Origin of the sequence: Microvirga makkahensis (genome assembly GCF_009830105.1) — a bacterium.
In the GTDB taxonomy this organism is placed as follows: Bacteria; Pseudomonadota; Alphaproteobacteria; order Rhizobiales; family Beijerinckiaceae; genus Microvirga; species Microvirga makkahensis.
Window position 1 is genome coordinate 1 of sequence record NZ_WURB01000006.1, and the last position, 54,648, is coordinate 54,648.

The following is a 54,648-nucleotide window of genomic DNA, read 5'->3' on the forward strand; positions in this document are numbered from 1 at the left end:
GCGTCGACCTCCTACATCCAACGGCGCCTGCAGATCGGCTACAACCGCGCCGCCTCCCTGATGGAGCGCATGGAGCAGGAGGGCATCGTCGGACCCGCCAACCATGCCGGCAAGCGCGAGATCCTGCTTGAAAGTCCGCATGGGGGAGAAGATTAACCTAGCACGGGAACCTTGGCCGCAGCCCTGCGTCATTCTAGAGCGCTGTGCAAAAGCCCAGCTGCGGTCATAGTGGTTCCTGGAAGGATGGTTCGGATGCGCCCTGTCAGCCCTGCCGGTCTGGTGTTTCTGGCGTCCGCTCTTGCGGGCCCGCTGCCGGTTGCCGCCCAGGTGCTGCCCATGGAGATGATCCTGCCACCCCGGTACCCGATCACACAGGGATTTGCGGCCTCCGTTACGTTCCTTTCGACCTCGTCCTTCCGTCAGGCCCCTGTGACCGCTCCGGCCGATGGAGCCGCACGGCCTGCTCGGCCCGTCGTCAGGCCCGTAAACGCCGAGCAGATGCTGGTGGCCACAGCGCCCCTGCCTCCGGCCCGTCCGGCCTCCGCCGCATTCCAGGCGCCGGAAGCGGAACCGATCGATATCGCGCCCCAGCCCATCGTAACCGCCTCGATGGGCCCGGTCGGCCAGGGCCAGCCCCTGCCGAACAGCGCGATCGTGGAGCGGGCCAACGCCTATTTCACCCGTCTCGACACGCTTGTCGCCGATTTCACGCAGGTCGGTGGCGACGGGCGGCGGACAGGCGGCACGCTCTATCTCCAGCGTCCGGGCAAGGTGCGTTTCGAATATGATCCTCCAGCCACTCTTGAAGTGATTGCCGACGGGCGCTCCGTGGCCGTGCGGGACCGCAAGCTCGCCACGCAGGACCTCTATTCGATCTCGCAGACGCCGTTGAAATTCCTGCTGCGCGAGCGGGTCAATCTCGGCCAAGACATCAAGATCACCGGCATCAGCAGCGAACCGAACGCGGTGCGGATCAACCTGGAGGACACGACCACCCTGGGCGGCACCTCCCGGATCACCCTGTTCTTCGATCCCGAAGTGCAGGATCTCAGCCAGTGGCGGATCGTGGATGCCCAAGGCTTCCAGACGATGGTGGTGTTGAACCAGGTCCAGAAGGGCCGCCGGATCGACCAGGACCTGTTCCGGATCCAGTACGAGGAAATCCGGGGCGACCACAGGTAGCCCTTTCCGGTCCCCGGTCCAATCACGGCCTCGTGCCGTGCGCCCGCGGCCCTTCCCTCCGGCGGGAATCTGTCGTAGCCCGGAACGGTCTTTTCGAGGGGGCTCATTTCCGTGAAACTCACCGTCTCCACCTGGAACATCAATTCCGTACGTCTGCGCATCGACCAGGTCGCCCGCTTCCTGAAGGAGCGGCGCCCCGATATCCTGTGCCTGCAGGAGACCAAGTGCCCGAACGACAAGCTGCCCCTGAAGGAGCTGCAATCCTTCGGCTATCCCTTCGTCGTCCATATGGGCCAGAAGGGCTATAACGGAGTGGCGATCCTTTCGCGCTACCCGTTTTCGGAAACGGGCGTAATGGAGATGTGCGACCGTCAGGACGCACGCCACATCACGGTAACCCTGAGCCCGCAGGCCAAGGCCGCCTCCGGCATCACGATCCATAATTTCTACGTGCCTGCGGGCGGCGACATTCCCGACCCGGAGGTGAACGAGAAATTCCGCCACAAGCTCGATTTTCTCAGCCAGATGCGTGCCTGGGGCGCGAAGGCGAAACCCACCTCCGGCCCCGCGATCCTCGTGGGCGACCTCAACGTCGCGCCGCTCGAGCACGACGTGTGGAGCCACAAGCAGCTCCTCGACGTGGTCAGTCATACGCCCGTCGAGACGGCGGCCCTGGAGGAGCTTCGCCAGGAGGCGGGCTGGATCGACGCCATGCGGCACCTGCGGCCCGAGCCCGAAAAGATCTATTCCTGGTGGAGCTACCGCTCTCCCGACTGGGCCGCCGCCGACAAGGGCCGCAGGCTCGACCACATCTGGATTTCGGACGCGCTGAAGGACTCGCTGCGGTCTGTCGACGTCACCCGCGACACCCGCGCCTGGGAGCGCCCCTCCGACCACGCGCCGGTGACGATGGAGCTGGAGCTTTAGGACCGCTCCCGATCTGCGGCCGATCTCCGTTCCCGGACGCGACCTCGTGAAACAGGAGACACACAGCTCCCCACAAGCCAGGCACAAGCCAGGAGGCGTAGAGGCGAGGAGACTCAACTCGCCATGCCTTGGGGGCACCGAATGGTATTCAAACTGCGTTCGATCAAGAGCCGGGTCCTGCTGCTTGCGGGGGCAGGCTTCATAAGCGCCTGCACGATCCTGACCTTTGCGGGCACCCAGATCATGATGAGCTCGGGGCGCAACGAAGCCATCGTGACGGCGAAGACGCTGCTCAACCAGTACAAGGGGCTCGTGCAGGCGGAGATCGGCCGGGCCATTTCGGCCGCGGCGCTCACGAGGTCGACCGCGGAAGCCATGGTATACGACTACAAGGTGGAGCGCGGCGAGCTCGCGGAGATCCTCGCGCGGGCCGTGGAGGGACAGCCAGAACTCATCGGCATGACCATGGCGTTCGAACCCGACGCTATGGACAGGCAGGACAAGAACTTCCTGGCGGATCCCTATTCGGACCCGAGCGGCCGATTCAGCCCCTATTTCTACTGGACGAAGGACAAGAAGGTCACGGTCGAGCCGATCAACCTGACCACCAAGCCGGAGGAGATCGCGAACTGGTACACGAAGCCTCTTCGGGACAACCGCGATCAGATCGTTCCGGCCTACAAATACCAGGTGAACGGCGAGGATGTTCTGCTGTCGACCGTGAGCGCCGTCATCCGTCGCGACAACGTGCCTGTCGGCATTGTCACCGCCGACACGGACCTTGAGACGATCTCGCGGGCGATCGGCGCGCTCAAGCCGTTCGACAAAGGCACCGTGAGCCTGATCGGTGCGGGAGGCCTGTGGATCGCCAACACGGATGCGCAGCTTCTCGGAAAGCCGTCCGACGACAAAGTCATCGCCGAGCTCGCGGCCAAGGCCAAGGATTCACCGTCCGGCTATGCCGACGCCATGATCGATGATGTCTCGGGCGACGAGATCTACCGCGCCGTTGTTACGGTCGCTTTCCCCGGGATCGAGGAACAGTGGCTCCTGGCCATCTCGGTTCCCGCCGACGCGATGATCGCCAATGTGATCGAAGCGCGCAATCTGATGCTGCTGATTGCCGTCGGCCTCCTCGCCCTGGCCCTGGCGGGCGCCTGGTGGGCGGCCCGCTCGCTCGCCACGCCGATCATGCGCATGACGGCCACGATGAAGACCCTGGCCCGGGGCGAGACGAATGTCGAGGTCACCGACACCGGCCGCATCGACGAGATCGGCGCGATGGCCAGCGCGGTGCAGGTCTTCAAGGAAGCCCTGATCGCGAAACGTCAGGCCGACGTGGACGCCGCCGCCGAGGCGGACGCGAAGATGCGCCGCGCGCAGATGCTCGATCAGCTCACCAAGCAGTTTGAGGCCAATGTGTCCGTGCTCACCGGCAGCCTCTCGGCTGCGGCCACCCAGATGGAATCCACGGCTCAGTCGATGACCTCCGTGGCCGACCAAACCACGAACCAATCGGTGAGCGTCGCCTCCGCCGCCGCGCAGACGTCCGCGAATGTGCAGACCGTGGCCGCTGCGACGGAGGAGCTGTCGATTTCCATCCGCGAGATCGCCGAACAGGTCGGCCAGTCCTCTCGCATCGCGGAGCAGGCGGTCACGGATGCGCAGCGCACCAACGAAACCGTGCAGACGCTCGCGGCTTCCGCCGAGCGCATCGGCGACGTGGTGCAGCTGATCAACAACATCGCCTCGCAGACGAATCTGCTGGCCCTTAACGCCACGATCGAAGCGGCCCGCGCGGGCGAGGCCGGCAAGGGCTTCGCCGTGGTGGCGTCCGAGGTGAAGCACCTCGCCACCCAGACCTCCAAAGCCACGGAGGAGATCTCGGCCCAGATCGCCTCCGTGCAGCAGGCGACCGCCGAGGCCGTGCAGGCGATCCACACCATCGCCCGCACGATCGGCGAGATGTCGCAGATCTCGGTCTCGATCGCCGCGGCCATGGAGGAACAGGGTGCGGCCACGGCCGAGATCTCCCGCAATGTGCAGGAGGCCGCGCGCGGCACGGAGGCCGTGACCGGCAACATCAACGAGGTGCGTCAGGGCGCAGGCGAAACCGGCTTGGCGGCATCGCAGGTTCTGGCCTCGGCGCAGGAACTGGCGCGCCACTCGGAAACGCTCAGCCGCGAGGTCGGCTCGTTCCTCTCGGGGGTGAAGGCGGCGTAAGGCCCGGAGCATCTGCCCCGAAGCGGGCACGTTCCCTTCGGGTTGATCCGGCGGGTGCCCATCGCGTGGCGCACCAGGCCGCGTGACAGGCCCGGAAGCCTCACTCCTCCGGAGGACGGGCCGGGCTCTCCTCGCCATCGATGGCGATGAGCTGCTGGCGCACCCGCTCCAGACCCTGCGTCAGGCGGGCGAGCTCCTCGGCCATGGCCTGCTGCATGGCGGCGGCGGCGGAGGGAAACTCCTCCAGCACCCGGCGCATGAGGCTCGGCGTCACCCGGATGATGGTGGAGGCTTCCCTCGCCGTCGCCGTGGCTGGCCGGGCGATGCGCGTGAAAAGGGCCGCCTGGCCGATCAGGGATCCCGGACCGGCCACGAAGGCTGCCGGTGAGCCGTCCTCGCTGGCATCGAGCGCGATGGCGCCGCGGCTCACCACATAGCCCCCGTCCGAGGGGGTGCCCTTGCGGAACAGCACGTCGCCCGCGCGGAGATTGCGGGTTTCCGAGGCGAAGGCGACGAGGCGCAGGGCGTCGCGCTCCAGCAGGTTGAACAGGGGAGCCTGAGCGAGGGCAGCAATGTCGTCGTCGAGGGCCATGGGTCCTTAAGGGATCAGCTTGTACCCGCCGGGCTCGGTGACGAGGATGCGGGCGTTGGAGGGATCGGCCTCGATCTTCTGGCGCAGCCGGTAGATATGCGTTTCCAGCGTGTGGGTGGTCACGTTGGAATTGTAGCCCCAGACCTCGGTGAGCAGAGTCTCGCGGCTCACCACCGCCCGGCCGGCGCGGTAGAGATAGCGCAGGATCGCGGTTTCCTTCTCCGTCAGCTTGAGCTTGGAACCCTTCTCGCTGGTGAGGAGCTTCGAGCCCGGGCGGAAGGTGTAGGGCCCGATCTGGAACACCGCGTCCTCGCTCGCCTCGTATTGGCGCAGCTGCGCCCGGATGCGGGCAAGCAGCACGGCCAATTTGAAAGGCTTTACCACATAATCGTTGGCGCCCGCCTCCAGGCCCATCACGGTGTCGTTGTCCGACCCCTGCCCCGTGAGCATGATGATCGGGCTGCGGAAGCCGTTCTGGCGCATGATCCGCACCGCCTCGCGTCCGTCCATGTCGGGCAGGCCCACATCCATGATGGCAAGATCGATGCGGTCGCCCTTGACCGCGTCGATCGCGGCGGCGGCCGTGTCCACGGTGGAGACCTGGAACTCCTCATGGAGGCCCAGCTGCTCGGCCAGGGTGTCGCGCAGGTCCTGATCGTCGTCCACGACGAGAAGGCGGCTGGCATTCGACATCTCAAACCCTTCACACGATGAACGGCAAAAAGCCCCGAGGCGGCTTCCAGGAGCAGGATCGAGGCCCGCTCCCGTTCTTCAGACATGATCGTCAAGTCGAAGGGCCGCCCTTTCGCGGCCCTGCCGAGGTCGGGTTTCCCGCTTTCGGATCACGCTCGTTGCTTTAGAGTAGTCATTCCCAGCTTGACAACAAGGGGCAGGGTCTGCCCTTCCACGGCTATGAAGCGAACCAGCGTTCATGTCATCCGCGTCCGCCGCTCCCCGCTCGACCGCCGCCGCGGATGGCTGACGGCCGGCAATCTCACCCTGCCCTGTGCCCTCGGACGCTCCGGCACGACCCGCGCCAAGCGGGAAGGCGACGGCGCCTCGCCGGTCGGACGCTTTCGCCTGCTGCAGGCCTTCTACCGGGCGGATCACGGGCCTCGTCCCCGCACGGGCCTGAAGCTGAACCCCATCCGCCCTCGCGACGGCTGGTCGGACGACGTCCGCGACCGCCGCTACAACCGGCCCGTGCCGCTTCCCTGCCCCACGAGCCACGAAAAGATGTGGCGGGACGACCATCTCTACGACGTGGTGATCGACATTGCCTGGAACCGGGGGCCGATCAGACGGGGCCGTGGCAGCGCCATCTTCCTCCACCTGGCCCGACCGGGTTTCCTGCCGACCGAGGGATGCGTGGCGGTGGAGCCCCGCATGATCCGGCGCCTCCTGGAGCGGATCGGGCCCCGGACGATGATCGAGATCGTGGGGTGAGCACAAGCGCCCCAGGGAATCGGGGGCGCCCGTACCGACCCTACCCTTCCCCGGAAGGAGGGGAGTGGCGTGTCTCCCTCAACCGCTTTCGGGCGATCGCCACATAGGCCGCCTGAGCCTCGAAGCCGATGAAGCGTCGGTTGAGATGTTTCGCTGCCACCAGGGTCGTGCCGCTGCCGCAGAAGGGATCGAGCACGATCTGGCCTTCCTGGGTGGTGAGTTCAATCAGCGCCTGCATCAGGCGGACGGGCTTCTGCGTCGGGTGTAGGCCGCCCTCCTTCGGCAGGAAGCCGAGATCGAGCACGTTCCCGGGTTCGGGCACGTATTTCAGCAGCGCATCCTGATTGTACGCGCCGATGCCGTGAACGAGCACGTTGTCGGCAAGCGTCGCGCCGATCCTATAGGGCTTGGTGAGCCAGAGGACCGGTTCGAAGGTCGGGCGCAGATTGCCGACGCGCCAGCCGTCCCAGGCCTTCGCGGCCGCCGCATCGCCGCGCCGCTCGTAGACCGCGCTCAGGCGCTGCGCCCGATGGGGCGCGCGCTCGCGCATCCAGGCGAGCATGTCCTTGTAGGAAAAGCCCGAATCCTCCATCGCCGCGATGCAGCGATGCGCGAGGCGGCGGCCCGCGAAGACGAGCGCTGAGCCCCCGGGTTTCAGCACCCGCAGCCATTCGGGCGACCAGGTGAGGCACCATTCGTAGTATTCGCGTGGAATGGCGCGGTCGGCTTCCGACCAGCCGTTGATGGGCTTGCCGCGTTTCTTGAACACGGCCCCTGCCCTCGCCTGCGCGGGGCTCGCGCCGAGATAGGCGGAATTGGTGTTCGTGTGCAGCACGTCCCAATCCTCGATTCCGATGCCGTAGGGGATGTCGCTCAGGATCAGGTGCACGCTCTCGGAGGGCAGAGACCTGACGAGCGCGACCGAGTCGCCAGCGAACACATCGTCGAGCGGCGAGAGACGTTCTTCCTCCGGAGGGAGGTGCTGGGCTGTTGTCTCCATCACGAAAAGCGGCTTCTCACGCGGTGGGCTTGGAGCGCGTCCCGAAGATGGCACTTCCCACGCGCACATGCGTCGCGCCGAGCTGGATCGCCGCGTCGAAATCCGCGCTCATACCCATGGAGAGAACCTTCAGGCCATGGCGCTTGGCGATGGTGTTGAGGAGCGCGAAATGGGGCGACGGCGGGTTCTCGGCCGGGGGAATGCACATCAGGCCGTCAATCCCGAGGCCGTATGTGGCGCGGCAGGCCTCCAGGAAGGCGTCCACCTCGCCGGGCGCGATGCCGCCCTTCTGCGGCTCCTCGCCCGTATTCACCTGAACGAGCAGGCGGGGCTTCTTGCTCTGGCGGGCGATTTCCTTGGCGAGCGCCTGGGCGAGCGAGGGCCTGTCGAGGGTATGGATCACGTCGAAGAGCTCCACCGCCTCCCTGGCCTTGTTGGACTGGAGCGGGCCGATCATGTGAAGCTCCACATCCGGGTAGCGGCTGCGCAGCTCGGGCCACTTGGCCTTGGCCTCCTGGACATAGTTTTCGCCGAAAACCCGCTGGCCGGCGGCCAGAACCGGTTCGATGGCCTCAGCCGGAAAAGTCTTGGAGACGGCGACCAGCGTGATGCCGGAAGGGTCGCGGTCGTAATCCGCCGCGGCGCGGCGGATGGCCTCCCGCACCTCTCTCAGGTTTTCGACCGCATCGTTCTCGCTCATGGACGTCCTCTAAGCTTTAGCTGGTTCCCTGCGCCGATTTCCCCTCCTCTTTGCGGGGAGGGAACCCGTGGCGGAGCAAAACTTGACCGACTCTTGCGTGCGAAACCGTTGACCGCGCGGGTGAGCTGTGTCCTAGTCCGCCCCACCATGGCGGCGCAAGCCGCTTGAATCTCGAACCGACGGATGACTTACGAAAAATGAGGCCCGAGCGCTACAACGCCAAGGAAGCCGAGCTGAAATGGCGGAAGGTCTGGAACGACCGCAACCTGTTCAAGACCAGCAACGACGACCCGCGTCCGAAATATTACGTGCTTGAGATGTTCCCCTATCCGTCCGGGCGCATCCATATGGGTCACGTGCGCAACTACACCATGGGCGACGTGGTAGCGCGCTACAAGCGGGCCAAGGGCTTCAACGTGCTCCACCCGATGGGCTGGGACGCCTTCGGCATGCCGGCGGAGAACGCCGCCATGCAGAACAAGGTCCATCCCAAGGAATGGACCTACGCCAACATCGCCACCATGCGCGCCCAGCTGCAGAGCATGGGCCTGTCCCTGGATTGGAGCCGCGAGATCGCCACCTGCGATCCGAGCTACTACAAGCACCAGCAGCGCATGTTCCTCGATTTTCTCGAGGCCGGCCTCGTCGACCGCAAGACCGCCAAGGTGAACTGGGACCCGGTGGATCGCACCGTTCTGGCCAACGAGCAGGTGATCGACGGCCGCGGCTGGCGCTCCGGCGCGCTCGTGGAGAGCCGCGAGCTGACCCAGTGGTTCCTCAAGATCACCGATTTCGCACAGGATCTCGACGACAGGCTCGATACCCTCGACCGCTGGCCGGAAAAGGTGCGCCTGATGCAGCGCAACTGGATCGGCCGCTCCGAAGGCCTGCTGGTCCGCTTCGCCCTGAAGCCGGAGACCGCCCCCAACGGCGAGAGCGAGCTCGAGATCTACACCACGCGGCCCGACACCCTCTTCGGCGCCAAGTTCATGGCGGTCGCCCCCGACCACCCGTTGGCGAAGGCCGCCGCCGCGAAGAACCCGGAGCTTGCCGCCTTCATCAAGGAAACCAAGCGCATCGGCACCGCGCAGGAAGCCATCGAGAAGGCGGAAAAGCTCGGCTTCGATACGGGCGTGCGCGCCGTGCATCCGTTCGACCCGGACTGGACGCTGCCCGTCTACGTAGCGAACTTCATCCTGATGGAATACGGCACGGGCGCGATCTTCGGCTGTCCGGCGCATGACCAGCGCGACCTGGATTTCGTCAACAAATACGGCCTGGGCAACACGCCGGTCGTCTGCCCGCCGGACCAGGACCCGGCCAGCTTCGTCATCACCGATACGGCTTATGACGGGGAGGGCCGGATGATCAATTCCCGCTTCCTCGACGGCATGACCATTGCCGAGGCGAAGGAAGAGGTCGCCAAGCGCCTCGAAAAGGAGACGCGCAACAACCGTCCGGTGGGCGAGCGCAAGGTGAATTTCCGCCTGCGCGACTGGGGCATCTCGCGCCAGCGCTACTGGGGCTGCCCTATCCCGATCATCCATTGCGATGAATGCGGCGTGGTGCCCGTGCCGAAGGACCAGTTGCCTGTCGTGCTGCCGGAGGACGTGTCCTTCGACGTGCCGGGCAACCCGCTCGACCGCCACCCGACATGGACGCATGTGGATTGCCCGAAATGCGGCAAGGCGGCTCGGCGCGAGACGGACACCATGGACACCTTCGTCGATTCGTCCTGGTACTTCGCCCGCTTCACGGATCCGACCCTCGAGGACAAGCCGACGGATCGCACTACGGTCGATTCCTGGCTCCCGGTGGACCAATATATCGGCGGCATCGAGCACGCGATCCTGCACCTGCTCTATTCGCGCTTCTTCACCCGCGCGATGAAGAAGACGGGACACGCGGGTCTCGACGAGCCCTTCGCCGGCCTGTTCACCCAGGGCATGGTGGTGCACGAGACCTACAAGGACGCGAGCGGCGCCTGGGTGCTGCCGGGCGATGTGCGTTTCGAGACGGAAGGCGGCGTGCGCAAGGCCTTCCATGTGGAGACCGGAGCGCCGGTCGAGATCGGCTCCATCGAAAAGATGTCGAAGTCGAAGAAGAACACGGTCGACCCGGACGAGATCATCGGTTCCTACGGCGCCGACACGGCCCGCTGGTTCATGCTCTCCGACTCGCCGCCCGAACGCGACGTGATCTGGACCGAGGAGGGCGTGCAGGGAGCAGGCCGTTTCGTGCAGCGCGTGTGGCGTCTCATCGGCGAGATCGCGGAGCGCATGAGCGACGGCGCTGACGGCGCTCAATCCGAGGGCCCTATCGGCCTTGCCGTCCGTAAGGCGGCGCACAAGGCGCTCGCCGCCGTGGAGGAGGACGTGGAGCGCCTGCGCTTCAACCGCTGCGTCGCACATCTCTACGAACTCGCCAACAGCCTTCAGGATCTGTCGAACCAGGCCAAGACCGCCGATGAGCCCGGCCTCTCCGCCGCTTTCGCGGAGGCGGGCCGCATCTTCGTGCAGCTGCTCGCCCCCATGATGCCGCACCTGGCGGAGGAATGCTGGGAGTCGCTCGGCCAGCCCGGTCTCGTGACCGATACGCCCTGGCCGATGCTCGACCGTTCGCTGCTGGTGGAGGACACGATCACCCTGCCCGTCCAGGTCAACGGCAAGAAGCGCGCCGACGTGACCGTGACGCGCGATGCGGATCAGGCGGCCATCGAGGCGGCCGTGCTCTCGCTCGAAGCCGTGCAAAAGGCTATGGAAGGAAAGCCTGCCCGCAAGATCATCGTCGTTCCGCAGAGGATCGTGAATGTCGTCGCTTAATCTGAAGAGCCTCCCCCGCATCGCTCGCGTGGCGGGCCTCACGGTTGGTCTGTCCCTTGGCCTGTCCGCCTGCTTCAAGCCGCTCTACGGCCCGACGGCCTCCGGCGAATCGCTCCAGACGGTCCTGGCATCCATCGACGTGCCCGAAGTCAAATGGCCCGACAGCCAGGCGGCGATGGGCCACTACCTGCGCAGCGAGCTGATCTACGCCCTGAATGGCTCCGGCTCGAGCACGCCCAAGCGCTATGTGCTGAAACTGGCGCTTGCCCGCTCGCTCACTACGCCGATCGTCGATACAGAGACGGGACGCGCGAGCTCGGCCATCGTGGGCGGGACGCTCAATTACACGCTGACGAGCCTCGACGGCACGAAGGTCTACACCCGGGGATCGGCCACATCCTCGACGTCCTATGATCGCTACCAGCAGCGTTTCGCCACCGTCCGCGCGGCTCGCGACGCGGAAATCAGGCTCGCTAAGGTTCTTGCGGAGCAGGTGAAGACCCGTTTAGCGGCGACGCTCTCCGCCGGGATCTGACGATGGTTGCCGTTAAGGCAGGTGACGTGGAAGGGGCGCTACGTCGGCCCGATCCGCGCATCGGCGTCTACCTGTTCTACGGTCCCGACATGGGGCTCATCAACGAACGCGCCCGCGCCGTCGCGGAACGCTCGGTGGACGACCCGTCGGATCCCTTCCAGCTCATCCGCATCGATGGCGACGATATTGCCTCCGACCCTGCCCGCCTCGCGGACGAGGCCGGCACCATGGGCCTGTTCGGCGGCAAGCGCGCCATCTGGGTGAAATCCACGTCGCGCAACATCGCCCCCGCCGTCGATGCCGTGCTCAAGGGCGCGTTGCAGGACACGGTGATCGTCATCGAGGGCGGTGATCTGCAGAAATCCTCCCCCTTGCGCACCCTGTGCGAGCGCTCGCAGAAGGCCCTCGCCCTGCCCTGCTATGCGGATACCGGCCGCGATCTCGGCGCCGTGGTGGACGAGACGCTGAAAAGCCATGGCTTCTCGATCGGCCGCGAGGCCCGCGCGGCCCTGATCGCGAGCCTCGGGGGCGATCGTCTGGCGACCCGGGGCGAACTGTCGAAACTCATGCTCTATGCGCATGGGAAGCGCGAGATCACGCTCGAGGACATCGATGCGATCATGAGCGACGTCTCGAGCCTTGCCATGGACGCCGTCGTCGACGCCGCTTTCGGCGGAGAGGGCACGAGCCTCGAGATCGGCTCACGCAGGCTTGCGGCGGAGGGTGTTCATGCCTCCGTGCTTCTGGGCGCGGCCCTTCGCCATGCGCTGATGCTGCTCACCGCCCGCCTCAATGTGGAGGAAGGACGGCCGATTTCGGCGGTGATGGAAACCTTGCGCAGCCTGCATTTCCGGCGCAAGCCGCTGGTCGAGCGCCACCTCCAGCGCTGGACGAGCGAGAGCCTGAAGGCCGTCATTGCGGTCCTCCAGACGAGCCTCCTCGACACCCGCCGCCTGTCCCTCCTCGACGATACGATCGCGGCCAGGACCCTGCTCGACATCGCACGTATGGCGCGACGGTAGCGCGGTGCACGGATATCCGTATGCCGCTCCCGGCTAGAGACCGGAATGGCGGGGGCATCCCGAACGTGTCCCTCCTCGGACTTTCCTCGAAGGCTGTCGGCGATCTCCCCGACCGAAAGACGCCGGAGTATCGGCCGTGAAAAGCGGACTTGCACTTTTTACGCGAATCCGATGCTCACCACAGGGAGAGCGCATCGTTCGGTGCGATCCGAAGAGCCACGTGTGTGAAAGACCGGATCCTGTTTTCCGCACGATGCGCTAGCTCGGCAGCGGCTCCCCGGCCCTCTCACGTCGGTTATCGGGCGCTCGAACCGGAAGCACCTCGCTCCGGCGCCCCGGGAAACTGCGCGCAGGCTCTTTCAACACCATGGCGCTGGGTGCGCTGCGAACGCATACGCCTGAGGATGTCGACATCTCGCTCTATGGGGTGTCTGAATGCTCCCGCATTTCAGTCTCGACATCGAGACGAGTGCACTGCCTGAGTCCTTCGCGGAGCTGCGGCAGCAGGTAGCGGCGGACGGGCTGGTGATTGCCTGTTCCGGATACGCGCACGGGATCCGGGACGTTTAGGAACGCTCTCGACTGGCCTGCCGGCGTGCCGGATTTTCCCGGCAAGCCGGTGATGCCCATCAACACCTCGCCCCGTCCGCGCATGCGCAGGCCGCTTTGCGCAAAGTACTTCCCACCATGTCCGCGCGACTCGTGCCGGAGGCGGAAGTGGCAGTGTCATCCCGGAACCGCAGCATCGACGAACCGGAGATCATCGCGGCGCCGCAGCTCCACGGTTCACGACCGCACCTGATGGTGCCTGAGCCATGGCGATCCGATGCCTGGCCCCCTCCCCGCATCATCCTTTGTCATTCCCGTTCCCGGAGTTGATCCGGGCATCAGTCCCTGGAGATCCGCGTGAGGATCCACTTCTTGATGGCGCTACGGTTCCCGAAGGCACGGAAGGCCGGATCAGGTCCGGCCATGACGCGCGATGATAACGGGAAAGTCGATCCGGGATCGGAGCGGAACAGAGCGCCGCGTTTCCTTTTTCTCTCTGCGGGGAGGAGCGCCCGTTTCACCGGAACGAGATCTCCGGCACAAGCCCGGTGATGACGAGGAACATCGGGATGCTGAAAATGAGGCGGCTCCCTACGGATTGAGTCTGCGGCAGAGCCCGTCGAGCTGCTCCAAGGTCTTGTAGCGGATACGCAATTCACCGCCATCGCCCTTGTGGTCGATGGTGACGGTGAGGCCCAGCACGTCCTGGAGGACGCGCTCCAGGGCGCGGGTGTCCGGGTCCTTCTCCACCTTGGACTTGGCGGACTTGGTTTCGAGCCTGGGCGGCTCGGCGCTTTCCGCTTGGGCAAGGGCCTCGACCTGACGCACGCTCATGCCCAGGTCGAGCACCTGCTTGGCAACGGTTACGGGATCCTTCACCGCCAGCAGCGCTCGGCCATGACCGGCGGAAAGCTTGCGCTCGACGAGAAGCTTCTTCACCGGATCGGGAAGATCGGTGAGACGCATCATATTGGCGATATGGCTGCGGCTCTTGCCGATGATCTTCGAGAGATTTTCCTGCGTGTAGGAGAACTCGGCCATCAGTCGGGCATAGCCTTCCGCCTCCTCGATCGGATTGAGGTCCGCACGCTGGACGTTCTCGAGAATGGCGTATTCGAGGGAGGTCTTGTCATCGATGTGGACGATGACCACCGGCACCTCGTGCAGGCCGGCCCTCTGCGAGGCGCGCCAGCGGCGCTCGCCGGCCACGATCTCATAGGCATCGCTCTTGTTCGGCACCGGCCGGACCACGATAGGCTGAATGATGCCGCGGTCCCTGATGGACTGAGTCAGCTCCTCGAGCTCCGAATCCTCGAACGCTTTCCGCGGATTACGAGGGTTGGGGCGCAGGAACTCGACAGGCACCTTCCTTGCGCCGCCCTTGCTGCTCTGGATGGTGCCGATTTCATCGCCAACCTCTCCGATCAGCGCAGCCAAGCCTCGGCCGAGCGACTTCATTTCTTTCGCCATAACTCTCTCAATTCTCGTTACGCGGCACGCAGGGCGCGCTCACGCTGAATGATTTCCGATGCTAAGCGGAGGTAAGCCTGAGATCCGGTGCACTTGATGTCGTAGAGCAGCACCGGCTTGCCGTGGGAGGGTGCTTCGGACACGCGCACGTTCCGGGGAATCATGGTTTCGTAGACCTTGTCGCCCATGAACTCCCGTACGTCGGCCACCACCTGCCCCGACAGATTATTGCGCGGGTCGAACATGGTGAGCACCACGCCGTGGATCGTCAGATCAGGGTTGAGCGCCGTACGAACCTGCTCCACCGTCTTGAGCAATTGGCTGAGACCCTCCAAAGCAAAGAATTCGCACTGAAGCGGGACCAGAACGGCGTCAGACGCCGTTAGAGCGTTGATGGTCAGGAGATTGAGCGAAGGCGGGCAATCGATCAGAATATAGGTAAAAGCTTCATTTACCTCATCCTCCGCCAAGCTGCGGATCGCCGCGCGCAGCCGGTGAGCGCGGTTCCGCTCGTTCGCGATCTCCAATTCGACTCCCAGCAGGTCGAGCGTCGAAGGTGCGAGCCAGAGTCCCGGCACCACCGTCTCCGTGATGCTTTCAGACAGCGAGGCTTCGCCGGCCAGAACGTGATAAGTCGAGACTGGACGGCTCTTGCGGTCAATGCCCAGGCCTGTCGAGGCATTGCCCTGGGGATCGAGGTCGATGATGAGCACCTTCTCCCCGATGGCGGCCAGGGCCGTGCCGAGATTGATGGCTGTCGTCGTCTTGCCGACGCCGCCCTTCTGGTTGGCGACCACGAGAACGCGCGGCTTCACACCACGCGCTCCGTCCTGGGCTTCGCTGAGGTCGGTCATCATGTCAGGCTCTCGATGGAGGTTATGCGAAGAATCCTGGCCTCGGAATCGGTGCGGCTCGGCAGGACATCTGCCTTGAATGTCCACCTTTTCAGGGCCTCGGTCAATTCGGACTCGGCATCACGCCCCTTTGGGAAGAGGCCGATTGTCCCCGCTTTCAACATAGGCTCTGTCCATTCCAGCAGCTGTGTCAGCGAAGCGAGTGCTCGGGCGGAGACCACGTCGGCTTTACCTACAAAACCGGGAATGACGGCCTCCAGCCGCGCTTCGTGCACGACGGCCGGCGCTCCAGTCAGGCGAGCGATCTGACGCAGAAAGGCGCATTTGCGAGAATTGCTCTCGACGAGGTGAACCGTCAGCCCCTTCTCCTGCCCCGCGATGGCGAGCACGAGCCCGGGGAATCCAGCGCCGGAGCCGAGATCGACCCAGGTTTTGGCCTCGGGAGCGAGGTCCAGAAGCTGGAGAGAATCGACGATGTGTCGGTCCCAGGTCCGGTCAAGCGTCGCCGGGCCCACCAAATTCTTGATAGCCTGCCAGCGCCGCAATTCGCGTTCCAGAAGCTCCAGCTTCTCTAGCGTTTCACGTGAAACATTCAGGTTGGCATGAGCCGAGGCGGGCGCAATCATGATGACACCGGCTCAGCGGTCCGTCCGGACCGGGACGTAGCCTTCTTCGCATGGGCAGCCAGGAGCGTGAGAGCCGCAGGGGTGATCCCCTCAATCCGCGCGGCCTGCCCCAGGGTCCTCGGCCGAACCAGCTCGAGCTTTGCCCTGATCTCGTTCGAGAGACCCGGAAGCCCGCGAAAATCCAGTGTCTCTTCAAGCACGATACCCTCGTCTCGCCGATAGGCGGCAATATCCGCCTGCTGCCGATCGAGATACACCGCGTAGGTGGCGTCGGTTTCGAGCCGCTCCCGCACTGGAGCCGACACCGAAGAGAGCTCCGGCCAAGTCTTGGCCAAGTCGTCCCAGCCAATCGCCGGATAGGACAGGAGCTGGTAGGCGGTGCGGCGGATGCCATCCTGGTTGAGGGTGAGGCCATGGCGCGCCGCTTCCTGTGGCGTGAGGCTCAGAGCCTGAAGCCGCTCGCGAATGGTGCGGATGTCCTCCTGCGTCTCACGGAAATGCGCCTCGCGCTTCGCGCCGATGCACCCGATCTCCAGGCCCTTTCCGGTGAGGCGCTCGTCCACATTATCGATCCGCAGGCTCAGCCGATATTCCGACCGGGAGGTGAACATCCGGTAGGGCTCACTCACACCGCGAGTGATCAGGTCGTCGATCAATACGCCGATATAGGATTCCGCCCGGTCGAAGACCATGTTCTCCTGCCCCGCCGCGCGACGGGCGGCGTTGATGCCCGCGACGAGGCCCTGGGCACCCGCCTCCTCGTAACCCGTGGTGCCATTGATCTGGCCTGCCAGGAAGAGCCCCCGCACCGCTTTGGTTTCGAGTCCTGCCGTCAGGTTCCGGGGGTCCACGTAATCGTACTCGATAGCATAGGCGGGCTGGAGCATCCGCACCTTTTCAAGGCCTGGAATATGCTTCAGAAATTCCAGTTGTACGTCCTCCGGCAGGGAGGTCGAGATGCCATTGGGATAGACCTTGATGTCGTCCAGGCCCTCCGGCTCCAGGAAGATCTGGTGCCCGTCGCGGTCTCCGAAGCGGACCACCTTGTCCTCGATGGAGGGGCAATAGCGCGGACCGGTACCCTGAATGTCGCCGGAATACATGGCGGAGCGGTGCAGATTGGCCCGGATCAAATCATGCACCTTGGCCGTCGTGCGGGTGATGCCGCATTCGATCTGAGGGGTCGTAATCCTGTCAGTCAGCAAGGAGAACGGCACCGGATCATCGTCCGCCGCCTGCTTGTCCACACCAGCCCAATCGATCGTACGACCGTCGAGGCGCGGCGGCGTGCCGGTCTTGAGCCGCCCCAGGGTGAAGCCGAGGCGGGCGAAGGTCCTCGGCAATCCGAGGGAGGGACGTTCCCCCATTCGGCCCGCCGGAATCTTCCTCTCGCCGATATGGATGAGCCCAGCCAGGAACGTCCCGGTGGTGATGACCACGGCGCCCGCCCTGAGCTGCCGCCCATCGCTCAGCAGAAGCCCGGTCACGCGTCCATCCTGCACGACCAGATCGTCCGCCTCCCCTTCCAGAATGGTGAGATTGTCGGTCTGGAGCAGCTCAGCCTGCATCGCGTGGGCATAAAGCTTCCGATCAGCCTGGGTGCGGGGTCCCCGCACGGCCGGACCCTTGCGGCGGTTCAGGAGCCGGAACTGGATGCCGGCGATGTCGGCGACACGGCCCATGACTCCATCGAGAGCGTCGATTTCACGGACGAGGTGACCCTTGCCGAGACCGCCGATGGCCGGGTTGCAGGACATGGCGCCAATGGTCGCGAGCTTGTGGGTCACCAAGGCGGTGCGTGCGCCCATGCGCGCCGAAGCGGCAGCCGCCTCTGCACCTGCATGGCCACCGCCGACCACGACCACGTCGAACATCCCGAGGGAAGAGATCTGACTCACGGAATTCTCCATGCCTGGGGTCTAGAACCTCGCGACGAAGAGGTCAAAAGGGCAAAATGTTCCACGTGAAACATTCGCGTCACGCACCGCTTCTTCACACGATTCCCACAGGCTGTGCAGAAAGGATTCACCACCATTCGGGCGATTCGTGAACAGCGCTTCGGCGAAATCGCACAGATTCGCGGGTCCGTTGAAGCGAGAGCCTATTTGCCGATGCAGAAGCTGGAAAACAGACGGTCCAGCACGTCCTCCACATCCACCCGGCCCGTGATCTCGCCGACCGCGCGGGAGGCGAGGCGCGCCTCCTCGGCGGCCAATTCGATCGGGCCGCCAGTCTCCAGCAGCGCCCTTCCCGCGGCGAGGGAATGGTGCGCCCGCTCCAGGGCCCGGCGATGCCGCTCCCGCGTGAGGAGGGCATCCCCCTGACCCAGAGCCGTCTCCGCCTCATGCTCAAGCGCGGTGATCAGGTCCGCGAGCCCCTCCCCTGTCGAGGCCGAGATCACAAGATCGCAGTCGTCGCGATCGCGGCTCACATCCGCCTTCGTGCCGACCCTCAGAAGCCGCCGGGCGGCAGGCGGGTCCGTCTCCTCGCCCTCGGGCGGAACAAGCCAGAGCACGAGATCCGCATCCTGAGCCCGGGCGCGGGCGCGGGAGACACCCTCCTGCTCGATGAGGTCTCCGCTTTCCCGCAGGCCTGCCGTATCCACGACGACGACCGGCAGGCCGCCCAGATCGCAATGGACCTCGATGACATCGCGGGTCGTTCCGGCAATGGGCGAGACGATGGCCACATCCCTTCGGGCCAGAGCGTTGAGCAAAGTGGATTTCCCGGCATTAGGAGGACCGGCCAGAACAACAGTGAAGCCCTCGCGCAGGCGTTCGCCGCTGCGGTTCGCAAGGGCCCGCCCGATCTCTACGTGCAGCCGATCGAGCCTCTGCAGGATATCAGCCTCCAGGTCCTCCGGCACGTCGCCCTCGTCGGAAAAATCGAGGCTCGCTTCAAGGAGGGCGAGCGCCTGAAGGATCTCCTCGCGCCAGCGCTCGGCCGTGTCGCCGAGGCGACCTTCGAGCTGGAGCATGGCCTGCCGCCGCTGGGCCTCGGTTTCCGCGTCGATCACATCGGCGAGACCTTCGACCTGGGACAGGTCCATCCGTCCATTGAGAAAGGCACGGCGAGTAAACTCCCCCGCCTCAGCCGGGCGGCAATCGGGGATAGTACCGAGAACCTTCAGCACCGCCGCCCGCGTGGCGAGGCCGCCATGAATGTGGAGCTCCGCCTGATCCTCGCCCGTGAAGCTGCGCGGCCCCGGCATCCAGAGAATCAGCGCCTGGTCGAGGGGCTCGCCGGAGCCGGGTTCCCGCAGGATCCGTACGGCCGCCCGGCGCGGCTCGGGCACGCTGCCGCCGAGCGTGTTGAGGATGGTCCAGCTCTGGGGCCCGCTGATCCGGACGATGCACACGGCCGCGCGTCCATGGCCGGAGGCGGTGGCGAAGATGGTGTCGTCCGAGCGCATGGGCATAAACCTTTTTGGACCTCTTCAGGGATCGGGCCATTATGATGATGAAAGCATCACGCAAGGCGGCGCAAGGACCGGTTCCGTCCGAAGCGATCGACCCGCCTCGCAGGAGCCGAACCCCCTCCGGAGCAGGATCCATGAACCGCCTCGCGCATGCCAGTTCACCCTATCTCCTGCAGCACAAGGACAATCCTGTCCATTGGTGGGAATGGGGAACGGACGCCCTGGCCGAGGCGAAGCGGCTCGACAGGCCCATCCTCATCTCCATCGGCTACGCCGCCTGCCATTGGTGTCACGTGATGGCCCACGAGAGTTTCGAGGACCCGGACGTGGCCGCCGTCATGAACGAGCTCTACGTGAACATCAAGGTCGACCGGGAGGAACGCCCCGACGTGGACCATGTCCATATGAGCGCCCTGCACCTGCTCGGCGAACAGGGCGGCTGGCCCCTCACCATGTTCCTGACTCCGGACGGGGAGCCATTCTGGGGCGGCACCTATTTTCCGAAGGAGCCGCGTTTCGGACGCCCCGGCTTCGTTCAGGTTCTCAGAGAAGTCAGCCGCCTCTATCACGCGGAGCCAGAGCGCATCCGCAAGAACCGGGATGCGCTGAAAGCACACCTGTCGAGGGGTGCCGAAACGGATGGCGGCGTGCTGGGGATTACCGATCTCGACCGCATGGGCCTGCGCCTCGCCGAGCTGTTCGACACCGAGCATGGCGGCCTCCAGGGCGCCCCGAAATTCCCCAATCCGACGATCCTCGAATATCTGTTCCGCTATGCCCGCCGCGCAGGGGACGGAGACGCGCGCCGGCGCTTCCTCCTCACGATGGAGCGGATGGCCCTCGGCGGCATCCGCGATCACCTCGGCGGAGGCTTCGCCCGCTACTCGGTGGACGAGCGCTGGCTCGTGCCGCATTTCGAGAAGATGCTCTACGACAACGCGCAGCTCCTGGAGCTCTATGCACTGGCCTATTCCGAAGCCGGCCGCGCTCTGTTCAAGGACACCGCGGAGGGGATCGTCACCTGGCTTGAACGGGAGATGGTGACGTCCGAGGGCGCCTTCGCCTCCAGCCTGGATGCGGATTCGGAAGGAGAGGAAGGCCGCTTCTATGTCTGGAGCCTCGCCGAGATCCGCGAGGCTCTGGGAGAGGAGGACGCCGCCTTCTTCGCCAAGGTCTACGACATCACGGAAGAGGGAAATTTCGAGGGTCGCAACATCCCGAACCGGCTGATCACCGGCGAGGCCCCTTTCGCCGTGGAAGAGCGGCTCGCGGGGATGCGGGAAAAGCTCCTTCAACGCAGATCGGCCCGCGTCAGGCCCGGTCTCGACGACAAGGTTCTGGCGGACTGGAACGGGCTGATGATCGCAAGCCTCGCCCGCGCCGCTCCCCTCCTCGGCCGGTGGGAATGGATCGGGCTCGCGGAGCGCGCCTATGGTTTCGTCCGGAAGGAGATGAGCCGCAGCGGACAGCTCGGGCATTCCTGGCGCGGCGGCTCCCTCATCTTCCCGGGCTTCGCACTCGATCACGCGGCCATGATGCGCGCGGCCCTCGCGCTCAACGAGGTGACGAGCGACGATTCCTATCTCCGTGATGCGGAAACCTGGCGCGATGTGCTGCTCACCGAATTCATGATCGAGGGAACCGGCTGCCTCGCCATGACGGCCCGCAGTGCCGACCCGCTCGTGGTGCGGCCGCAGCCCACCCATGACGATGCGGTGCCCAACGCGAACGGTGTGTTCGCGGAGGCACTCGTGCGGCTGGCTCAGCTGACGGAAAGCCAGGCCGATCACCGGCGCGCCGGCGATGTCCTCGCGCAGCTTCTCGGGGTGGCCCGCTCCTCCCCGCTCGGCCACACCTCGATCCTCAACGCCCTCGATCTCCACCTGAGGGGCCTGAGCATCCTCATCACGGGAAACGAGGCGGAAGCGCTTCACGGGGCGGCCCTGCGCGTGCCCTATCCCGACCGGAGCGTGCGGCTGCTCCGTCCCGGCGAAGCCCTTGACGAGAATCATCCGGCGAAAGCCCTCGCCTCCTCCAGTCCCGAGGCGCAGGCGCTCGTCTGCGCCGGCATGCGCTGTTCGCTTCCCGTCACCTCTCCCGAGGCTCTCTCGGGCCGGGTCGGAGAGATGATGGCGGGCGTCTCACCTGCCTGAAGAACCATCGTCCTCAGCGACCCGCCTTCCCTGCGCGCGCTTCCCGCTCAAGATGGGTGAGCGGCAAAGGCGCATCCGTCTTCACCTGAGTCAGAGCGAAGTTGGAGCGGATGTCGCCGATCATGGGCAGAGTCAGGAGCCTCTCTGTCAGCAGGCGCTCATAGGCTTTCAGATCTGCCACCACGATCTCCACGATGAAATCGGCGGTGCCGGAGACCATGTGGCAAGCCACCACTTCCGGCAGCGCGGTCAAGGCCTCCTGAAGCGCCATGGCATTCTCACGCGAATGCTTCTCCACCTTGATGTCCACGAAGACCGTCAAGCCGAGCCCGATCGATTCCCGGTCGAGGACGGCCCGATAGGTCCGGATGAATCCGTCGCGCTCCAGCCGGCGCACCCGCCGCAGGCACGGCGAAGGTGACAGGCCGACCTGATCGGCCAATTCCTGATTCGTGAGCCGTCCATCCGCCTGCAGGGCTCTCAGGATCCGCAAGTCGATGGGATCGAGACCGAAATCGGACATGAAATCACCGCTCCTGCAAATTGCGAGCAATAATCTGCCAATAGATGAGCACGATCGGGCCGAACTTCGCAAGGACATGCCTCGTCCTGGCAGGATATGCTGAGGATCGTCGATGGAGCTTCATCATGTCACGGCTCTCCGCCGCCGCGCCGCACCCGGCCGTCCGACCTTTCCTCATCGGCTGGCTCGCGGCCCTAGCCACCGTCACGATCTGGGCCTTCTGGATCGTGGGCACACGCCATGCGGTGACGAATCATCTGCCTCCCGCCGCCATCGGCCTCCTGCGATTCGGGATGCCGGCTCTCCTGCTCGCCCCGATCCTCTGGCGCATCGGCCCGTTCCCGATGGGGCTCACGCTCCTGAAAGGCCTAGGCCTCCTCGCCTCTGGCGCGCCCTTCTTCCTGGTCGTGGCCCTGGGAATGAAATTCGCTCCGGCGGCGGAGATCGGCCCGCTCCTGCCCGGCACGATGCCGCTCTTCGTCGCCGCGATCGGCCGTCTTTGCTTTCGCGAGCGCCTAGACGGCGTCCGGGTTTTCGGCTTCGTGCTCGTTCTGGCTGGCATCCTCTGCATCGGCGGGTCCGGATTGCTCTTCTCCGGCAGCGGCGCATGGCGCGGACATCTGCTGCTGCTGGGCGGTGCCTTCCTCTGGGGAATCTACACCCATGCCTATCGCCGAAGCGGATTGTCCGCCCTGCAGGCTGCTGCCTTCACCGGCTTCTGGTCCTTCCTGATCCTGATCCCGTTCGGCGCTCCTCCCCTGCTCGCGGCCGCCAAGGACGGGCTCGGCGGGACGATCGTCGCGCAGGCGCTCCTTCAGGGCTTTCTGTCGGGCATCGCCGGGCTTGTGCTCTATAGCATTGCCGTCGACCGGCTCGGTGCCTCAAGAGCCGCGGCCTTATCGCCTCTGTCCATCGTGCTGGCGGCTCTCATCGCCGGTCCCGCGCTCGGAGAGATTCCGGGTCCGGCCGCCGTGGCCGGCATCGTTCTAGCGACCCTGGGCGTTGTGTTCGCGAGCGGCATTCGCCGCCCACCCTCGCGACGCGCCGCAGAAGTCGTGAATACAGGAGAGCCGATGTTCCTTTTTTTCTCGAACCGGTTGGGATGCGCAGGCTCGCTCCTGATCTCCGCCGCCATCACCCTGCTCATCCTGTTCCTGATGGACGTGATCTAGGGCATGGCAAGGATCCACGGGGCCACGTCAGTGACAAGTGAACCCGGTTTTTTCCGCCGGCTCCTCCACGTCGTCCCCGGCCTCGTGCCGGCGATCCCGACTTGTGGAACGTCGCACCTTTCCTCATCGGGATGACCGGGACCGATCCCAGGATCGAGTCCGGGGACGGCCATGACACGATGCTCTCGTCCCGGAAAGGAGAATCGGGTCGACTCCGAAAGGGCAAGTCCGCTTTCACGTCCGATGCTACTGACACCCAACGAAAAACCCCATCCTCCGCGCGGAGAATGGGGTCCTCATTCTGCAGATTGAGGCCTGCGCCTCAGGTATTCATCGAGTCGAAGAATTCCTGGTTCGACTTGGTCTGGCGCAGCTTGTCGAGCAGGAACTCGATAGCGTCCACCGTGCCCATCGGGTTGAGGATGCGGCGTAGGACGTACATCTTCTTGAGCGTGTCGCTCGGCACAAGCAGCTCCTCTTTACGGGTGCCCGAGCGAGTGATGTCGATGGCCGGGAAGGTACGCTTGTCGGCGACCTTGCGGTCAAGGATGATTTCCGAGTTGCCGGTGCCCTTGAACTCCTCGAAGATCACCTCGTCCATACGCGAGCCGGTATCGATCAGCGCCGTGGCGATGATGGTGAGGGATCCGCCCTCCTCGATGTTGCGCGCCGCGCCGAAGAAGCGCTTCGGGCGCTGCAGGGCGTTGGCGTCGACGCCGCCGGTGAGCACCTTGCCGGAGGATGGCACCACAGTGTTGTAGGCGCGGCCTAGACGGGTGATCGAATCGAGCAGGATGACCACGTCACGGCCATGCTCCACGAGGCGCTTGGCCTTCTCGATCACCATCTCGGCCACCTGCACGTGGCGGGTGGCGGGCTCGTCGAAGGTGGAGGCCACGACCTCGCCCTTCACGGAGCGTTGCATGTCGGTCACTTCCTCCGGGCGCTCGTCGATGAGCAGCACGATGAGGTAGCACTCGGGATGATTCGTGGTGATCGACTGCGCCACGTTCTGCATCAGCACCGTCTTACCGGTGCGCGGCGGGGCGACGATAAGAGCGCGCTGGCCCTTACCGATGGGCGAAACGATGTCGATGATGCGCGGGGAGAAATCCTTGCGCGTCGGATCGTCGATCTCGAGCTTGAAGCGCTCGGTGGGAAAGAGCGGCGTCAGGTTGTCGAAATGGACTTTGTGCCGGATCTTCTCGGGATCCTCGAAATTGATCGTGTTGACCTTCAGCAGGGCGAAATAGCGCTCACCCTCCTTCGGGCCCCGGATCGGACCGTCCACCGTGTCGCCGGTGCGAAGGCCGAAGCGGCGGATCTGGGACGGCGAGACATAGATGTCGTCCGGTCCCGGCAGGTAGTTGGAATCGGCCGAGCGGAGGAAGCCGAAGCCGTCCTGCAGCACCTCGACCACGCCCGCGCCGATGATCTCGACCTCGCGCGCCGCAAGCTGCTTGAGAATGGCGAACATGAGCTCCTGCTTGCGCATGGTGCTCGCGTTCTCGACCTCGAGCTCCTCGGCGAAGGCGATGAGTTCAGTGGGGGATTTCGACTTGAGATCTTGAAGTTTGATTTCCCTCATCGGGGAACACTCTCGGGGTAAATGCGCGAATGAAAAAGCTGCGCAGGGGAGATCAGGGGAACGGTCGACAGGGCCGCTCAGTTCACGAGGGTGACTTGAGAGAGCCCTGTGGGGCCCGGGCAGCGCAACCTGTCTTTTATGGAAGAGGATTTCCTTATAACCGGGTTCGCCGACGATCTCAAGTCCCGTGTGAATAACCCTTTTGAGACGGTCATCCGAAAACCCGGACTCAAGGCTTCCCCGTCAGGACCGGGCCAGAGGCGGGGATCCCCGGCACAGAGCCGGGATGACGGCGAAAACTCAAAAAGGCTTCACGATCACGAGGATCACGATGCCGATCATCAGCACCGTCGGCACCTCGTTGAGAATGCGGTAGTATTTCGCGGGCCGGGTGTTCTTGTCGGCGGCGAATTCCTTCAGGCGGCGCACATAGACGCCGTGAACGCCCGAGAGGATCAGCACGAGGGCGACCTTCGCGTGGAGCCAGCCGGAGGCGTACCAGCCGCCGTCCCAGATCATGTAGAGGCCGAGCACCCAGGTCACGACCATCGCCGGGTTGATGATGGCCTTCAGGAGCCTCCTTTCCATGATCTTGAAGGTCTCGGACTGGATCGAGCCCTTCGGCGCGTCGCAGTGATAGACGAAGAGGCGCGGCAGATAGAGCATGCCCGCCATCCAGGCGATGACGGCCATGACATGGAACGCCTTGATCCAGAGATACAGCATGGTTTTCAAGCCCCCCGTACGCGAGCGATCATCTGCTCCACATGGGCGACCGGCGTCTCCGGCAGGATGCCGTGGCCGAGGTTGAAGATGTGCGGGTGACCGCGCACCGCCCCGAGAATGTGATCGATCCCCCGCTCCATCGGCTCACCCCCGGCGATCAGGGCGAGAGGATCGAGATTGCCCTGGGTCGCGACGGTGCCCGGCAGGGTGGGCAGCACTTGCGCCGGATCCAGCGTCCAGTCCAGCGCGAGCGCATCGCCGATCCCGGCCGAGGCGAAGCGGTGAAGATTCGCGCCACCGCCGCGCACGAACACGATGGCCTTGGCCTGGGGCCGGGCGGCCTTCAGGCCCTCCACCATGCGGCGGATCGGGTTCAGCGAGAGACGGTCGAAGAGAGCGGGCGGGAGCGCCGCGCCGAAGCTCTCGAAGATCTGGACCGCTTCCGCGCCTGCATCGATCTGGCGGATAAGATAGCCGGTGGAGGCCTGCACCAGCTTTTCGATGAGCGCGTCCATGAAGGCCGGGTTCCGATAGGCGGTGAGCCGGGCGGGAGCCTGATCCGGGGTGCCCTTTCCGGCGATCATGTAGCTCGCCACGGTCCAGGGCGCCCCGCAGAAGCCGAGAAGGGTGGTCTCCTTGGGCAAGGACTGCTTGAGGCGGTCCAGGGTCTCGAAGACCGGATTGAGCCGCTCCAACGGCAGCTCGTCGGCTAGCTTCGCAAGATCCGTCTCCGAAGTGATGGGATCGAGCTTCGGACCCTCGTTCTCGACGAATCGCACGTCCTGCCCGAGCGCATGGGGGATGACCAGGATGTCGGAGAACAGGATCGAGGCGTCGAAGCCGAAGCGGCGGATCGGCTGAAGAGTGACTTCCTCGGCAAGGCGCGGTGTGTAGCAGAGATCCAGGAAGGAGCCCGCCTGTTTCCGGGTCTCCCGGTATTCAGGCAGATAGCGGCCGGCCTGGCGCATGATCCAGATCGGCAGAGGCCAGACCGGTTCGCCGTTCAACACGCGGAGGATTGCTTTGGTGGGACGCTCGCTCACAGGCCCTCTCAAATAAGAATAAGTTTTGAATCTAAGAATCTGATGTTTCTCTTGGGCCGTGAATCGCAAAGCCGCAACCCCGTCCACAAGCCTTCCACACGGACCGCCACGTTAAGTGTTCGTTAACGGATGAGGCCGATCCGCCTCAATCCTTTCGGAATTCTTAAACCTTAACAGCCCGTTAAGAAAGTTGAACGGAACCTTAACGCTGGCCGCGGGGGTGATTCGTGCCGGATTCTCCCAGACGTGCGGATTCGGACTCGCACAAGAAGCTCCCCTGTTGATGGTTGTCGTGACAGATCACAGGCCCCTGCCCTGGACCTCGGACAGGAGCCGTTCTATCCACATCTATCGACTCCTTTGCGCATCGTGCGAGAAAGCGGATCCGGTTCTCGAACGATGCGCGGATTGACCAGAGAGCAGCGGATGGGTCCTCCACGCGAGGCTGCCTTTCGATCCGAGGCTCGGGAGAACCGCCGTGCCGGGACGCAGCTATTTCCATCTCCATCTCGTCTCCGACTCGACGGGCGAGACCCTGATCACCGTCGCCCGTGCGGTGGTCGCGCAATATGAAGGCGTCGCCGCCATCGAGCATGTCTATCCCCTGGTGCGCTCCACCACCCAGCTCGAGCGCGTGCTGAGCGAGATCGAGAGTGCCCCTGGCATCGTCCTCTATACTCTCGTGGACCAGGACCTCACGACCCGCCTCGAGGAGGTCTGCCGTGCGACAGGCTCTCCGTATCTCTCCGTGCTCGAACCCGTGCACCGGATGATCTCCTCCTATCTCGGCACGCATTCCACGGCCCGGCCCGGCGCGCAGCACATGCTGAACGCGGAGTATTTCAAGCGCATCGACGCCATGAACTTCACCCTCCTCCACGACGACGGACACCTGCCCGAGGACCTGGACGAGGCGGATGTGATCCTCATGGGCGTGAGCCGGACCTCGAAGACGCCGACGGCGATCTATCTCGCCAACCGCGGACTGAAGACGGCGAATTTTCCCCTCGTTCCCGGCATGCCGATGCCGCCCAAGCTCGAGGCGGCGAAAAAAGCGCTCATCGTGGGTCTCGTCGCCACGCCCGAACGCATCGTGCAGATTCGGCAGAACCGCCTGCTCAGCCTGAACGCGGACGATGACACCTCATATGTGGACCGCGAAGCGGTCGCGGAGGAGATCGCGGCCTCGCGCCGTCTGTTCGCGCGCCACGGCTGGCCGGTGATCGACGTGACGCGCCGCTCCATCGAGGAGACCGCGGCCGCGATCCTCGATCTCTATCGCGACCATCGCATGAAATTCATCGCGGAGTAGCCACATGCCCGCGCTCTGGACCCCATCCGAAAAGCTTCTCCTGGCTTCCACCAGCGCAACGCGCCTCACGCTGCTCGTGAGCGCGGGTCTCTCCGTCGAAACGCAAGCCGCAGGCGTCGACGAGAGGGCAGTGGAGGCAGCGGCCCGGAGCGAGGGCCTCGATCCGCCGGCGCTGGCGGCGCGCCTGGCCGCCGAGAAGGCGCTCGCCGTAAGCCGCCGCCATCCCGAGCGCATCGTGCTCGGGGCCGACCAGGTTCTCGCCTGCGGTTCGGCGATGTTCCACAAGGTGGCAAATCGCGAGGCCGCGCGCCGCCAGCTTCAGGCTCTCTCCGGGAAAAGCCACGCCCTTCATTCCGCCGGAGCACTCGCCATCGGCGGCGGGGTGGTGGAGAGCTTCGTGGCCACCGCCATCCTGGCCATGCGGCCGCTCACGGAGGAGGCCATCGACCTTTACCTGGATCTCGCCGGTCCTGCGGTGCTCCACAGCGTCGGCGTCTATCATTACGAAGGCCTCGGGGTTCATCTGTTCGATTCCGTGGAAGGCGATCACTCCACCATCCTGGGACTTCCCCTGCTTCCGCTCCTGTCGGCGCTGCGCCGCCTCGGCTGTCTTGCTCTTTAGGACCACACGATCATGACGAAGGCCTTCATCGTCGGCCATCCGGTCAGGCACTCCCGCTCGCCGCTCATTCACGGCTATTGGCTGAAGCAGCACGGGATCAGCGGCTCCTATGAGCGGATCGACGTGGAACCTGTGAATTTCGGGAAATTTCTTGAAACCTTTCATGAGCGGGGCTTTGCCGGCGGAAATGTCACAATCCCGCACAAGGAGGCGGCCTTCGCCGGTGTTGCGCGTAGAACCGAGCGTGCGGAGCGCCTGGGCGCCGTGAACACGCTCTGGATCGAGAAGGGTGTGCTGTGGGGCGACAACACGGACGTCGCTGGCTTCATGGCCAATCTCGACCTGAGCCTGGGGACAGGCTGGGATCAGGATGTGGATACTGCTCTCGTTCTGGGCGCGGGAGGTGCGGCGCGCGGCATCGTCGCGGGCCTGCAGGATCGCCCCTTGCGGAGAATTCTCGTCGCCAACCGCACCCTCTCGAAGGCGCAGGACCTGGTACACGGTCTCGCAGGGTATGGCCCGGCGAAACTCGAGGCCCTCGCCTGGGAGGATCTCGATCGCGCGATTCCGGGGTCGCAGCTCATCGTCAACACCACATCGCTCGGTATGACGGGTCAGCCTCCGCTGACTCTCGATCTCGCCGGGGCGCCGGGCCGCGCCATCGTCACGGACATCGTCTATGCTCCCCTGCGCACGCCGCTTCTCGCCACCGCCGAGGCCCGCGGCCTGCGGACGGTCGACGGTCTGGGAATGCTGCTGCACCAGGCGGTGCCCGGTTTCGAGCGCTGGTTCGGCATAAGGCCCGAGGTGACGCCCGAATTGCGCGCGCTAATCGTTGCCGATATCGGAGGCTCGAAATGACCTTCGTGCTCGGGCTCACCGGCTCCATCGGCATGGGGAAATCGGCCACCGCCGGTCTTTTCCGGCGTCTCGGCGTTCCGGTTCACGATGCGGACGCGGCCGTCCACGCGCTCTATCGCGGGCGCGCTGCGCCGCTGATCGGAAAAGCTTTTCCCGGCACCGTCACAGACGGTGCGGTGGATCGCCGCAAGCTCGGCGGGGCGGTGCTCAACGACGAGGACAAATTGAAGCGGCTGGAGAGCATCGTGCACCCCCTCGTGCGCGAGGAGGAAGAAAACTTTCTCCGGACGATTGCCGCGGCCGCCCCTCTCGCGGTGCTCGACATCCCGCTCCTCCTCGAGACCGGCAGCGACGCGCGCTGCGATGCGGTTCTCGTCGTCACGGCGCCTGCCGACGTGCAGCGCGCGCGGGTGATGGCGCGGCCCGCCATGACGGAAGAGACCTTTAACGCCATTCTGCGTAAACAGTTGCCGGATGCGCAAAAGCGCGCCCGCGCCCATTTTCTTGTCGATACGAGCCGTGGCTTCGCTTCCGCCGAAGCCCAGGTCAGGTCCATTCTGTCCTGCCTGGCAGGCCGTCCGGGCCGCCGTAGTCTTGCAAAGAGTGTTTGACGATGCTGCGAGAGATCGTTCTCGATACAGAAACCACCGGAACCGACCACGCCAAGGGTGACCGGATCATCGAAATCGGCTGCGTCGAGCTCTTCAACCACATCCCGACGGGCAAGAGCTACCACGTCTACATCAACCCGGAATGCCCGGTGTCGCCAGGCGCCTTCGCGGTGCACGGATTGAGTGACGAGTTCCTGGCGGACAAGCCGGTCTTCGGTTCCATCGTCGAGGAGTTCTACGAGTTCATCCGCGGTGCGCGGCTCGTCATCCACAACGCCGCCTTCGACATCGGCTTCATCAATGCGGAATTCGCGCGCACCGGCCATCCGGCGATCGATCTGGCGGATGTGGTCGACACGCTCATCATGGCGCGCCGGAAGCATCCGGGGGCCGCCAACAACCTCGACGCGCTCTGCTCGCGCTATGGCATCGACAATTCCAAGCGTACCAAGCATGGTGCCTTGCTCGACGCCGAGATCCTGGCCGAGGTCTATATCGAGCTGATCGGCGGCCGGCAGGTGGGATTCGATCTCACCGCTCAGCCCGTGAGGAGCCTCGGCCCCGCCATCCGCACCGATGCGGCCGCAGCGCGGGAGGGCAAGCCTCGCCCCACGATTTCGCGCCTGACGGATGCGGAACGCGCCGCCCATGCGGCCTTCGTCGAGCAGCTCGGGCCGAATGCTCTCTGGCGCGAGTATCTCGGCGAGGACGCGCCGGAAGCTTCCTGAGAATCGACGCAAAACAAAAGGCGGAGCAGTCGCCCGCTCCGCCTCCGCTCATCCGAAGACCGGACCCTCTTATGACAGGGTCTGACCGCCCTGCTGGTCCTGAAGTTCGGACGCGCGCTGACGGTAGAGAGCCACGAAATCGATCGGGTCGATGTACAGGGGCGGGAAGCCGCCGTTGCGCACCGCGTCCGCGACGATCTGGCGGGCGAAGGGGAAGAGCAGGCGCGGGCACTCGATCATCACGACCGGATGCAGCTGCTCCTGCGGGATGTTCTGCACGCGGAACACGCCCGAATAGGTGAGCTCGAAGGCGAACAGCACATCGTTGCCGGCCTTGGCATTTCCCTCGAGGGTGAGATCCACCTCGAAATCGGCTTCCGCCAGCTGCTTGGCGTTCACGTTGACCTGCAGGTTGATCTGCGGGCCTTCGGATTGCTGCTGCAGGGAGCGGGGGGCGTTGGGATTCTCGAACGAGAAATCCTTGCAGTACTGCGCGAGGGCGTTCAGCGCGGGCATGCCGCCGGGCGCTCCGTTGTTTGCCGGGTTATCGGCCATGGTTTCATGCTCCGAAGAGAGGTGAATCGGTCGACCCGGACGGGGCGCTTCTAGTCTTGAAGGCACCTGATCGGCAACGGGCCACGGATTCCCGCGCTATCATGTTTCCGGCTCGGGAGGCAAGTTTGCGAGTCTCCTTCGCTTGTCGCGGGAAGAGGTGGATGTTACGACCGAAGAACCCCATATGCAAAGAAACACATCCTCTTACCTCGGGGTGACACCCGGCGCCAGCTGGGCTTCCGGCAGGCTGACAACGGACCGACGATGCAGGATTCCTTCGACATCACGACCCTCATTTTCATCGTTCTCGCCATCTTCGTGATCTGGCGCCTCCGATCGGTGCTTGGACAGAAGACCGGCAGCGAGCAGCCGCCCTTCGATCCCCTGTCCCGCCGGGATGCGCCCCTGCGCCCGGGCAATGCGGCGTCCGAGACCGATCACAACGTCGTGCGTCTTCCCGGTCCCAACGGCGCCCGTCCTGCGGCCGAGAGTCAGACTGCTGAGCGCTGGAAGGGTTTTGCCGAGCCCGGAACGCCCACGGCCGCGGCCCTCGACAGCATCGCCCGCGCCGAGCCCGGTTTCGACCCCTCCGATTTCCTCGAGGGTGCCAAGAGCGCCTACGAGATGATCGTCACCGCTTTTGCGGTGGGCGACCGCAAGACGCTGAAGGATCTTCTCTCCCGCGAGGTCTACGAGGGATTCGAGCGCGCCATCACGGAGCGCGAGCAGCGCGGCGAACGCGTTGAAACCACCTTCGTCTCCATCGACAAGGCCGAGATGGCCGGAGCGGAGGTCCACGGCAGGACCGCGCAGGTCATCGTGCGCTTCGTCTCGCAGCTGATCACCGTTACCCGCGACGCTTCCGGCACCGTCGTCGACGGAAGCCCGGATCAGGTGGCCGAAGTCACCGACGTGTGGACCTTCGCCCGCCAGCTCGGAAGCCGGGATCCCAATTGGCAGCTCGTGGCGACCGAAGCGGGGCAATGAGGCATGCCGGGCGAGCCCTTCTCGCGTGCCTTATCGCCTGGATTCTGACCATGCCGGAGGGGGAAGCTGCATCCCGTCTGGCGGGTCAGGCGCGTCTTGAGGCCCTGTCCTTCGACGATCTCGACGCCTGGGCGGATGACGATCATGCCGCCGCCTTCAGGGCTTTCCTACGTTCCTGCCGCGCGCTCGATGCGCGCGCCGCCGAATTGAGACCGGCGCAGGCGCCGGAGCGCGATCTCCTCGCCATCTGCCGCGTCGCCTTGAAAGACCCGGACCTGCCGCGTCCCGAAGCCCGCCGGTTCTTCGAGACGCATTTCCGGCCCTTCGCCGTCGTTCCCCATTCCAGCCAGGGCTTTCTCACCGGCTATTACGAACCCGAGTTCCAGGGCTCGCGCACGCCCGATTCCCGCTACCGGTTTCCCCTGCTCGCAAGACCCGACGATCTCGTCACGATCCCGCAAGGCGAAAGCCTGCCCGGCATCGGCAAGGGACTCCAGGCCGCCCGGCGGACGGAGCAAGGCTATGAGCCCTACCCGGACCGCGCCGCCATCGAGGACGGGGCGCTGGGCTCGCAGGCCAAGCCCATCGTCTACCTTCGCGAGCCGGGCGAGGCCTTCATCATCCATGTGCAGGGCTCCTCCCGCATCCGGCTCACCGACGGCTCGGTGATGCGCGTGGCCTATGCGGGTCGCAACGGACGTCCCTATACCTCTATTGGGCGCGTGCTGGTGCAGCGAGGCGAGATGGATCTCGAATCCATGACGCTCGCCAGGCTCATGGGCTGGCTGAAGGACAATCCCGGCCCTGCCAGAGAGCTGATGCGGCAGAATCAGTCCTATATCTTCTTCCGCGAGGCGGACGAGCTCGCACCCGGGGACGGACCCATCGGCGGTGCAGGCTTCCCCTTGGTGCCGGGCCGGAGCCTTGCCGTCGACCGCCAGCTCTGGGCCTATGGTCTGCCCTTCTGGCTAGAGGGCCGATTGCCCCTCACCCTCGACAGATCCGAGCCCCTGCGCCGCCTCATGATCGCGCATGATACGGGCTCGGCCATCGTCGGTCCCGCGCGAGGCGATTTCTTCTTCGGCAGCGGCGAGGAAGCGGGCAACCGCGCAGGCCTGCTGCGCCACGCCGCGCGCTTCGTCGTGCTCATGCCCAAAGCCCAGCGATGACCAAGCGCCGCCGTACACGTCAGCTCAGCGCAGAGGAGCGGCGGCTCTGGTCGCATGTGGCCCGTCATGTGAAGCCCATGAAGGGAAAGGCGCTGCCGCCCGAGCCCGAGCCGGAGGAAGGGACCGCGACAGCCCCTGCCCCGCAGGTATCCCTGTCGCCTCCCCCGTCCCTGCAAGCGCTTCCGCCCCAGCCGAAGAAACCCGCAATTCCGCCGCTCGCTCCGGTGGAGCGCAAGACACTGACCGCCCTGCGCCGGGGGCGGAAGGACGTGGACGGCGTCATCGACCTCCACGGCATGCGCCAGGAGGAGGCGCATTTTGCGCTCATCGGCTTCCTGCACCGGGCGCAGCATTCGGGCCACGGCCTCGTGCTCGTCATTACCGGGAAGGGCGGAGCCTCCGCCAGAGGCGGGATGTTCGAGGAGCGCGGCGTGCTTCGCCGCATGGTGCCCCACTGGCTGCGGCTGCCGGACCTGAGATCTCTTGTGATCGGCTTCGAGGAAGCCTCTCCCCAACATGGCGGTTCTGGTGCACTTTATGTGAGGCTCCGCCGCAGGCAGGGCGCGGGATGATCACATGACCCCCTTTGGCGAACGTGTGCGGCAGCTGCGCCGCGAACGCGGATTGATGTTGAAGGACATGGCGGCCCATCTGGGCGTGTCGAGCGCCTATCTCTCGGCGCTGGAGCGCGGCGAGCGGGGCAAGCCAACCTGGACGCTGCTGCAGGGCGTGCTGCAATATTTCCACATCATCTGGGACGAGGCCGACGAGCTCACGCGGCTCGCCGATCTCTCCGACCCGCGCGTGAAGATCGACACCGCCCGGGCCGATCCCAAGGCGACGCTTCTCGCCAACCGCCTCGCCCGCGAGATCCGCAATCTCTCCGAGGGCGACCTCGAGGACATGCTCGCCATCCTCGATCACGCTCAAGGCCGCGAGCGCCGCGCCCCCGTGGCGATCCAGGCGGTGCAGGATGCCGTGTGAGGGCCGGTCTCGTCCCGGCCATCGCGTTCCGAAATGCGCGGCACTTCAAAACTCCGGGATCACCGGCATGAGCCCAGCGATGATACGATCCTACCGGATGAGCCGCTGATCGGGTCACACGGCCCCCGCCCTCCTGCGGCGAGGGGAAATCCAGCGACGCTCCCGCACCGGGAAGGTTCTTGACCGCTCGGGTCGGGAATGCCAAAGCGCCCTTGATCCCCTCCAACATCGTGGTTGTTCATGTCCCAGACCCGCATCGACGTGCTCACGCTCGGCAACGCCATCGTTGACGTGCTCGCCCATACCGACGAGGCCTTCCTGCTCCAGAAGAAGGTGCACAAGGGCGCCATGCAGCTCATCGACGAGGCCCGCGCGGAGGAGCTCTATCGCGACATGGGACCCGCCATCATCGTGTCCGGCGGCTCCGGCGCCAACACGGCGGCGGGCGTGGCTTCCCTCGGCGTGAAGGCGGGCTTCATCGGAAAGGTGAAGAACGATGAGACCGGCAGGCTTTTCGCGCACGATCTCAATGCCATCGATGTGCACTATGACGTGAAGCCCGCAGAGGGCGGCCCCGCGACCGCCCGCAGCTTCATCCTGGTGACGCCGGACGGCGAGCGTACCATGAACACCTATCTCGGAGCCTGCCAGAACCTCACGCCCGACGACGTGAACCCGGACACGGTGCGCGCTTCGAGCATCGTCTATCTCGAAGGCTATCTGTGGGATCCGCCGGCCGCGAAGGAGGCCTTCCGCAAGGCCGTGCGGATCGCGCACGAGGCGGGCAACAAGGTGGCGCTGACCCTCTCCGACGCCTTCTGCGTCGACCGCTACCGCGACGAGTTCCTGGGCCTCATGCGCGACGGGAGCCTCGACATCCTCTTCGCCAATATCCACGAGCTGCAGAGCCTCTACGGCACGTCCTCGCCTGAGAGCGCGCTGGCGGCTCTGCGCGAGGAAAATCTGCTCGGCGTCATCACCCGCTCGGAGGAAGGGGCCATGGTGGTCAGCCGCGGCGAGACTCTGGCCGTTCCCGCGTTCCCCGTGGAGCGCGTGGTGGATACCACCGGCGCGGGCGATCTCTTCGCCTCCGGCTTCCTGGCTGGTCTCGTGCAGAACCTGGAGCTGGTCGATTGCGCCCGCCTCGGCGGCCTGGCGGCGGCGGAGATTATCAGCCATCTCGGTGCCCGCCCCCAGGCCAACCTGCGAGAGCTGGCGCAGCAGGAAGGCTTGCTGGGGTAAGCCACCCTGCGTCATGGCCGGGCTCGTCCCGGCCATCCCGATCCGGATGGGTGCGGCACCTCAGGCAATCAGGATCACCGGCACAGGGCCGGTGATGACGAATGAAAGATTTCTCTCATCCGCCCGTCCGCCCGAACCAGAGCCCGAACAGGGCTGCGAGGGACACCAGCGCCAGAAAGCCGTTGAAGATCAAGAAGAGAGAAGGCGGGATGCGCTGGACGTCCGGCTGCGGCGGCTGCGATCCCGTGAACAGCTGGCGCCAGACGGCGGCGGCGAAGCAGAAGGCGCTGAACAGCACCAGCACGGAGCCGGTGGAGACGATCATCCAGTCCGGCACCACGCCTTCCAAGAGCTTCTTCGCGCCGATGCCGGAGGCGAGCGCAGCAAGACCCGTGCGCACCCAGGCCGCATAGGTACGCTCGGCGGCGAAGACGGTGCGGTTGGCAGCCAGTTCCGTACGCCGGTCGGCGCTGTCTTTCAGCTGGACGGTGGCCTTGGCTGTGGTCTTCGCCGCGGATTGGGTCCGTTCGGCGGCTTCTTGCGTGTTCTCCGCCGCTTCCTGGGTCTGCTCCGCGGCCTCCTTCGCATGCTCGGCGCTGCGCTTGAGCTTTTCCTCGACTGGTGGCGTGGGCATGGCTCCTCCATTGAACGGAGGAACAACGCTCAAGATTGCGAAAAAGGTCGGCGCTCAAAGACGCCGCAGCGCCACGGTCTCGATCCGGTGGCTCGCGCCCTTCGTGAGGATCAGGCTCGCACGCTGGCGGGTGGGCACGATGTTCTCGCGAAGGTTCGGCAGGTTGATGCGGTTCCACAATCCGTCGGCGATTCCGATGGCCTCCTCTTCGGAGATTTCCGCATAGCGGCGGAAGTAGGAGAGCGGATCGCGGAAGGCCGTGTGGCGAAGCCTCAGGAACCGGTTCACGTACCAGCGGTGCAGATCCTCCTCGTCGGCGTCGATATAGACCGAGAAGTCGAAGAAGTCGGATACGAAGGGAATGGCCGTGCCGTCCTTCGGGAGGCGCGCGGGCTGGAGCACGTTGAGCCCTTCGACGATGAGGATGTCCGGACGGTCGACATTGGTCTCCTCGCCCGGCACGACGTCATAGACCAGATGCGAATAGAGCGGCGCCTTCACGTTGCGCTTGCCCGCCTTGATATCGGCGAGGAAGTGAAGGAGCTTGCCGGTGTCGTAGCTCTCCGGGAAGCCCTTCCGCTCCATCAGGCCGAGCCGCGTCAGCTCCGCATTGGACAGAAGGAAGCCGTCCGTGGTGATGAGGTCCACCTTCGGAGTATTGGGCCAGCGGGCGAGAAGGGCTTTGAGCACGCGCGCCGTGGTGGACTTGCCCACCGCGACGGAGCCCGCGACGCCGATGATGTAGGGCACCTTGGCTTCCTGCTCGGCGAGAAGGAAGCGCTGTGTGGCCCTGAACAGTCCTTGCGTCGCCGCCACATAGAGCGAGAGCAGCCGCGAGAGCGGAAGGTAGATCGCCGCCACCTCGTCCAGGGAGATCGGGTCGTTGAGGGATTGCAGCTGCACCACCTCGTCGGCGGTCAGCGTCATGGGGGCGTCGGCGCGCAGCCTCGCCCATTCGTCCCGCGTGAACGTGCGATAGGGCGAGAGGCCGTCATCGGCCTGAGGCGAAACCACGTTGGGCTGGTCCATGCGAGCCCCCTTGCTGTGACGTCGCGACGTCAGGTCACGACTTGCGCGCGGCCTTCTCGGCAAGCCCCGATTGCGCGGTGCGGCGTTCCAATTCGGCCATCACGTCACTTAGCGGAATATCCGCGCCCTGCAACACGACCAAAAGATGATACAGCACATCCGCCGCCTCGGCCGTGAGGTTCTGCCGGTCGCGCTGGACGGCGGCGAGCGCCGCCTCCACCGCCTCTTCGCCGAGTTTCTTGGCCGCTTTCGCCGGGCCCTCGCTGAGGAGCTTTGCCGTATAGGATTCGGATGCGGGCGCCGCGGCGCGTTGCGCCACGATGCGGGCGAGATCGTCGAGCGTGAAGGTGGTCATGACTCCGTTCCGTCCGGTCAGGCCGCGTTCTTTGCAGGCTCGTCGAGCCGCATCTCCAGGCCCGCTTTCGCCATATAGCTCTTTGCTTCGGAAATCGTATGCGTGCCGAAGTGGAAGATGGAGGCTGCGAGCACGGCGCTGGCATGGCCTTTCTCGACACCGTCGACGAGGTGATCGAGATTGCCGACGCCGCCGGAGGCGATCACGGGCACCGGCACCGCATCGGCGATGGCGCGCACAAGCGCGAGATCGTAGCCCCCCTTGGTGCCGTCGCGGTCCATGGAGGTGACGAGGAGCTCCCCTGCCCCGAGTTCCGCCACCTGCCTGGCGAAGGCGATGGCATCGATGCCCGTGGCGTTGCGGCCGCCATGGGTGAAGATCTCCCAGCGCGGCATTTCGCCTTCGCCCGAGACCCTCTTCGCATCGATGGCGACGACGATGCATTGCGCACCGAACTTCTCCGCGGCTTCCCGCACGAAATCCGGATTGTTCACAGCGGCGGTGTTGATCGAGACCTTGTCGGCGCCCGCCAGCAGCAGCTTGCGGATGTCTTCGACCGTGCGCACTCCGCCGCCCACCGTGAGCGGCATGAAGCAGGCCTCCGCCGTGCGCTGCACCACGTCGAGCAGGATGCCCCGCGCCTCGTGGCTCGCGGTGATGTCGAGGAAGCAGAGCTCATCCGCTCCGGCCGCATCATAGGCCTTCGCCGCTTCCACGGGATCGCCCGCATCGACGAGATCGACGAACTGCACGCCCTTCACGACGCGTCCGTCCTTCACATCCAGACAGGGAATGAGACGCACTTTGAGCATCAGGCATTCTCCTTGCGTGCGGAACGCAGCATCGCCAGCGCTTCCTCCGGATCGATGCGCCCGTCATAGAGCGCGCGGCCGGAAATGGCGCCATCGAGCACGGCGCAATCGGGCTGGGTCAGGCGCTCGATATCGGCCATGGAGGCGAGCCCGCCCGAGGCGATGACCGGAATCGAGACCGCCCGGGCCAGGCCCAGCGTCATCGGGAAGTTGAGACCTTTGAGGATGCCGTCGCGCGCGATATCCGTGTAGATGATGGCGGCAACGCCCGCATCCTCGAAGCGGCGGCCGAGTTCCTCCGCCGACAGGGTCGAGGTCTGCGCCCAGCCTTCCACGGCGACGAGGCCGTCCTTCGCGTCGATTCCGACGGCGATCTTGCCCGGATGAAGCCGCGCCGCCTCCCGCACGAAGGCGGGATCGCGCACGGCGGCCGTGCCGATGATCACGCGGGTCACGCCCTTGGACAGCCAGCCCTCGACGGTCTTCATGTCGCGGATGCCGCCGCCGAGCTGCACCGGGATCTTCACGCGCGTGAGGATCTCCTCCACGGCGGACGCATTCATGGGCTTGCCGGCGAATGCGCCGTCGAGGTCGACCACGTGCAGCCATTCGAAGCCCTGAGCCTCGAAGGTGGCGGCCTGATCGGCGGGATCGTCGTTGAAAACCGTGGCCTGGTCCATGTCGCCCTGGATCAGGCGAACGCAGCGGCCTTCCTTCAAATCGATTGCGGGATAAAGAATCACGGACGCCACCTCAGGAAATTGGCGATGAGCCTGAGGCCGAGCGCCTGGCTCTTCTCGGGATGAAACTGGGTGCCGACGATGTTGTCGCGTCCGACGATGGCCGTGATCGGCCCGCCGTAATCGGTGGTGGCGACCACGTCGGACGGGTCGTTCGGCGTGAGCGCGTAGGAATGCACGAAATAGGCGTGCAGCCCGTCCGGTCCCGTGGGAATATCGTCCAGCAGCGGGTGGGGATTTCTCAGCTCGAGGGTGTTCCAGCCCATATGCGGGATCTTGAGCGACGGGTCATTCGGCGCGATGGCTTTCACGTCGCCATGGATCCAGTCGAGGCCGTAGCTGGTGGTGTGCTCGAGGCCGCGGGTGGCCATGAGCTGCATGCCCACGCAAATGCCGAGGAAGGGCGCCCCCTCCTCCCGCACGCGGCGCTGGAGCGCCTCCACCATGCCGGGAACGGAATCGAGGCCCCGACGGCAATCGGCGAAAGCGCCCACGCCCGGCAGGACGATCCGCTCAGCTCGTGCGACGAGGGAGGGGTCGGATGTGACGGTAATGGTGTGGTCGAGCCCTGCCTCGCGGGCCGCGCGCTCGAAAGCCTTGGCGGCGGAGTGCAGGTTGCCTGAACCGTAATCGATGATGACGACGCTCACCGGGGACGCTCCGCATCGGGAAAGAGGCCGATCACGGGATCGGGCCTTCTGAGAATGGATGGAACCGGCGCGGCGGCCGGATTGCGAGGAGGAGCCGAAGCGGGACGCTGCGAGAGCCAGCGGGCGAAGGCCTTCGCTTCCGCTTCGTCCCGGTCAGCCGCCGTGACCACATCCGCAAGGGCAAGGCCACGACGCGACAGCGTCCAGCGCCTGAGGCTGTTCGCCTCGAGGCCGATCAGGACCTGCAGGAGCAGCGCCGCCACGGTGCCTGCAGCATCGTGCACGTTCAGCATCTGCAGGAGCCCGCCGAAGGCGAAGACGAGCGTGAGGACGGCCAAACCGGCGAGCCAGAGCCGGTGGACGAAGAACCAGAGAAAGGTGAAGAAGAAAGCGCCCCAGGAGAACGCATCCTTCACGAGTTCCGCCTCCTCCAAAGCGGCCGGGTCACCCGGCCGCGCATCGCGCGGAAGGTGCAGGGTATAGGTGGTCATGGCGTCGTTTCCTCAGGCCCTGCCCGGCCATCTGAACGGATGCCGGGCAAAATGCCTCTTGGCTGAACTTAGAGCGTGCCCTTGGTGGAGGGAACGCGCCCCTCCTCCCGCGGGTCCATGGCGACGGCCTGACGCAAGGCCCGTGCCAGACCCTTGAAGCAGCTCTCGGCGACGTGGTGGCTGTTCTCCCCGTAGAGCGTCTCCACGTGGAGGGTCAGCCCCGCCTGCACGGCGAAGGCCTGGAAGAACTCGCGCACCAGCTCCGTGTCGAACACGCCGATCTTCTCCGTCGGGAAGGACGTGCGGAAGACCAGGAACGGGCGGCCGGAAATATCGAGGGCGATCCGGGTCAGCGTCTCGTCCATCGGCAGATGGATGTCTGCGTAGCGGGCGATGCCCTTTTTGTCGCCAAGCGCCTTGAGGATCGCCTGCCCCAGCGCGATGCCCGTATCTTCCGTCGTATGATGCTGATCCACGTGCAGGTCGCCCGTTACCTTCACCGTCAGGTCGAACAGACCGTGGCGGGCAAAGAGTTCCAGCATATGGTCGAGGAAGCCGACCCCCGTGGAGATCTCGGCCTTGCCGGTGCCGTCGAGGGCAATCGACACGGTCACGTCGGTCTCGGCGGTGCGACGGCTGACGCTCGCGGAGCGCATCATGAAAATCCTTTGCGGAGATGGAGACGCACGCCTTCTAGCAAGACCGCGCGGGAAACGCTACCCGCGTTGCTTTTGGCCGACGAGTGATTAAGTCAGGGGGCACACCGTCCCCTCCCCGTCCGCTGGAGTTCGCCTCGTGTCCGAAGACGCCGCCCCCCGCAGCATGCACGCCACCACGATCCTCATGGTCCGCAAGGGCGGCCGCGTCGTCATCGGCGGCGACGGACAGGTGAGCCTGGGCCAGACCATCGTGAAGGGCAATGCACGCAAAGTCCGCCGCCTCGCCAAGGGCGGGGTGATCGGCGGCTTCGCAGGTTCCACGGCCGATGCCTTTACCCTCTTCGAGCGGCTGGAAGCCAAGCTCGAGCAGTATCCCGGCCAGCTCACCCGCGCCTGCGTCGAGCTCACCAAGGACTGGCGCACGGATCGTTACCTGCGCCGCCTGGAGGCCATGATGCTCGTCGCCGACAAGGAGGTGGGCCTGCTGCTCTCGGGTGCCGGCGACGTGCTGGAGCCGGAAAACGGCATCGCGGCCATCGGCTCGGGCGGCAATTACGCCCTCGCCGCTGCGCGGGCGCTCGCCGACAGCGAGATCGATGCGGAAACCATCGTCCGCCGCTCTCTCAACATCGCGGCCGAGATCTGCGTCTATACGAATGCGAACATCGTCATCGAAACGCTGGACGAAACCTGATCGCCCGTCGGGGCCGGGTCCATCCCGGCCATCCGCGCCTCGACCGGCGCGGAAGACGTGGAGCCCCCGGAGCGAATCCGGGAACGACGACAATCCATTGAGCCAAGACATCTCATGACCACATTCTCCCCCCGCGAAATCGTTTCCGAACTCGACCGCTACATCGTCGGCCAGAACGACGCCAAGCGCGCCGTCGCCATCGCGTTGCGCAACCGCTGGCGGCGTCAGCAGCTCGAAGGCCAGCTTCGTGAAGAGGTGGCACCGAAGAACATCCTGATGATCGGCCCCACAGGCTGCGGCAAGACGGAGATCTCGCGGCGCCTCGCCAGGCTCGCCAATGCGCCCTTCATCAAGGTCGAGGCCACGAAATTCACGGAGGTCGGCTATGTGGGCCGGGACGTGGAGCAGATCGTGCGCGACCTGGTGGAGATCGGCATCGGTCTCGTCAAAGACGAGCGCCGCCGTCAGGTGCAGGCCAAGGCCCATGTGGCGGCGGAGGAGCGCGTGCTCGATGCGCTCGTGGGTGCAACCGCCAGCGCGGCGACGCGCGATGCGTTCCGCCGCAAGCTGCGCAACAACGAACTCGACGACAAGGAAATCGAGATCGAGCTGCAGCAATCCGGCGGCGCGGGTTTGCCCATGTTCGAAATCCCCGGCATGCCGGGCGCGTCGGTGGGCGCGATCAACCTCTCCGACATGTTCGGCAAGGCGTTCGGCGGCCAGCGCAAGACGCGCCGCACCACCGTGCGCGAGGCCTATGAGCCGCTGGTCATGGAAGAAGCCGACAAGATGCTCGACCAGGATGCCATCGTGCAGGAAGCCCTGCGTCAGGTGGAGAACAACGGCATCGTGTTCCTCGACGAGATCGACAAGATCTGCGCCCGCGAGGGCCGCTCCGGCGCGGACGTATCCCGCGAGGGAGTGCAGCGCGATCTGCTGCCTTTGATCGAAGGCACCACGGTCTCGACGAAATACGGACCGGTGAAGACGGACCACGTCCTCTTCATCGCATCCGGAGCCTTCCATGTCTCGAAGCCGTCGGACCTGCTGCCCGAGCTTCAAGGCCGCCTGCCGATCCGCGTGGAGCTCTCGCCGCTCACCGTCGAGGATTTCAAGCGCATCCTCACCGAGACGGAGGCGAGCCTCATCAAGCAATCCGTCGCGCTCATGCGAACGGAAGGCGTGGAGCTGGTCTTTACCGACGATGCCATCGATGCGCTGGCGCAGGTGGCCGTTGAGGTGAACAATACGGTGGAGAATATCGGCGCCCGCCGCCTGCAGACGGTGCTGGAGCGCGTGCTGGACGACGTGTCCTTCACCGCACCCGATCGCTCCGGCGAGACGGTGACCATCGACGCCGCCTATGTCCGCGGTGAGGTGGAGACCCTCGCCAAGAATACGGACTTGAGCCGGTTCATTCTGTGACCCGGGAACCGTCCTTCTCCGTCGTGGCCGCCCCGGACTTGATCCGGGGAGCGGTCTCAGCCTTCGGTGTCCCTCAACACGCTTCCAAGAAGGCATGGGTCCCTGGAGCAAGCCTGAGGATGACGAGATGAGCAGGGCTGCAGGGAACCGTAGACTTCCTCCCTGATTTGAAAGCCCATGACATTGGAGCTGCAAACCCTGAAGGCAAAGGCGCTCGCCATCCACGAGCGCCTTTGTGCAGCGTATGGCTGCCCGATCCCCTATTTCCATTCCCTCGATCCATTGAGCGAGCTGATCTCCTCGCTTCTCTCCCACCGCACCCGCAATGCGGATTCGGGCCGGGCGTTCAAGGCCCTGCGTGCTCGTTATCCCGACTGGGACATGCTGATGGCGGCATCCGCGCAGGAGGTGGAGGAGACCATCCAGGGCGTGACCTGGCCCGAGCAGAAGGCGCCGCGTCTGCAGGGGGTGCTGCGTGCCATTCATGAGCGTCACGGCAGCCTCTCCCTCGAATTCCTCAAGGACATGCCGGTGGAGGAAGCTCGCGCCTGGCTTGAGTGCATCCCGGGAGTCGGGCCGAAGACGAGTGCGGCTGTTCTGTCCTTCTCCACCTTGCGGAAGGCGGCCCTGCCCGTCGACAGTCATCACCATCGCGTCGCCGTGCGCACGGGGCTGATTGCGCGCAGCGTGGCCGTGGGGCCGTCCCATGCGCTGCTCTTCGCTCTGCTCCCGCCCGAATGGGATGCGCAGGCCGTCTACGACAACCATGAGGTGATGATGCTGCACGGTCAGCGCTGCTGCTTCTTCAGCAATCCGGCCTGCGAACGCTGCGCCATTCTGGATCTGTGCCCGACAGGGCAGGCGAGGGTGGGTTGACCTCTTGCCGTGTCGGCCTCATCCGCGACCCCGCTTCGGAAGCGGCCTCACGTTTTCGCGAGAGCCCTCAGACAAAAATCCCGGGGAGGGGAACGACCTCCTGCGTGGCGCGTTCGCCCATCAACACGCGAACACCTTGAGGAGTTACCCCATGCGTAAGATGCTCATGGCTCTTGCCGCGACTGCGGCTCTCGGCACATTCGGGCTCAGCGCTCCCGCTTCGGCGGCCGAGGCGCAAGCCGCTCCGATCAACGAACTCGTCGCTGCCATTCAGAAGGGCGAGGTGAAGTCGGATTACGTGCAGCGCCGCCGCTACGTGCGTCGCTATTATGCGCCGCGACGCTATTATGGCCGCCCCTATTACGGCCGCCGCTATGGCTATTATCGCCGTGACCGCGGCAGCGCCCTGGCTGCCGGAGCGGTTGGTCTTGCGACGGGGGCCATCATCGGCGGAGCCCTTGCGCAATCGCAGGCTCGCGCCAACAACGTGCATGCCTATTGCGCGCAGCGCTTCCGGTCCTACGACCCGGCCTCGGGCACCTATCTGGGTTACGACGGCCGCCGTCATCCCTGCCCGTAAGGCGCATCATCGACGCGCCTGACGAGAGGCACAACCAAGAAAGCCCTTCGATGAGTGAAACCATCGAAGGGCTTTCGGTGTTGGCGGCCGCCCGATCAGATGACGTAGATATCCGAATAGGACAGGCTCGCCTTGTTGGTGAGCCAGGCGATGAGCTGCTTTGCCGCCCCGCCCGTGCCGTCCGGATCGTAATACAGATATCCCTTGGCCTTGTCGTAGATCACCCGGTCGTAAGCGTCCTTCGCCGCAGTGCCGAGAACGAACTCGGAGCTGCTCAGGCGGCCCGTGCCGCCGAGCTTGGACATGTATTTGTTGTCGATCCTCAGATAGCCGTCGTAGCTCCTGTTGAAGTCCGTGATCCTGTCGTAATACGTGCTGCCGGGCCGGTGGTCCTTGAGCACGAATGTGTCGCTGCCAGAGCCGCCCGAGAGCACGTCCCGACCCAGGCCCCCGTCCAGAATGTCGTTGCCGGTGCCGCCGGTTAGCCGGTCGTTCCCGGACAGGCCATAGATCGTGTTGCGGCCCGCGTTGCCGACAATCGCGTTAGCGCTGCCGTTGCCCTTCAGCGTGATCGAGGCGCTGCCGCTGGCGTAAAGGTGCTCCACGTAAGCCGCGATGGTATGGCTGATCGCGGAGTAAACCCGGTCCGCTGTGCCGCCGGTGGAGGCTTCCACGATCCTGTCGCCCGCATTGTCCACGTAGTGGATGTCGTTGCCCGTGCCGCCGTAGAGCCGGTCTGCGCCGGGGCCGCCGTTCAGCACATCGTTTCCGGCACCGCCGTTGAGGACGTTGCCGGCCGTATTCCCGATGATCCGGTCGCTGCCGCTCCCCCCGATCGCATTCTCGATCAGGGAGCGCGGATCGCCCTGGTAGAGGCGTGCATTGGCCACGTTCCCCAGTGCCGGACGGACTGTCGCCGTTCCGTCCAGATCCGCCAACTGGGCTGTGCTGAAGGTGGAGAAGGCACCGGGCCGGAGATCGAGAACGAGGCCGGTCGTATAACTGGACAAATTATAGGTATCGACCCCGTTGCCGTCCCAGACGGTCATGAAGATCTTGTTGTTGAGGGGCGTTCCCCAGCTTTCTCCGTTGACGCTGAACTGGCCTGTCGTCGGGCTCCAGCGATAGACCGTGTTGCCCGCGTTGGTGTTGAAATTGGCGCCGTACATGTGCTGGAGAGCGGCGATGTCGTTCTGCATATAGGTGGTAGGATTGTCGCTCTCCGTGTTGCCGCGCACGAAGTCCGTCTGCGCGCCGGCATAACTCCGGTACGTCATGAGGGAATAGTTCCAGTTGTCTTCAGAGGGCGGCAGGAAGAGAGTATCGTTGACGTCTTCCGGATGGCCATGCTGCAGGCCCAGAGCGTGCCCAAACTCGTGGAAGATGGTCGCATAGCCCCAATTCCCCAGATTGGGGGTCAGATATGTCGGCCCTCCTTGCGGGTTCATCCAGATATCTCCGTCCTGAGCCGTCCCGCTCGGGAAATAGGCCCAGGCCGTCGACGGAGTATCGGACATGGCGAACCGAATGTGGGCGAACTCGTTGGGATTGCCTTCGAAAAAGGTCAGATTGGTATAGAGCTGGACATAGATGGCTGCGTCTCTGAGGGCGAATTGCTGGAACTCGTTGACAGAGTTGAAATTGTTCAGGTTCTCACCGCGGGCATAGCCATTCCCATAGCTGCCTGGATCGGTCGGAAACGCGATCGTCAGCTCTGTTGCGTCCCACGCGAATCCCGTCAGAAGGGCATCGATGGACCTTATCCCGGTAAAAGCGACGTTCCGTGACATAATAACCTCACTTCCAGCCTAAAGTGAGGTTATCATAGTTCGTGCGGGCGCAAAGCTCCGTGTGCGCCCGCACAAAAGCGCATCTTCCGCGACTTACTTTGCCGCGATGACCGCAATCTCGACCTTGAACTGAGGAGCCGCGAGCTTCGCCTCCACGGTCGCGCGGGCAGGGGCGTTGCCCGGGGAGACCCAAGCGTCCCACACGGCGTTCATTTCCTGGAACGTGGCCATGTCGGTGAGCCAGATATTCGCCATCAGGATCCTCGACTTGTCGCTGCCGGCCTCGGCGAGCAGGCTGTCGATGATCGAGAGGATTTCCTGCGTCTGCTCCGTGACGCTCTTGCCCGCGGTCTGATTGGCGACCTGACCCGCGAGATAGACCGTATCGCCGTGGACGACGGCGCCGCTCATGCGGGGGCCGGGCTTGATGCGTTGAATCGTCATGATTTTCCTTGCGCTTCTGAAAGAAGGGAGAAGGGCCTTTTCGGGGGTCTCCGGCTCAAGGTCAAGATCAGTACAGGGTCGTCCTCTGCCGTTCGGGCAGAGCCCTGTCGTAGGCCTCGCCGTCGAACCGGTCGGCGCTCAGAGCTGCGAGGATCCGGCCCGCGCTCGGCAGGGCTTCGCGAGCCACATGCCTTTTCGGATTCCACAGCTCGGAGCGCAGGATCGCGCGGGCGCATTGGAAAAAGACCGAGTCGACGGTGATCACGATCACCGATTTCGGCTCCTGGCCCTCGACGGCGAAGCTCTCCAGCAGGGCAGGGTCCACGGAGATCGCTGCGCGGCCGTTCACGCGAATCGTCTCGCCGACGCCCGGGACCAGGAAAAGCAGCGCCACCTGGGAATCGCGAACGATGTTGCGAAGCGAGTCGATGCGGTTGTTGCCGCGACGGTCCGGCAGCAGCAGGGTCTTCTCGTCCTGGACCCGCACGAAACCCGGCCCGTCGCCGCGCGGGGAGCAATCGAGCCCCTCGGGCCCACGGGTGGCGAGGGTCAAGAAGGGCGCGGCTTCGATGAAGGCGCGGTATTCGGGAACGATGCGGCTCGCTTCTTTCAGGATCGAGGCCTCGGCCGGCTGGCCGTAGAGCGCTTCGAGTTCGGCGATGCTGGAGATCGTGGCCCGCATGAAACGCTCCTCCTGACTGGACGGCAACAGACATAGCCCTGCCTCACCTTGGCCGCAACGGGAGGATGCGCCACGCATCCTTGTGTCTCCCGCGACCATGTGAAAGAGCTTGCAGGCCGAGGAACCCTGCCATGAAACCCGCCGTGACTCCCGCCCCGCCCGCGAAAGACGCCAGACGACCTCCCTATGCGGGCTACGCCATGGCGGCTATCGGAGCGGCTCTGTTCGCCTCGAAGGGCATCATCATCAAGCTCGCCTATGCGGAGGGAATCGACGCGGAGACGACTCTCGCCCTGCGTATGATCCTGTCCCTGCCGTTCTACCTGGTCATCGGCATCCATGCCCTCGTCCATACGAGAGCCAGGGGCGAGGCCTTGCCGGACGGAAGGCTCGTGCTGCGCACGATCGGCGTTGGGCTCATCGGCTACTGGACGTCGAGCTATCTCGACTTCAAGGGCCTGGAATACATCTCGGCGCATTTCGAGCGGCTGATCCTCTTCACCTATCCGCTCTTCGTGGTGCTGTTCGGCGCGGCCTTCTTTCGCCAGCCCGTCAGGTCCAAGGCGCTTCTTGCCTTCGCCGTCAGCTACGCCGGTCTGGCGCTGCTCTTCGTGCAGAACATGGCGGCTTCCGGCTCCGCTACGGGGACGGGAGCACTCTATGTGCTCTCCGCCGCGGTCACCTTCGCGCTCTATCAGCTCCTGGCGAAGCCTCTGATCATGAGGATCGGCCCCCAGCTCTTCACCTGCGTGGCCATGGGCGCGGCAGGCGTCGCCGTCATTTTCCACTTCCTGGCCACCCATCCCTTCGAAGCCATCTTCGTCTCGCCCACCTTGTGGGGGATCTGCTTGGCCCTGGCCTTCGGCGCGACGGTGCTGCCGTCATTTTTCTTGAGCGCCGCGCTCAAGCAGATCTCGGCGCAGGCCAACGCCACCATCGGCATGCTCAGCCCGGTGGTGACCATCCTCCTCGCCATGGCCGTGCTCGGCGACACGGTGAGCGGTTCCGAATGGCTGGGTGCCGCCCTCGTGATCCTCGGCATCGGCTGGTTCACCCTGTCGGAGCGCAAGGGCTGACCTCGCGTCCTGCTCTACGCATTCCCGATCAGCACGCCCGCTGCAAAGACGAGCGCGCCGCCGAGCACCACCTGGAAGGCAGCGCGCAGGAACGGCGTCTCCATGTAGCGGTTTTGGATGAAGGCGATGGCCCAGAGTTCCACGAACACCACGGCGGCGGCGATGATCGTTGCGGTCCAGAAATGCGGAATGAGATAGGGCAGGGCGTGCCCGAGGCCGCCGATGGCGGTCATGATGCCGGAGGCCAGCCCGCGCTTGACGGGGGAGCCGCGTCCCGAGAGCCTGCCGTCGTCGTGGGCGGCTTCCGTGAAGCCCATGGAGATGCCCGCGCCCACGGAGGCCGAAAGGCCGACGAGGAAGGTCTGCCAGGTATCCTGCGTCGCGAAGGCCGCCGCGAAGATCGGGGCGAGGGTGGAAACCGACCCGTCCATCAGGCCGGCCAAGCCTGGCTGGACGTAAGTCAGGATGAATTGCCGCCGCTCGGTCTGTGCCTCCTCCTCCCTCACCGCGTCCGGCGTGTAGGCGAGGCCGAGGCGGCGGGCCAGCGACTCGTGCGCCACCTCCGCCGCCGCGAGATCGCCGAGAAGCCTTCGCGTCGAGGCATCGGCGGTGCGCTTGGCGGCCTCCACATAGAAGCTGTGAGCCTGCGCCTCCATGTTCTCGGCAGTGGCGCGCACCTTCTCGATGCCGAGCGGACGCACGAGCCAGTCGGGCTTTCTCTCGTAATAGCCGCGCACATGCTCACGCCGGATCAGCGGAATGGTCTCGCCGAATCGCCTGCGGTGCAGCTCGATCAGCACAGCCCGATGCCCGTCCTCCTCCGCCGCCATCTCCTCGAAGACCTTGGCCGATTGCGGAAACTGCTCCTTCAATCCCTCCGCATAGGTGCGGTAGATCCGTGCATCGTCCTCTTCCGACGAGATGGCCAATGCGAGGATTTCCTGCTCGCTCAAGGAATCGAAGGGTCGGCGGTCGAAGCCGAAGACGCGGGAGAGCATGGTGGAGAACCTTGTTTAGAATGATTCTAAATACAATCCGCCTGCCTGAGCGTCAATCATGCCGAAATCGGGCTCGTTCCCGGGAGCAGAGATATCGAAGGCGTCGAAAAATGCAGGATCTGTCAGAGACCTTCCGCTTGAAATCAGGCAAGTCGTTCGATCGAAAACAGATGATGCAAGGGCCGGCTTCAGGAAGCCACGCGAAGCGTCTCACGCGCGTTTCGACCTACATTCATGATCATTCTGCCGCCGAATCAGGGATCTCCTCGCGATAAAAAAAGCGCGGCCGAAGCCGCGCCTTTCTCGTCTCGACCGTGAAGCCTCGAGCCTACTCCCCGACGTTCGCCGCCTTCTGCTGGTCGCGCTGGGTCTTTTCGGCTTCGCGCTCCGCCTTGAGCTGCTCGGTGATATCCTCGCCGGTCTCCTGGTTGACCACCTTCATGGAGAGGCGGACCTTGCCGCGCTCGTCCATGCCGAGGAACTTCACCTTCACCTTGTCGCCTTCCTTGACCACGTCGGTCACCTTGCCGACGCGGTTCTTGGCGAGCTCCGAGATGTGCACGAGGCCGTCGCGGGAACCGAAAAAGTTCACGAAGGCGCCGAATTCCATCACCTTCACGACCGTTCCGTCGTAGATCACGCCGACTTCCGGCTCCGCGACGATGGAGCGGATCCAGTTGTAGGCGGCCTTGATCGACTTGCCGTCGGCGGAGGCGATCTTGATGAGGCCGTCGTCGTTGATGTCGATCTTCGCGCCGGTCTTCTCCACGATCTCGCGGATGACCTTGCCGCCCGAGCCGATGACTTCGCGGATCTTGTCGACCGGGATCTGCATCGTCTCGATGCGCGGCGCGTGCTCACCGAGCTCGGCGCGCGGAGCGGTCAGAGCCTTGTTCATCTCGCTCAGGATGTGGGCGCGGCCTTCCTTGGCCTGATCGAGCGCGACGCGCATGATCTCCTCGGTGATGCCGGCGATCTTGATGTCCATCTGGAGCGAGGTGATGCCCTGGTCCGTGCCTGCCACCTTGAAGTCCATGTCGCCCAAGTGATCCTCGTCGCCGAGAATGTCGGACAGGACCGCGTAGCGCTCACCTTCGAGGATCAGGCCCATGGCGATGCCCGCCACCGGACGGCGCAGCGGTACGCCGGCGTCCATCAGGGCCAGCGACGAGCCGCACACGGTCGCCATCGAAGAGGAGCCGTTCGACTCGGTGATCTCCGACACGACGCGGATCGTGTAGGGGAACTCGTGAGGGGCCGGCAGCATCGGGTGGATGGCGCGCCAGGCGAGCTTGCCGTGGCCGATCTCGCGGCGGCCGGGCGAGCCCATGCGGCCCGTCTCGCCGACGGAGTAGGGCGGGAAGTTGTAGTGAAGCAGGAAGGTTTCCTTGCGGGTGCCCTCCAGCTCGTCGATGAACTGCTCGTCCTCGCCGGTGCCCAACGTCGCCACCACGAGGGCCTGCGTCTCGCCGCGGGTGAAGATCGCCGAGCCGTGGGTGCGGGGCAGAACGCCGACTTCCGACAGGATCGGACGGACGGTCTTGAGGTCGCGGCCGTCGATGCGCTTGCCCTCGTCGAGGATGTTCCAGCGCACGATCTTGGCCTGGACCTCCTTGAACACGGCCTTGACCTTCTCGAGATCGAACCTGGCTTCACCCTCGGCCGGGCAGAGCGCGTCCATCACCTTCGCCTTCACGGCGTCGACGGCGGCATAGCGGTCCTGCTTCTTGGTGATCTTGTAGGCTTCGCGCAGATCCTTCTCGGCGATATCGAGAACGGCCTTCTCCACGTCGGAGACATCGGCCGGCTGATAGTCACGCGGCTCCTTGGCGGCTTTCTCGGCGAGGCGGATGATGGCCTCGATCACCGGCTGGAAGTGCTTGTGGCCGAACATCACGGCGCCGAGCATCACGTCCTCGGGCAGTTCCTTCGCCTCGGATTCGACCATGAGCACCGCGTCGGTGGTGCCGGCGACGATGAGATCGAGGGAGGTCTGGTCCATCTCCTGGAGCGGCGGATTCAGCTTGTACTGGCCGCCGATATAGCCGACGCGGGCCGCGCCCACCGGGCCCATGAAGGGAACGCCGGAGAGGGTCAGCGCAGCGGAAGCTGCGACCATGGCCACCACGTCGGGATCGTTCTCGAGGTCGTGCGAGAGCACGGTCACGACCACCTGGGTGTCGTTCTTGTAGCCCTCGACGAAGAGGGGGCGGATCGGACGGTCGATCAGGCGGGAGACCAGGGTCTCCTTCTCGGTCGGACGGCCTTCACGCTTGAAATAGCCGCCCGGAATGCGACCGGCGGCGTAGGCACGCTCTTGGTAGTTCACCGTGAGCGGGAAGAAATCGATGCCGGCCTTCGGCTCCTTGGCCGAAACAACGGTAGCGAGGACGGTGGTCTCGCCGTAGGTGGCGACCACGGCGCCGTCGGCCTGGCGGGCCATGTGGCCGGTTTCGAGCGTGAGCTTGCGCCCGCCCCAAATCAGTTCTTCGCGTTGAGTATCGAACATGTTTCGTCTTTCATGACAGCAGGAGCGGGGGCTCGATGCCATGAGCAAGACGGCAAGAGGCTCCTGAAGCGGGAAAACCCGCTCCGGCTAGCCCCTTGCGATCCTGCCATGGTCATCGTGTCATCCGTCTCCTCAAAAGGGCGCCGGGACTTGTCTGAAGCCTCGCCAGCGCCGGAGCGAAAGGCCGGATATTGCGCATCCGGTCCGTTCGTGGACAGCCGGAGATGGTTCTTGGACCACATCCGGAAAACCGTCCGGAGCCGTGCTCCGGACGGAAAGGTCAAAAGCTTAGCGACGGATGCCGAGCTTCTCGATCAGGGTCCTGTAGCGGCTCTCGTCCTTCTTCTTCAGGTAGTCGAGAAGCGAGCGACGCGACGAGACGAGTTTCAGGAGGCCACGACGGGAGTGGTTGTCCTTCGTGTGGGTCTTGAAGTGACCGGTCAGATTGGTGATCCGCTCGGTCAGAATGGCGATCTGCACCTCCGGGGAGCCCGTATCGCCAGCCTTCTGCGCGAATTCGTTAATAAGCGCATTCTTGCGCTCAGCCGTAATCGACATCGCATATCCTTTCAGGTTTGCTTACGGTAAGGACCTTGGCCATCTGGCTGAAGGTCTGGTTCGTCCGGAAAGGGCCGGGCCGGGATGTCGTCCAGCGCGGTCCGTCACCGGGACGGTCCTCAGAGGGGTCAGCCCTTCGAGGCGGGCGCACCATACACCAATTGTGAATAAGTGCCAGCGGAATCCTTTTTGCCAAGCCTGGCAAAGGGATGCCGGCATGGCAACGCTGCCGGAACAAGTTTCGGCGGTCTCTGTTGGTGAGTGAGACACCCCTCATTTAGGAACCCGACACCATGACCGCCAGCACCGCAGGCACGATGGACCTGACCTCTAACGAGACCGTGAAGAACATCTTCATCACCGGCCTTCAGAACGCGCATGCCCTCGAGAAGGAAGCGTTGCAGCTGATGCAGCGCCAGGTGGAGCGCTTCGAGCATTACCCCGAGATGTCGGATCTGCTGCGCACCCACATCGCCGAGACGGAAGGCCAGGTGCGTCGCCTCGACGAGATGCTGCACACTTTCGGGGCGGACCGGTCTCTCCTGAAGGACATGGCGACCCAGTTCATGGCCAACATGGCCGCGGCGGGCCACATGCCCATGGCCGACGAGGTCCTGAAGAACACTTTCGCCAATCATGCCTTCGAGAATTTCGAGATCGCGTCCTACGAGTCCCTGATCGCCATGGCCGAGGCTGCCGGCCATCAGCGCTTCGTCCCGGCGCTTCGGGAAACCCTCCGAGAGGAGGAAAAGACTGCACAGGCGATCCGCGACATGATCGAGCCGATCACCCGGAAGTACCTGATGCGCGAGGCGCAGGGCCTGAAGGCGGATCGCTGAGGCCGTTCACACCTCTGTCCGGCTGGCCGTCCCCGGGCTCGATCCGGGGATCGGTCCCGGCCGTCCCGACAAGAAAGGCGTTGCGCTTAATGCAAGCGCGATGCCCGCTCAAGGGCGGGGATGACGCTGTGCGGCCCTCTCAAGCCCCCAGATTGAACACCCGGTGCGGCACCAGTTCGCCGCGCTCGATATCGCCGACGGCGACGAGGATGCCGTTGCAGGTGGCATAGGCCTTGCCGGCGAGCGGAGCGTCGCGGCCGCGCAGGATGATGGACTGGCCGCGCATCAGGCGGCCGGCCATGTCGCGGCTCACGGCGATGGAGGGGATCTCGCTCAGCGCCGATTCCACCGGGCGGAGCGCCGCCGGGTCGGTGGTGAGGTCGTCCACCGTCACCGCGTCGTGCTCGGTGAAGGGTCCCACACGCGTGCGACGCAAAGCCGCGATATGGCCGAGGCAACCTAAGCTCCGACCGAGGTCGCGGGCGATGGCGCGTACGTAAGTGCCCTTGCCGCAATCCGCCTCGATCACCGAGCGGTTGCCGTCGTGATGGACGAGGGCCAGGCGGTCGATCTCGACGGTGCGGGCTTGCAGCTCCACCACCTCGCCGTCGCGGGCGAGGTCGTAGGCGCGCTCGCCCTGGATCTTGATGGCGGAGAAGCGCGGCGGCACCTGTTGGATGGAGCCTGTGAAGCGAGGCAGAAGGGCCTCGATGTCGGAGGCGTCCGGTACCACATCCGTGCGCTCCACCACGTCCCCTTCGGTATCGTCAGTATTGGTCTCCGCACCCCAGGCCACGGTGAACACGTAGGATTTGCGTCCATCCATGATGAATGGCACGGTCTTCGTGGCCTCGCCCAGGGCGATCGGCAGGATGCCGGAGGCGAGAGGGTCGAGGGTACCCGCGTGACCCGCCTTTTTTGCCGAGAATGCCCGTTTGACTACCGCGACCGCGTGGGTCGAGGTCATTCCGACGCCTTTGTCGAGAATGATCCAGCCATTGATGTCGCGCTTCTTCGGGCGGTCGCCGTGAGGGCGACGGGGGCGCTCCCCGGAATGGTCTTCAGTCATCGCTCTCACTCGTCGTTGTCGTCGGCCTGTTCCGCGTCGAGCTTGCCCGTGTCGCGCGCCACACGCTCGGAGCGCAGAAGTGCGTCGATTCGTGCG

At 64.9% G+C, this 54,648-nt stretch carries 57 protein-coding genes (1 of these 57 only partly in view); 27 read left to right on the top strand and 30 right to left on the bottom strand.

Annotation, left to right across the window (positions count from 1 at the left end; genetic code table 11):
- From GR328_RS27975 to GR328_RS27275, 4 genes are all read left to right on the top strand, one after another.
- Positions 1-156: DNA translocase FtsK (locus GR328_RS27975; protein WP_160884412.1), on the top strand; the 156-nt coding region annotated here is incomplete at its 5' end.
- 96 nt (positions 157-252) lie between these two features.
- On the top strand, positions 253-1,182 hold the full coding sequence (locus GR328_RS10110) for an outer-membrane lipoprotein carrier protein LolA (RefSeq protein ID WP_246215797.1): 930 nt from the start codon (positions 253-255) through the stop codon (positions 1,180-1,182).
- Positions 1,183-1,293: 111 nt separating this feature from the next.
- Positions 1,294-2,109 carry an exodeoxyribonuclease III gene (gene xth / locus GR328_RS10115; protein WP_160884413.1) on the top strand — a complete coding sequence of 272 codons (816 nt, stop codon included), beginning with the start codon at positions 1,294-1,296 and terminating at the stop codon, positions 2,107-2,109.
- Positions 2,110-2,250: 141 nt separating this feature from the next.
- Entirely contained in the window at positions 2,251-4,332 is a 2,082-nt protein-coding gene (locus GR328_RS27275; protein ID WP_246215798.1) for a methyl-accepting chemotaxis protein, read from the top strand.
- Positions 4,333-4,432: 100 nt separating this feature from the next.
- Here the strand turns inward: GR328_RS27275 and GR328_RS10125 are convergent, their stop codons facing one another.
- Both GR328_RS10125 and GR328_RS10130 read right to left on the bottom strand, forming a co-directional pair.
- Positions 4,433-4,924 carry a cyclic nucleotide-binding domain-containing protein gene (locus GR328_RS10125; protein ID WP_160884414.1) on the bottom strand — a complete coding sequence of 164 codons (492 nt, stop codon included), beginning with the start codon at positions 4,922-4,924 and terminating at the stop codon, positions 4,433-4,435.
- A gap of 6 nt (positions 4,925-4,930) precedes the next feature.
- Positions 4,931-5,617: a response regulator transcription factor gene (locus GR328_RS10130; RefSeq protein ID WP_160884415.1), complete on the bottom strand. Its 687-nt coding sequence runs from the start codon at positions 5,615-5,617 to the stop codon at positions 4,931-4,933.
- A gap of 219 nt (positions 5,618-5,836) precedes the next feature.
- Here GR328_RS10130 and GR328_RS10135 point away from each other — a divergent pair, with 219 nt between their 5' ends.
- On the top strand, positions 5,837-6,370 hold the full coding sequence (locus tag GR328_RS10135) for a L,D-transpeptidase family protein (protein ID WP_160884416.1): 534 nt from the start codon (positions 5,837-5,839) through the stop codon (positions 6,368-6,370).
- 40 nt (positions 6,371-6,410) lie between these two features.
- Here GR328_RS10135 and GR328_RS10140 read toward each other — a convergent pair whose 3' ends face one another.
- Together GR328_RS10140 and GR328_RS10145 are read right to left on the bottom strand one after the other, a co-directional pair.
- On the bottom strand, positions 6,411-7,370 hold the full coding sequence (locus tag GR328_RS10140) for a DNA-methyltransferase (protein ID WP_160884639.1): 960 nt from the start codon (positions 7,368-7,370) through the stop codon (positions 6,411-6,413).
- 16 nt (positions 7,371-7,386) lie between these two features.
- Complete coding sequence (locus GR328_RS10145) at positions 7,387-8,070, bottom strand: YggS family pyridoxal phosphate-dependent enzyme (RefSeq protein WP_160884417.1); 684 nt, start codon at positions 8,068-8,070, stop codon at positions 7,387-7,389.
- Between the two features lie 197 nt (positions 8,071-8,267).
- Between GR328_RS10145 and leuS the strand changes: the two genes are divergently transcribed.
- From leuS to GR328_RS27980, 4 genes are all read left to right on the top strand, one after another.
- Positions 8,268-10,892, top strand: coding sequence for a leucine--tRNA ligase (leuS, locus tag GR328_RS10150; RefSeq protein ID WP_160884418.1), 2,625 nt, complete (start codon positions 8,268-8,270; stop codon positions 10,890-10,892).
- The gene (locus tag GR328_RS10155) at positions 10,879-11,427 is read left to right on the top strand and encodes an LPS assembly lipoprotein LptE (RefSeq protein WP_160884419.1); all 549 of its coding nucleotides are present in this window, start codon (positions 10,879-10,881) and stop codon (positions 11,425-11,427) included. Before leuS ends, GR328_RS10155 begins: the two co-directional genes overlap by 14 nt.
- 2 nt (positions 11,428-11,429) lie before the next feature.
- Positions 11,430-12,449, top strand: a complete 1,020-nt coding sequence (gene holA, locus GR328_RS10160; RefSeq protein ID WP_160884420.1) for a DNA polymerase III subunit delta — start codon at positions 11,430-11,432, stop codon at positions 12,447-12,449.
- Between the two features lie 435 nt (positions 12,450-12,884).
- Positions 12,885-13,019 (top strand): hypothetical protein, encoded by a 135-nt coding sequence (locus GR328_RS27980; protein WP_281351937.1) that lies wholly within the window; start codon positions 12,885-12,887, stop codon positions 13,017-13,019.
- A gap of 570 nt (positions 13,020-13,589) precedes the next feature.
- Here GR328_RS27980 and GR328_RS10165 read toward each other — a convergent pair.
- The 5 genes from GR328_RS10165 to mnmE all read right to left on the bottom strand — a co-directional run bounded on the left by GR328_RS10165 (position 13,590) and on the right by mnmE (position 19,360).
- A complete protein-coding gene (locus tag GR328_RS10165; protein WP_160884421.1) occupies positions 13,590-14,468 on the bottom strand; it encodes a ParB/RepB/Spo0J family partition protein in 879 nt (292 codons plus the stop codon).
- A 17-nt stretch (positions 14,469-14,485) separates the two neighbouring features.
- Positions 14,486-15,325: a ParA family protein gene (locus tag GR328_RS10170; RefSeq protein ID WP_160884422.1), complete on the bottom strand. Its 840-nt coding sequence runs from the start codon at positions 15,323-15,325 to the stop codon at positions 14,486-14,488.
- Positions 15,322-15,948, bottom strand: a complete 627-nt coding sequence (gene rsmG, locus GR328_RS10175) for a 16S rRNA (guanine(527)-N(7))-methyltransferase RsmG (protein WP_160884423.1) — start codon at positions 15,946-15,948, stop codon at positions 15,322-15,324. Before rsmG ends, GR328_RS10170 begins: the two co-directional genes overlap by 4 nt.
- Entirely contained in the window at positions 15,945-17,822 is a 1,878-nt protein-coding gene (gene mnmG, locus GR328_RS10180; protein WP_160884640.1) for a tRNA uridine-5-carboxymethylaminomethyl(34) synthesis enzyme MnmG, read from the bottom strand. Before mnmG ends, rsmG begins: the two co-directional genes overlap by 4 nt.
- A 227-nt stretch (positions 17,823-18,049) precedes the next feature.
- A complete protein-coding gene (gene mnmE / locus GR328_RS10185; RefSeq protein WP_160884424.1) occupies positions 18,050-19,360 on the bottom strand; it encodes a tRNA uridine-5-carboxymethylaminomethyl(34) synthesis GTPase MnmE in 1,311 nt (436 codons plus the stop codon).
- A 140-nt stretch (positions 19,361-19,500) separates the two neighbouring features.
- On the opposite strand from mnmE, the gene GR328_RS10190 reads away from it, so the two are divergent.
- Positions 19,501-21,519 (top strand): thioredoxin domain-containing protein, encoded by a 2,019-nt coding sequence (locus GR328_RS10190; RefSeq protein ID WP_160884425.1) that lies wholly within the window; start codon positions 19,501-19,503, stop codon positions 21,517-21,519.
- Positions 21,520-21,532: 13 nt separating this feature from the next.
- Here GR328_RS10190 and GR328_RS10195 read toward each other — a convergent pair whose 3' ends face one another.
- Complete coding sequence (locus GR328_RS10195) at positions 21,533-22,042, bottom strand: Lrp/AsnC family transcriptional regulator (RefSeq protein ID WP_160884426.1); 510 nt, start codon at positions 22,040-22,042, stop codon at positions 21,533-21,535.
- Between the two features lie 125 nt (positions 22,043-22,167).
- Between GR328_RS10195 and GR328_RS10200 the strand changes: the two genes are divergently transcribed.
- Positions 22,168-23,214 carry a DMT family transporter gene (locus tag GR328_RS10200; protein ID WP_160884427.1) on the top strand — a complete coding sequence of 349 codons (1,047 nt, stop codon included), beginning with the start codon at positions 22,168-22,170 and terminating at the stop codon, positions 23,212-23,214.
- A gap of 322 nt (positions 23,215-23,536) precedes the next feature.
- Here GR328_RS10200 and rho read toward each other — a convergent pair whose 3' ends face one another.
- The 3 genes from rho to hemE form a co-directional block, all read right to left on the bottom strand.
- Positions 23,537-24,802, bottom strand: coding sequence for a transcription termination factor Rho (gene rho, locus GR328_RS10205; RefSeq protein WP_160884428.1), 1,266 nt, complete (start codon positions 24,800-24,802; stop codon positions 23,537-23,539).
- 300 nt (positions 24,803-25,102) lie between these two features.
- On the bottom strand, positions 25,103-25,525 hold the full coding sequence (hemJ, locus tag GR328_RS10210; protein WP_160884641.1) for a protoporphyrinogen oxidase HemJ: 423 nt from the start codon (positions 25,523-25,525) through the stop codon (positions 25,103-25,105).
- A gap of 8 nt (positions 25,526-25,533) precedes the next feature.
- A complete protein-coding gene (gene hemE / locus GR328_RS10215; protein WP_160884429.1) occupies positions 25,534-26,571 on the bottom strand; it encodes a uroporphyrinogen decarboxylase in 1,038 nt (345 codons plus the stop codon).
- Between the two features lie 478 nt (positions 26,572-27,049).
- Between hemE and GR328_RS10220 the strand changes: the two genes are divergently transcribed.
- Genes GR328_RS10220 through dnaQ form a run of 5 tightly spaced genes read left to right on the top strand, consistent with a single transcriptional unit; the run spans position 27,050 to position 30,705 of the window.
- Positions 27,050-27,883 carry a pyruvate, phosphate dikinase/phosphoenolpyruvate synthase regulator gene (locus GR328_RS10220; RefSeq protein WP_160884430.1) on the top strand — a complete coding sequence of 278 codons (834 nt, stop codon included), beginning with the start codon at positions 27,050-27,052 and terminating at the stop codon, positions 27,881-27,883.
- A gap of 4 nt (positions 27,884-27,887) precedes the next feature.
- Positions 27,888-28,505 carry a Maf family protein gene (locus GR328_RS10225; RefSeq protein ID WP_160884431.1) on the top strand — a complete coding sequence of 206 codons (618 nt, stop codon included), beginning with the start codon at positions 27,888-27,890 and terminating at the stop codon, positions 28,503-28,505.
- Between the two features lie 12 nt (positions 28,506-28,517).
- Entirely contained in the window at positions 28,518-29,366 is an 849-nt protein-coding gene (locus tag GR328_RS10230) for a shikimate dehydrogenase (protein WP_160884432.1), read from the top strand.
- On the top strand, positions 29,363-29,977 hold the full coding sequence (gene coaE, locus GR328_RS10235; protein ID WP_160884433.1) for a dephospho-CoA kinase: 615 nt from the start codon (positions 29,363-29,365) through the stop codon (positions 29,975-29,977). Before GR328_RS10230 ends, coaE begins: the two co-directional genes overlap by 4 nt.
- 2 nt (positions 29,978-29,979) lie before the next feature.
- Positions 29,980-30,705, top strand: coding sequence for a DNA polymerase III subunit epsilon (gene dnaQ / locus GR328_RS10240; protein ID WP_160884434.1), 726 nt, complete (start codon positions 29,980-29,982; stop codon positions 30,703-30,705).
- A gap of 69 nt (positions 30,706-30,774) precedes the next feature.
- On the opposite strand, the gene secB is transcribed toward dnaQ, so the two are convergent.
- Complete coding sequence (gene secB, locus GR328_RS10245) at positions 30,775-31,260, bottom strand: protein-export chaperone SecB (protein WP_160884435.1); 486 nt, start codon at positions 31,258-31,260, stop codon at positions 30,775-30,777.
- 264 nt (positions 31,261-31,524) lie between these two features.
- On the opposite strand from secB, the gene GR328_RS10250 reads away from it, so the two are divergent.
- The 5 genes from GR328_RS10250 to GR328_RS10270 all read left to right on the top strand — a co-directional run bounded on the left by GR328_RS10250 (position 31,525) and on the right by GR328_RS10270 (position 35,642).
- A complete protein-coding gene (locus GR328_RS10250; protein WP_160884436.1) occupies positions 31,525-32,247 on the top strand; it encodes a Tim44/TimA family putative adaptor protein in 723 nt (240 codons plus the stop codon).
- Between the two features lie 50 nt (positions 32,248-32,297).
- Positions 32,298-33,416, top strand: coding sequence for a murein transglycosylase A (gene mltA, locus GR328_RS10255; RefSeq protein ID WP_246215799.1), 1,119 nt, complete (start codon positions 32,298-32,300; stop codon positions 33,414-33,416).
- Positions 33,413-33,988 carry a Smr/MutS family protein gene (locus tag GR328_RS10260; RefSeq protein ID WP_160884438.1) on the top strand — a complete coding sequence of 192 codons (576 nt, stop codon included), beginning with the start codon at positions 33,413-33,415 and terminating at the stop codon, positions 33,986-33,988. The genes mltA and GR328_RS10260 overlap by 4 nt, the downstream gene beginning before the upstream one ends.
- 4 nt (positions 33,989-33,992) lie before the next feature.
- Positions 33,993-34,400, top strand: a complete 408-nt coding sequence (locus GR328_RS10265) for a helix-turn-helix domain-containing protein (protein ID WP_160884439.1) — start codon at positions 33,993-33,995, stop codon at positions 34,398-34,400.
- A 240-nt stretch (positions 34,401-34,640) separates the two neighbouring features.
- Positions 34,641-35,642: an adenosine kinase gene (locus GR328_RS10270; protein WP_160884440.1), complete on the top strand. Its 1,002-nt coding sequence runs from the start codon at positions 34,641-34,643 to the stop codon at positions 35,640-35,642.
- 115 nt (positions 35,643-35,757) lie between these two features.
- On the opposite strand, the gene GR328_RS10275 is transcribed toward GR328_RS10270, so the two are convergent.
- The 8 genes from GR328_RS10275 to hisB form a co-directional block, all read right to left on the bottom strand.
- A complete protein-coding gene (locus GR328_RS10275) occupies positions 35,758-36,276 on the bottom strand; it encodes a YidH family protein (RefSeq protein WP_160884441.1) in 519 nt (172 codons plus the stop codon).
- A 54-nt stretch (positions 36,277-36,330) separates the two neighbouring features.
- Positions 36,331-37,305 carry a type I pantothenate kinase gene (gene coaA, locus GR328_RS10280; RefSeq protein WP_160884442.1) on the bottom strand — a complete coding sequence of 325 codons (975 nt, stop codon included), beginning with the start codon at positions 37,303-37,305 and terminating at the stop codon, positions 36,331-36,333.
- Between the two features lie 34 nt (positions 37,306-37,339).
- Entirely contained in the window at positions 37,340-37,660 is a 321-nt protein-coding gene (locus GR328_RS10285) for a phosphoribosyl-ATP diphosphatase (RefSeq protein WP_160884443.1), read from the bottom strand.
- 17 nt (positions 37,661-37,677) lie between these two features.
- Positions 37,678-38,472, bottom strand: coding sequence for an imidazole glycerol phosphate synthase subunit HisF (hisF, locus tag GR328_RS10290; protein ID WP_160884444.1), 795 nt, complete (start codon positions 38,470-38,472; stop codon positions 37,678-37,680).
- Positions 38,472-39,224 (bottom strand): 1-(5-phosphoribosyl)-5-[(5-phosphoribosylamino)methylideneamino]imidazole-4-carboxamide isomerase, encoded by a 753-nt coding sequence (gene hisA / locus GR328_RS10295; protein ID WP_160884445.1) that lies wholly within the window; start codon positions 39,222-39,224, stop codon positions 38,472-38,474. The genes hisF and hisA overlap by 1 nt, the downstream gene beginning before the upstream one ends.
- Positions 39,212-39,862 carry an imidazole glycerol phosphate synthase subunit HisH gene (gene hisH / locus GR328_RS10300; RefSeq protein WP_160884446.1) on the bottom strand — a complete coding sequence of 217 codons (651 nt, stop codon included), beginning with the start codon at positions 39,860-39,862 and terminating at the stop codon, positions 39,212-39,214. The genes hisA and hisH overlap by 13 nt, the downstream gene beginning before the upstream one ends.
- Complete coding sequence (locus tag GR328_RS10305; protein WP_160884447.1) at positions 39,859-40,353, bottom strand: DUF2628 domain-containing protein; 495 nt, start codon at positions 40,351-40,353, stop codon at positions 39,859-39,861. Before GR328_RS10305 ends, hisH begins: the two co-directional genes overlap by 4 nt.
- 68 nt (positions 40,354-40,421) lie before the next feature.
- Positions 40,422-41,009: an imidazoleglycerol-phosphate dehydratase HisB gene (gene hisB / locus GR328_RS10310; RefSeq protein WP_160884448.1), complete on the bottom strand. Its 588-nt coding sequence runs from the start codon at positions 41,007-41,009 to the stop codon at positions 40,422-40,424.
- A gap of 166 nt (positions 41,010-41,175) precedes the next feature.
- Here hisB and hslV point away from each other — a divergent pair, with 166 nt between their 5' ends.
- From hslV to GR328_RS10330, 4 genes are all read left to right on the top strand, one after another.
- Entirely contained in the window at positions 41,176-41,706 is a 531-nt protein-coding gene (hslV, locus tag GR328_RS10315; RefSeq protein ID WP_160884642.1) for an ATP-dependent protease subunit HslV, read from the top strand.
- Between the two features lie 114 nt (positions 41,707-41,820).
- Entirely contained in the window at positions 41,821-43,131 is a 1,311-nt protein-coding gene (gene hslU, locus GR328_RS10320; protein ID WP_160884449.1) for an ATP-dependent protease ATPase subunit HslU, read from the top strand.
- A gap of 177 nt (positions 43,132-43,308) precedes the next feature.
- On the top strand, positions 43,309-44,007 hold the full coding sequence (locus GR328_RS10325) for an endonuclease III domain-containing protein (RefSeq protein ID WP_160884450.1): 699 nt from the start codon (positions 43,309-43,311) through the stop codon (positions 44,005-44,007).
- A 151-nt stretch (positions 44,008-44,158) separates the two neighbouring features.
- The gene (locus GR328_RS10330) at positions 44,159-44,587 is read left to right on the top strand and encodes a BA14K family protein (RefSeq protein ID WP_425487028.1); all 429 of its coding nucleotides are present in this window, start codon (positions 44,159-44,161) and stop codon (positions 44,585-44,587) included.
- Positions 44,588-44,682: 95 nt separating this feature from the next.
- On the opposite strand, the gene GR328_RS27985 is transcribed toward GR328_RS10330, so the two are convergent.
- The 3 genes from GR328_RS27985 to GR328_RS10345 all read right to left on the bottom strand — a co-directional run bounded on the left by GR328_RS27985 (position 44,683) and on the right by GR328_RS10345 (position 47,503).
- Positions 44,683-46,377, bottom strand: coding sequence for a M10 family metallopeptidase (locus tag GR328_RS27985; protein ID WP_281351939.1), 1,695 nt, complete (start codon positions 46,375-46,377; stop codon positions 44,683-44,685).
- A gap of 93 nt (positions 46,378-46,470) precedes the next feature.
- Positions 46,471-46,821 (bottom strand): RidA family protein, encoded by a 351-nt coding sequence (locus tag GR328_RS10340; protein ID WP_160884451.1) that lies wholly within the window; start codon positions 46,819-46,821, stop codon positions 46,471-46,473.
- Positions 46,822-46,888: 67 nt separating this feature from the next.
- Positions 46,889-47,503, bottom strand: coding sequence for a pyridoxamine 5'-phosphate oxidase family protein (locus tag GR328_RS10345; protein ID WP_160884452.1), 615 nt, complete (start codon positions 47,501-47,503; stop codon positions 46,889-46,891).
- Between the two features lie 131 nt (positions 47,504-47,634).
- On the opposite strand from GR328_RS10345, the gene GR328_RS10350 reads away from it, so the two are divergent.
- Complete coding sequence (locus tag GR328_RS10350; RefSeq protein WP_160884453.1) at positions 47,635-48,579, top strand: DMT family transporter; 945 nt, start codon at positions 47,635-47,637, stop codon at positions 48,577-48,579.
- A gap of 14 nt (positions 48,580-48,593) precedes the next feature.
- Here the strand turns inward: GR328_RS10350 and mbfA are convergent, their stop codons facing one another.
- From mbfA to rpsO, 3 genes are all read right to left on the bottom strand, one after another.
- Positions 48,594-49,577, bottom strand: a complete 984-nt coding sequence (gene mbfA, locus GR328_RS10355) for an iron exporter MbfA (protein ID WP_160884454.1) — start codon at positions 49,575-49,577, stop codon at positions 48,594-48,596.
- Positions 49,578-49,905: 328 nt separating this feature from the next.
- Positions 49,906-52,086 (bottom strand): polyribonucleotide nucleotidyltransferase, encoded by a 2,181-nt coding sequence (gene pnp / locus GR328_RS10360; RefSeq protein WP_160884455.1) that lies wholly within the window; start codon positions 52,084-52,086, stop codon positions 49,906-49,908.
- A gap of 288 nt (positions 52,087-52,374) precedes the next feature.
- Positions 52,375-52,644 carry a 30S ribosomal protein S15 gene (rpsO, locus tag GR328_RS10365; protein WP_160884456.1) on the bottom strand — a complete coding sequence of 90 codons (270 nt, stop codon included), beginning with the start codon at positions 52,642-52,644 and terminating at the stop codon, positions 52,375-52,377.
- Between the two features lie 293 nt (positions 52,645-52,937).
- Here rpsO and GR328_RS10370 point away from each other — a divergent pair, with 293 nt between their 5' ends.
- Positions 52,938-53,483: a ferritin-like domain-containing protein gene (locus GR328_RS10370; protein WP_160884457.1), complete on the top strand. Its 546-nt coding sequence runs from the start codon at positions 52,938-52,940 to the stop codon at positions 53,481-53,483.
- Between the two features lie 139 nt (positions 53,484-53,622).
- Here the strand turns inward: GR328_RS10370 and truB are convergent, their stop codons facing one another.
- Together truB and rbfA are read right to left on the bottom strand one after the other, a co-directional pair.
- Entirely contained in the window at positions 53,623-54,552 is a 930-nt protein-coding gene (gene truB / locus GR328_RS10375; protein ID WP_160884458.1) for a tRNA pseudouridine(55) synthase TruB, read from the bottom strand.
- Positions 54,553-54,557: 5 nt separating this feature from the next.
- On the bottom strand, positions 54,558-54,648 hold the final stretch of the coding sequence (gene rbfA / locus GR328_RS10380; protein ID WP_160884459.1) for a 30S ribosome-binding factor RbfA. It continues 335 nt past the right edge of the window; 91 of the gene's 426 nt are visible here — the last part of the coding sequence; its start codon lies off the right edge, out of view; the stop codon is at positions 54,558-54,560.

What these genes read in the sequence shown, in the direction of transcription:
- GR328_RS10110 (WP_246215797.1), top strand. Translation starts at nt 253, where the DNA reads ATGCGCCCTGTCAGCCCTGCCGGTCTGGTGTTTCTGGCGTCCGCTCTT.
- GR328_RS27275 (WP_246215798.1), top strand. Translation starts at nt 2,251, where the DNA reads ATGGTATTCAAACTGCGTTCGATCAAGAGCCGGGTCCTGCTGCTTGCG.
- GR328_RS10125 (WP_160884414.1), bottom strand. Translation starts at nt 4,924, where the DNA reads ATGGCCCTCGACGACGACATTGCTGCCCTCGCTCAGGCTCCCCTGTTC.
- GR328_RS10130 (WP_160884415.1), bottom strand. Translation starts at nt 5,617, where the DNA reads ATGTCGAATGCCAGCCGCCTTCTCGTCGTGGACGACGATCAGGACCTG.
- GR328_RS10135 (WP_160884416.1), top strand. Translation starts at nt 5,837, where the DNA reads ATGAAGCGAACCAGCGTTCATGTCATCCGCGTCCGCCGCTCCCCGCTC.
- GR328_RS10140 (WP_160884639.1), bottom strand. Translation starts at nt 7,370, where the DNA reads ATGGAGACAACAGCCCAGCACCTCCCTCCGGAGGAAGAACGTCTCTCG.
- GR328_RS10145 (WP_160884417.1), bottom strand. Translation starts at nt 8,070, where the DNA reads ATGAGCGAGAACGATGCGGTCGAAAACCTGAGAGAGGTGCGGGAGGCC.
- leuS (WP_160884418.1), top strand. Translation starts at nt 8,268, where the DNA reads ATGAGGCCCGAGCGCTACAACGCCAAGGAAGCCGAGCTGAAATGGCGG.
- GR328_RS10155 (WP_160884419.1), top strand. Translation starts at nt 10,879, where the DNA reads ATGTCGTCGCTTAATCTGAAGAGCCTCCCCCGCATCGCTCGCGTGGCG.
- holA (WP_160884420.1), top strand. Translation starts at nt 11,430, where the DNA reads ATGGTTGCCGTTAAGGCAGGTGACGTGGAAGGGGCGCTACGTCGGCCC.
- GR328_RS27980 (WP_281351937.1), top strand. Translation starts at nt 12,885, where the DNA reads ATGCTCCCGCATTTCAGTCTCGACATCGAGACGAGTGCACTGCCTGAG.
- GR328_RS10165 (WP_160884421.1), bottom strand. Translation starts at nt 14,468, where the DNA reads ATGGCGAAAGAAATGAAGTCGCTCGGCCGAGGCTTGGCTGCGCTGATC.
- GR328_RS10170 (WP_160884422.1), bottom strand. Translation starts at nt 15,325, where the DNA reads ATGATGACCGACCTCAGCGAAGCCCAGGACGGAGCGCGTGGTGTGAAG.
- rsmG (WP_160884423.1), bottom strand. Translation starts at nt 15,948, where the DNA reads ATGATTGCGCCCGCCTCGGCTCATGCCAACCTGAATGTTTCACGTGAA.
- mnmG (WP_160884640.1), bottom strand. Translation starts at nt 17,822, where the DNA reads ATGTTCGACGTGGTCGTGGTCGGCGGTGGCCATGCAGGTGCAGAGGCG.
- mnmE (WP_160884424.1), bottom strand. Translation starts at nt 19,360, where the DNA reads ATGCGCTCGGACGACACCATCTTCGCCACCGCCTCCGGCCATGGACGC.
- GR328_RS10190 (WP_160884425.1), top strand. Translation starts at nt 19,501, where the DNA reads ATGAACCGCCTCGCGCATGCCAGTTCACCCTATCTCCTGCAGCACAAG.
- GR328_RS10195 (WP_160884426.1), bottom strand. Translation starts at nt 22,042, where the DNA reads ATGTCCGATTTCGGTCTCGATCCCATCGACTTGCGGATCCTGAGAGCC.
- GR328_RS10200 (WP_160884427.1), top strand. Translation starts at nt 22,168, where the DNA reads ATGTCACGGCTCTCCGCCGCCGCGCCGCACCCGGCCGTCCGACCTTTC.
- rho (WP_160884428.1), bottom strand. Translation starts at nt 24,802, where the DNA reads ATGAGGGAAATCAAACTTCAAGATCTCAAGTCGAAATCCCCCACTGAA.
- GR328_RS10225 (WP_160884431.1), top strand. Translation starts at nt 27,888, where the DNA reads ATGCCCGCGCTCTGGACCCCATCCGAAAAGCTTCTCCTGGCTTCCACC.
- GR328_RS10230 (WP_160884432.1), top strand. Translation starts at nt 28,518, where the DNA reads ATGACGAAGGCCTTCATCGTCGGCCATCCGGTCAGGCACTCCCGCTCG.
- coaE (WP_160884433.1), top strand. Translation starts at nt 29,363, where the DNA reads ATGACCTTCGTGCTCGGGCTCACCGGCTCCATCGGCATGGGGAAATCG.
- dnaQ (WP_160884434.1), top strand. Translation starts at nt 29,980, where the DNA reads ATGCTGCGAGAGATCGTTCTCGATACAGAAACCACCGGAACCGACCAC.
- secB (WP_160884435.1), bottom strand. Translation starts at nt 31,260, where the DNA reads ATGGCCGATAACCCGGCAAACAACGGAGCGCCCGGCGGCATGCCCGCG.
- GR328_RS10250 (WP_160884436.1), top strand. Translation starts at nt 31,525, where the DNA reads ATGCAGGATTCCTTCGACATCACGACCCTCATTTTCATCGTTCTCGCC.
- mltA (WP_246215799.1), top strand. Translation starts at nt 32,298, where the DNA reads ATGCCGGAGGGGGAAGCTGCATCCCGTCTGGCGGGTCAGGCGCGTCTT.
- GR328_RS10260 (WP_160884438.1), top strand. Translation starts at nt 33,413, where the DNA reads ATGACCAAGCGCCGCCGTACACGTCAGCTCAGCGCAGAGGAGCGGCGG.
- GR328_RS10265 (WP_160884439.1), top strand. Translation starts at nt 33,993, where the DNA reads ATGACCCCCTTTGGCGAACGTGTGCGGCAGCTGCGCCGCGAACGCGGA.
- GR328_RS10270 (WP_160884440.1), top strand. Translation starts at nt 34,641, where the DNA reads ATGTCCCAGACCCGCATCGACGTGCTCACGCTCGGCAACGCCATCGTT.
- GR328_RS10275 (WP_160884441.1), bottom strand. Translation starts at nt 36,276, where the DNA reads ATGCCCACGCCACCAGTCGAGGAAAAGCTCAAGCGCAGCGCCGAGCAT.
- coaA (WP_160884442.1), bottom strand. Translation starts at nt 37,305, where the DNA reads ATGGACCAGCCCAACGTGGTTTCGCCTCAGGCCGATGACGGCCTCTCG.
- GR328_RS10285 (WP_160884443.1), bottom strand. Translation starts at nt 37,660, where the DNA reads ATGACCACCTTCACGCTCGACGATCTCGCCCGCATCGTGGCGCAACGC.
- hisF (WP_160884444.1), bottom strand. Translation starts at nt 38,472, where the DNA reads ATGCTCAAAGTGCGTCTCATTCCCTGTCTGGATGTGAAGGACGGACGC.
- GR328_RS10305 (WP_160884447.1), bottom strand. Translation starts at nt 40,353, where the DNA reads ATGACCACCTATACCCTGCACCTTCCGCGCGATGCGCGGCCGGGTGAC.
- hisB (WP_160884448.1), bottom strand. Translation starts at nt 41,009, where the DNA reads ATGCGCTCCGCGAGCGTCAGCCGTCGCACCGCCGAGACCGACGTGACC.
- hslV (WP_160884642.1), top strand. Translation starts at nt 41,176, where the DNA reads ATGCACGCCACCACGATCCTCATGGTCCGCAAGGGCGGCCGCGTCGTC.
- hslU (WP_160884449.1), top strand. Translation starts at nt 41,821, where the DNA reads ATGACCACATTCTCCCCCCGCGAAATCGTTTCCGAACTCGACCGCTAC.
- GR328_RS10325 (WP_160884450.1), top strand. Translation starts at nt 43,309, where the DNA reads ATGACATTGGAGCTGCAAACCCTGAAGGCAAAGGCGCTCGCCATCCAC.
- GR328_RS10330 (WP_425487028.1), top strand. Translation starts at nt 44,159, where the DNA reads ATGCGTAAGATGCTCATGGCTCTTGCCGCGACTGCGGCTCTCGGCACA.
- GR328_RS27985 (WP_281351939.1), bottom strand. Translation starts at nt 46,377, where the DNA reads ATGTCACGGAACGTCGCTTTTACCGGGATAAGGTCCATCGATGCCCTT.
- GR328_RS10340 (WP_160884451.1), bottom strand. Translation starts at nt 46,821, where the DNA reads ATGACGATTCAACGCATCAAGCCCGGCCCCCGCATGAGCGGCGCCGTC.
- GR328_RS10345 (WP_160884452.1), bottom strand. Translation starts at nt 47,503, where the DNA reads ATGCGGGCCACGATCTCCAGCATCGCCGAACTCGAAGCGCTCTACGGC.
- GR328_RS10350 (WP_160884453.1), top strand. Translation starts at nt 47,635, where the DNA reads ATGAAACCCGCCGTGACTCCCGCCCCGCCCGCGAAAGACGCCAGACGA.
- mbfA (WP_160884454.1), bottom strand. Translation starts at nt 49,577, where the DNA reads ATGCTCTCCCGCGTCTTCGGCTTCGACCGCCGACCCTTCGATTCCTTG.
- pnp (WP_160884455.1), bottom strand. Translation starts at nt 52,086, where the DNA reads ATGTTCGATACTCAACGCGAAGAACTGATTTGGGGCGGGCGCAAGCTC.
- rpsO (WP_160884456.1), bottom strand. Translation starts at nt 52,644, where the DNA reads ATGTCGATTACGGCTGAGCGCAAGAATGCGCTTATTAACGAATTCGCG.
- GR328_RS10370 (WP_160884457.1), top strand. Translation starts at nt 52,938, where the DNA reads ATGACCGCCAGCACCGCAGGCACGATGGACCTGACCTCTAACGAGACC.
- truB (WP_160884458.1), bottom strand. Translation starts at nt 54,552, where the DNA reads ATGACTGAAGACCATTCCGGGGAGCGCCCCCGTCGCCCTCACGGCGAC.